Raw genomic sequence first — 57,671 nt, forward strand, 5'->3', positions numbered from 1 at the left:
TATAAAATAACAACATTTTTGAATGAGCAACGAAATCCTAAATGAAAGAGCCGTGATGAAACCTGCAGTTTCTCTAAAAAATGCTAGTTTTATTCGGCAATTTGCTCTATATTTGTCTATATAACCCCAAAACAAGAAATGATGGATACGCTTTATAGATCATATTACGGTAGGTGGTTATACCTTTGGAGTAGGTGGAAAAAATAAACCGCAGAAGCAGGCGCATGATGTGGAGAATGTGTATGTTGTGAAAGATGATATTGAGTACGGGATGCGGAATGTGATTCCTCTTTGGGTATTTGTTTCTTTATATTGAGATAATATGTATATTTGTACGATGTGAACTTAAACAGATTGCAATATGAGTGGCAAGATTTACCCTATCGGTATACAGAACTTTGAAAGTCTTCGTAATGATGGCTATTTTTATATTGATAAAACGGCAATGATTTATCAGTTAGTAAAAACTGGGCGCTATTATTTTTTGAGCCGTCCGCGCCGTTTTGGCAAAAGTCTGCTCATTTCTACGCTTGAAGCCTACTTTCAAGGAAAGCGGGAGCTTTTTGAAGGACTGGCTATGGAGAAGCTGGAAAAAGATTGGATAACGTATCCTGTCTTACATCTTGATCTTAATACGGAAAAATATGATACTCCGGAAAGTTTGGAGAACAAACTCAACGGGGCATTGGTGGAATGGGAGAAGATATATGGTGCGGAGCCCTCGGAGAAATCCTTGGCGATGCGTTTTGAGGGGATTATTAAGCGTGCCTGTCGGCAGGAAGGGCAGCGTGTGGCCATTCTTGTAGACGAGTATGATAAACCAATGTTACAGGCTATTGGTGATGATGTTTTGCAAAAGAGTTTCCGCAATACATTGAAAGCCTTTTATGGCGCATTGAAAAGTCAGGATGGTAGTATTAAGTTTGCTCTGTTGACGGGAGTGACCAAGTTTGGTAAAGTCAGTGTATTCAGTGATTTGAATAACCTGAATGACATTTCAATGTGGAATAAGTATATAGACATTTGTGGTGTGAGCGAACAGGAACTATACGATAATCTGGATGCCGAACTTCATGAATTTGCCAATGTGCAGGGGGTGACGTATGAAGAGATATGTGCCCGGTTGAAAGAAATGTATGATGGTTATCATTTCACGCACAATTCCAAAGGAATGTATAATCCCTTCAGTCTGCTTCTAGCTTTTGATAGGAATGAGTTTAAAAGCTACTGGTTTGAAACAGGTACTCCTACTTATTTAGTGGAGTTGCTGAAGAAGCATCATTATGATCTACACCGAATGGCCCATGAAGAAACCGATGAACAGGTACTGAACAGTATAGATTCTGAATCTACCAATCCTATTCCGGTGATTTATCAGAGCGGATACCTCACCATTAAGGGGTATGATGAGCGTTTTGGAATATATCGTTTAGGTTTTCCTAATCGTGAAGTGGAGGAAGGATTTATCCGTTTTCTCCTTCCTTATTATGCGAACGTCAATAAAGTGGAGTCTCCTTTTGAAATTCTGAAATTTGTTCGTGAAGTGGAGGCTGGTGATTACGAATCTTTTTTCCGCCGCTTGCAAAGTTTCTTTTCTGATATTCCTTATGAACTAGCACGCGAATTGGAATTACATTATCAGAATGTACTATATATCGTGTGTAAATTGGTAGGCTTCTATGTAAAAGCGGAATATCATACGAGTGAGGGCCGTGTGGATATGGTATTGCAGACCGACAAATTCATCTACATCATGGAATTTAAATTGAATGGTACGGCGGAAGAAGCTCTGCAACAGATAAATGACAAGCATTATTCCCGACCATTTGAAACGGATTCACGAAAACTTTTTAAGATTGGTGTGAATTTCAGTGCTCAAACAAGAAATATAGAGAAGTGGTTGGTCGAAAATTGAACTGCCTGCGCTGGAAATAAGATATTCATTTCTCATATTCTCATAGATTTGATTTAAATGGCAGATAATTAATAAAGTAAGCTATGAGAAATACTTTTAAAATTGGTATTTCTCATAGCTTTATTCGCAAATAGACCTTGATTTGGCTTATTTCTCATACCTGTTGAACTCATTTCTCATAATGTCCCGGTGTTGGTATATAAATAGGCTGTGTGGGCTTACCTATATTCTGTAAGTTGCCTTTTGCTTTTAGGCGACGGATTTGCCTACTGGCCATACTTTGAGTGAAACTGCAGAGCGACTGCATATTACTACGGGTTAATACAGGATGAGTTGCAAAATATCCAGTGAGTTTCTTGTCAATCTCTTCTTCAGAAAGAGAAGCGGAATGTGGCTTGTATTTTGAACGTCGTAAGTGAGTGCTCATGCACAAACCTTTTAAATCTCTATCAGCTTGGAAGTTAATGGACTTAAGTTTTACTTTGTCAGCACGAGTGGTAAGCGAGTGCACGGGTTCGGTAGCTTGCAATGTAATCTGGAAATAGCCGATTCCATCCAGATGTACTCGTTCTCCCTCGCACAGATGGTTGCCCATGCATCTGCTCAATTCCATTAACATGGCTTCTACTTCTGCTTTCCCGAAAGTAGTTGCCATGTGGATTTCTCTTGCCAGCTTTTGAGTGGTCACATGTTGAAAATTAACCACCCGTGGGTGGTAACTAGGTTCTTCCCCTTCTTTTTCCGGTTGGGGATTCTTATAAAACTCGAATTGTATTGCCATCTTTGTTTTAATTTAATGGTTGTTTATATGTTATGTACTGATGCTCTTAGTGTATCTCGCTTTTATTCTTTTATTATTCAACCGCCATCCTGATTGTTCCACTACAGTGAACGGTTCTTTTCACTCTAGTAGACAGAACTTTTTACTGTAGTGAACAGGCCTGTGCACTGTAGTGGAACGATTGGGATGCTCTTTCAAAGATACGACATTATTAGGTGAAAAACAAGTAATTAACTAGTTGTTTTCATGAAAGAAATAGCTAGCTGTTTTCTAAGATAAGCTTGGCGGATAAACAGGAGAATAGTTGTGTCTGACTATGAGAAATACCCTGAAAGAGTATGAGAAATAGCGGCTTTTTGAAGAAAATTGATGAGGATAGTATGAGAAATACCTATTTTAAAAACGTTTCTCATAATGTACTTCTTTGATTATATGTGCTTTATCTGAAATCTATGAGAATATGAGAAATAAAATTGAAAAATCTTTTCTAGTAGAAAGATGAAATAAGTATTCTCTGAAAAGTTGTTTGTGTGGAATATTTACAGTATATTTGTGTCGTAATAATCGCCCTACAAAACACATGCAGGACAAATAAATAAAGTAATGAGAATAACACTGGTAAGAGACGATGGCAAGGTGAACACTATGCGTACGTTAAGAATTGAACAGCTCGTGGAGCAAATGAAAGTGGAAACCAAAACACAGCCTGTCTCAAAAATGAGAGAAGTCCTGCCTTTTATGCTTCCGGGTGATAAAAATGACTATGTACAGAAAGTGCCGAAGCTGATACCTGCAGCCGCCTTTTTTCGCAAAGGCGGCATAACGACGATGAGTGAATACAATGGAATTGTGATGATTCAGGTCAACAACTTGTCCGGACGCATGGAGGCGGATGAAGTGAAAGAACGGGTAAAGGAGCTTCCGCAGACTTACTTGGCTTTCACCGGTTCTTCCGGAAAGTCTGTGAAAGTATGGGTACGCTTTACTTATCCCAATGATCGTTTGCCGACAACTAGTGAAGAAGCGGAGCTTTTTCATGCGCATGCCTATCGGTTGGCAGTGAAATTTTATCAGCCACAACTTCCTTATGATATTGAACTGAAAGTACCTTCGTTGGAGCAATATTGTCGTTTAACTTTTGACCCGCACTTGTATTTTAACCCCGAAGCAATGCCTATTTATATGAAGCAGCCTGCGGCTATGCCGGGTGAGGTGACTTACCGCGAACGGGTGCAAACGGAAACTTCACCGTTGCAACGGCTTGCGCCGGGATATGAAAAGTGTAATGCGCTTTCTGTCCTTTTCGAAGCTGCTTTTGCACGTGCGTTGGATGAAGAGACTGATTATCAACCGGAAGGAGACAAACAATCGCTGTTGATTAACCTCGCAGGACATTGTTTCCGTGCCGGTATTCCGGAGGAAGATACAGTGCGATGGTCTCGCGCTCATTATCGCTTGCCGAAGGACGATACATTGGTTCGGGGAACCGTGCGGAATGTATACCGCACTTGTGAAGGGTTTGCGAGTAAAAGTAGTCTGTTGCCGGAACAATTATTTGTCATGCAGATGGATGAGTTTATGAAACGGCGTTATGATTTTCGTTTCAACCAGTTGACATCACAAGTGGAATGTCGTGAACGGAACAGCTTTAATTTTTATTTTCATCCGGTGGATAAACGGTTGATGGCAAGTATTGCAATGAATGCACATTATGAAGGGCTTAAGCTGTGGGATAAAGATGTGGTACGTTACCTGAATTCGGATCATGTGCCGGTTTATCAGCCTATCGAGGAATTCCTTTATGACCTTCCTCATTGGGATGGTAAGGATCACATCGGCGATCTTGCCAAACGAGTTCCTTGCGATCATCCTCATTGGGCGCAATTGTTTCGTCGTTGGTTTCTTAGTATGATAGCGCATTGGCGTGGAATGGGAAAGAATCATGCAAATAGCACTTCTCCTATATTGATAGGTCCACAGGCTTATCGTAAGTCTACATTTTGCCGGTTGATTTTGCCTCCATGCTTGCAGGCTTATTATACGGATAGTATTGATTTCAGCCGGAAGCGGGATGCCGAGCTATACTTGAATCGTTTTTTATTGATTAATATGGATGAGTTCGATCAGATTGGCATCAATCAACAGTCTTTTCTCAAGCATATTCTACAAAAGCCTGTTGTCAACACACGACGTCCGAATGCTTCGGCTGTGGAGGAACTCCGTCGGTATGCCTCTTTTATAGGAACGAGTAATCATAAAGATTTGCTGACAGATACTTCCGGCAGTCGCCGTTTTATCGGTGTTGAGGTGACTGGAGTGATTGATGTGGTCCGCCCTATTGATTATGAGCAATTGTATGCGCAGGCAATGGCACTGCTGCGTAGTAATGAACGCTACTGGTTTGATGAGAAGGAAGAGGCTATTATGACGGAGGCGAACCGGGAGTTTGAGCAGTCGCCGCCAATCGAGCAGTTGTTCCAGGTGTATTACCGGGTAGCGGAAGAGGAAGAAGAGGGAGAATGGTTACTTGCTGCAGATATACTTCAGCGGATACAAAAGGCAAGTAAAATGAAGATTTCTTCCGGACAGGTTAATTATTTCGGGCGTATTTTGCAGAGGCTGGGAGTAAAGTCATTCAGGAAAACACGCGGAGTTTATTATCATGTGGTGGCTGTTGGGTAAGGGCGATGATGAAATAATGCATGAGATGTGCATTTTATTATTTTATAATAATTATCTTTGCGTAATAACGTGAGATATATGAAGGCTATGATAAGAAATCCTTTTATAACAAGTGGATATGTGTCTGCTGATTATTTTTGTGACCGTCAGCAGGAAAGCGAACAGTTGGTACGCGAAGTGATGAATGGGAATAACCTGGCTCTTGTCTCTACCCGACGAATGGGAAAGACGGGGCTGATCCGTCATTGCTTTCAGTTTCCTGAAATTAAGCAGGACTATTACACTTTCTTTATTGATATATATGACAGCCGGTCATTGCGCGACTTGGTATTTGCACTTAGTAAAGAGATTTTGGAAGTACTGAAACCTATAGGGAAGAAAGCTTTGCATGGTTTTTGGGAATGTGTGAAATCTTTGCAGGCCAGTATCTCTTTTGATGTGAATGGTATGCCTTCTTTGAATTTGGGATTAGGAGATATACAAGCTCCGGCTACTACGCTCGATGAAATTTTCCGGTATTTAGAGCAAGCGGATAAGCCTTGTTTGATTGCCATTGATGAATTTCAGCAGATTACCGGGTATGCAGAGAAAAATGTAGAGGCTACTCTCCGGACTTATGTGCAGCATTGTAATAATGCGCGTTTTATTTTTGCCGGGAGCCAGCGGCATGTGATGGGGAATATGTTTTTGACGCCTTCCAGACCTTTTTATCAAAGTGTGTCAATGATGCATTTGGAAAGTATTCCTTTAGAAGAATACATTCGTTTTGCAGGTATGCATTTCAAACGTGCAGGCAAAGAAATGGAAGAAAGTGCTGTTACCGCAGTTTATCAACAGTTTGAAGGAGTCACATGGTATATACAAAAAGTATTGAATACACTTTATGATATGACCCCGGAGCACGGAGTCTGTAAAGTGGAAATGGTGTCAGAGGCCATTCGGCAGATTATTGATTCATTCAGATATACTTATTCGGAAATCCTTTTTCGTTTGCCGGAAAAGCAAAAGGAGTTACTGATTGCTATCACTAAAGAGGGAAAAGCGAAAGCTATCACTTCCGGTGCTTTCATAAAGAAATACAGACTGGCTTCAGCCAGTTCTGTGCAGTCAGCATTGAAAGGATTACTGGAAAAGGATTTTGTGACCCAAGAAAAGGGAGTGTATCAAATATATGATCGTTTCTTGGGTATTTGGTTGAAAGAGAATTATTGAGTCATTTTTCGTTTGTTGAAACGTGCTTTTCGATAAATCGCGTTAATAATTAGCTGAAACTACTGCCTGTTAATCAGTTTTATTGTATCTTTGCGGTCTTAACTTTTTTAATGGTAAATAATGAAGGAATTTCTACAACTAATGCGACGTTTCGTGTCGCCTTATAAGAAGTATATCGGCTGGGCTATTTTGCTGAATATTTTGTCTGCTGTATTCAATGTCTTTTCATTTACATTTTTGATTCCTATTTTGAGCATTCTGTTTAAAACAGAAGGAGCGGATAAAGTATACCATTTTATGGAATGGGGTAGTGGTGATTTAGCAGATGTTGCCAAGAATAACTTCTATTATTACATATCTCAAATGATAGTGGATAATGGTCCCACTGTGGCTCTTATTTTCTTGGGATTGTTCCTGATGGTGATGACATTGTTTAAAACCGGTTGTTACTTTGCTTCTTCAGCTGTGATGATTCCATTGCGTACAGGAGTGGTACGTGATATTCGTATTATGGTATATGCTAAGGTCATGCGTCTGCCAATGTCTTTTTTCTCTGAAGAAAGAAAGGGGGATATCATAGCCCGTATGAGTGGTGACGTGGGAGAGGTTGAAAACTCCATTACTAGTTCTTTGGATATGTTGATGAAGAGTCCAATCCTGATTATTATATATTTCGTGACATTGGTCACCGTTAGTTGGCAGTTGACTCTTTTTACTATTATTGTATTGCCGGGAATGGGTTGGTTGATGGGAGTGGTCGGAAGAAAACTGAAACGCCAGTCACTGGAAGCACAGGCAAAGTGGAGTGATACGATGTCGCAATTGGAAGAAACACTGGGAGGTTTGCGCATCATCAAGGCTTTTATTGCGGAAGATAAAATGATTAACCGCTTCACCAAATGTAGTAACGAACTTCGGGATGCAACAAACAAGGTTGCTATACGTCAGGCTATGGCACATCCGATGAGTGAGTTTTTGGGAACCATTCTGATTGTAGCCGTACTGTGGTTTGGTGGTACATTGATTTTGGGACAGAATGCAACCATTGATGCTCCTACATTCATCTTCTATATGGTTATCTTGTATAGTGTAATCAATCCGTTGAAAGACTTTGCTAAAGCAGGATATAACATTCCGAAAGGTTTGGCTTCTATGGAACGTGTTGATAAAATCCTGAAAGCAGAGAATAAGATTAAGGAGATTCCGAATCCGAAACCGTTGAAAGGTTTGAATGACAAGATTGAATTTAAAGATATCTCTTTCAGCTACGATGGTAAGAGAGAGGTACTGAAACATGTAAATTTGACAGTTCCCAAAGGAAAAACGATTGCACTGGTTGGACAGTCAGGTTCCGGTAAATCTACCTTAGTCGATTTGTTGCCACGTTACCATGATGTACAGGAAGGTGATATTACCATTGATGGAACAAGTATTCGTGATGTACGCATTGCTGATTTGCGTAGTCTGATTGGTAATGTAAACCAGGAAGCTATTTTGTTCAATGATACATTCTTCAATAACATTGCTTTTGGTGTGGAGAATGCGACAATGGAGCAAGTGGTAGAGGCGGCAAAGATTGCCAATGCGCATGACTTCATTATGGAGAAACCGGAAGGATATAACATGAATATCGGCGACCGTGGTGGAAAACTGTCCGGTGGTCAGCGCCAGCGTATCAGTATCGCCCGTGCCATCCTGAAGAACCCTCCGATTCTGATTCTCGATGAGGCTACTTCTGCATTGGATACCGAATCAGAACGTCTCGTGCAGGAAGCGTTGGAACGTTTGATGAAAACACGTACAACGATTGCTATTGCCCACCGTCTTTCTACTATTAAGAATGCAGATGAAATCTGCGTGTTATATGAAGGAGAAATTGTAGAACGTGGTAAGCATGAGGAACTTATAGAATTAAACGGCTATTACAAACGCCTGCATGATATGCAACAACTGTAATGCAGCAATTGTAATTTTTTGATAATGCAATGATATTATTAAGTTTTGATACAGAAGAATTTGATGTACCTCGTGAACATGGCGTAGACTTTCCGCTGGATGAAGCGATGAAAGTATCAGTCTATGGTACGAACCGGATACTGGACTGCCTGAAAAAAAACGGGGTGAAAGCCACTTTCTTCTGTACAAGCAATTTTGCAGAAAATGCGTCGGAGGTGATGCGGCGCATTATGGACGAAGGACATGAAGTGGCTGCGCATGGATGTGACCATTGGCAACCGCAGACTTCTGATGTCAGCCGTTCAAAAGAAATTCTGGAACGTCTTACCGGCAGAACGATAGAAGGCTATCGCCAACCGCGTATGTTTCCCGTATCAGATACGGAACTTGAACGAATGGGGTATGTGTACAACTCCTCATTGAATCCCGCATTTATCCCCGGAAGATATATGCATTTATCAGAGCCGCGTACCTGCTTTATGACAGGCAAACTACTTCAAATCCCGGCTTCTGTAACTCCATGGATTCGTTTCCCGCTATTTTGGCTGTCTTGTCATAATCTGCCGATGTGGCTGTATCAACTCCTGGTAAACCGGGTATTGAAGCATGACGGATATTTTGTGACTTATTTCCACCCGTGGGAGTTCTATCCGTTGGGTGAACACCCTGAATTTAAAATGCCTTTTATCATCCGCAACCATTCCGGCAAAGGAATGGAGGAACGTTTGGATATGCTTATCCGCAACCTGAAAGAAAAAGGCTACCCTTTTATGACTTACTCGGAGTTTGCGCAGATAAAACTGGCTGAACTAAATAAACCGGACGAAAAATGATTAAATTGGCTATTGTATCCCCCTGTTATAATGAGGAGGAAGTGTTGGAAGAGTCAACCACCCGTTTGACAGCTTTGTTTGATGACTTGGTGGCGAAAAAAAAGATCAGCGCCGACAGTTTTGTGCTCTTTGTGAATGATGGCAGTAAAGATCGTACATGGAGCATTATTAAACAACTGCACCGGACGAATCCATATATAAAAGGAATGAACCTGGCTCGCAACGTGGGACATCAGTATGCTATCATGGCCGGTATGATGACCGCTAAAGATTGGAGCGATGCCGTTATTACCATTGATGCCGATTTGCAGGATGATCTGAATGCGATTGAGGAGATGATCGATGCTTATACACAAGGATATGATGTTGTATACGGGGTGAAAGTATCCCGCCAGGCAGATCCGATGCTGAAACGTCTTTCCGCAACCGCTTTTTATAAATTACAGCACCGGATGGGAGTAGAGACAATCTACAATCATGCGGATTTTCGTTTTTTGAGTAGGAGAGTACTGGAACAGTTGTCTCATTATCAAGAGCGCAATGTCTATTTGCGTGGTATTATCCCATTACTGGGTTTCCCTTCCACTACGGTAGATGATGTGATCCGGGAACGGACAGCCGGAACCTCCAAATATACAGTGAGAAAGATGTTCAGCCTGGCCTTGGACGGAATAACCTCTTTCTCGGTGAAGCCTATTTACGGTATTGTTTATCTGGGAATTATATTTGTTTTTATCAGTATCCTGATCGGAATTTATGTATTGTACTCTTTAATTTCGGGTACGGCAGAGCATGGCTGGGCATCTTTGATGTTGTCTGTCTGGTTTGTCGGTGGAATTGTTCTAATGTCAATAGGAGCTGTCGGGTTGTATATTGGTAAAATCTATAAAGAAGTAAAACGTCGTCCGCTCTATAATGTGGAAGAAGTACTATACGATGACCAAGATAAGTAAAGCTATATTTGACAGGCATCCGGACTGGCGGGATAAGTTTTGGCAATTCGTTCGTTTCGGAGTTGTCGGTACTATATCCTCGGCTATTCATTACGGAGTGTATTGTCTGGTTTTACTGGTTGCAAACGCCAATATCTCTTTTACGGCAGGTTATGCCGTCGGATTTATTTGCAATTATTTCCTGACTACCTTTTTTACTTTTCGTTCCAAGCCCTCGTCTCGCAATGCGGTTGGGTTTGGCTTTAGTCATCTGATTAATTATCTGCTTGAGATTGGTTTGTTGAATCTCTTCCTTTGGATAGGGGCAGGCGAACTTCTGGCGCCGATACTGGTGATGATAATTGTAGTACCTATCAATTTCCTAATTCTTCATTTCGTTTATATCTACAAAGGGAGAAAATAATTTTATTAAATCTCTTTCATTTAATTCATAAAAAGAAAAGGCTATTATGAAACGTTTTCTAAATCTTATTGTATATATACTCACGATACATGTTTCGGCTTTGCTGATCGCAGGACTGTTTCGCCTGGTACTTTTTATCTCATCCTATCATCAATTGACTTCTGAAGCCTTGTCGGATAAGAGCCTTTCAATGCTTGCTTTTTTGCATGGTGTCTGGTTTGATAATGTGATCGGTTGTTACATACTTCTGTTGCCGCTGGCAATTGCGGTGGTGTGTGGAGTCTGCAACTACTATGGGAAAGCATTGTTCCGTTTCTTCACAATCTTTTTCAGTGTGTTTTATGGACTGGTCTATTTAATCAGTGCGTCGGACATACCCTACTTTGCCTATTTCTTTAAGCATATCAATTCTTCTATATTCGAATGGTTCGGTTATGCAGGAACTACCGCCGGAATGATATTGGGAGAAAGTGCCTATTACTTGTCCATCGGATTATTCCTGCTCTTCTTGGCCGGGTTCATAGTATGGCTTGTCTGTCTGTCGCGTTATTTCCATCGTCGTAGCCTTACCACTTCCGCTTCGTTCCCATTTTGGAAGAGAGGAATTGTGGTTCTGGTCGGAGCTTGTCTGATCGGCCTCTGCATCTTTGGAATTCGGGGGCGTACAGGTTATAATCCGATCAAAGTGAGTGCGGCATATTTCTGTCAGGATGCTTTTCTGAATCAATTGGGAGTAAGTCCGACTTTTAATCTGTTGACGAGTGTGATGGATGATATGCGTCCTGAAAATAAATACTTGCATCTGATGGATGAGCAGGAAGCCATAACTAAGGCGCAAGCTCTGCTCAATCGTCAGGGAGAGGTAGCTGTCTCACCGTTGGCTGTGTACAGACATGCTTCAAAAGCAGATAGCGTGCAGCAAGGTCGCCCCAATGTTGTACTGATTATGATGGAATCCATGTCCAGTAAACTGATGAAGCATTTCGGGCAATCAGAGACGCTGACTCCTTTCCTGGATAGTCTGTATACCCGTTCTATTAGCTTCCGTAATTTCTATTCGGCAGGAATCCATACGAATCATGGTTTGTATGCCACCTTATATTCTTTCCCGGCGATGATGAAACGAAACCTCATGAAAGGCTCTGTCATTCCCCACTATTCGGGACTGCCTACTGTCCTGAAAGAAAACGGTTATTATAACCTTTTCTTTATGACGCACGAAGGGCAGTATGATAATATGAACGCTTTCTTCCGGACAAACGGCTATGATGAAGTGTTCTCACAAGAAAATTATCCGGCTGATAAGGTTGTGAATAGCTTCGGAGTACAGGATGATTTCCTGTATGACTATGCAATTCCGGTATTGAATCAGCGGGCTGCCACCGGAGAGCCTTTCTTTGCTACTTTGCTGTCCATCAGCAATCATCCACCGTATGTGATACCTCCTTTCTTCCATCCGAAAACGAGTGAACCAGAGACGCAGATTGTTGAGTACGCGGATTGGGCTTTGCGTAAGTTTTTTGAAGAGGCACGTAAACAGCCCTGGTTTGATAATACGATATTTGTGTTGGAAGGAGATCATGGCAAATTGGTGGGAGACGCCGAATGTGAGCTGCCGGAATCTTATAACCATATCCCGCTGATGATTTACTCCAGCCGTATTCATCCGGAAGAGAAAAACACTTTTGGAGGTCAGGTAGATATACAGCCTACGATATTGGGGCTGTTGAATATTGATTATCTACAGAATAATTTTGGAGTGGATTTGCTGAAAGAAGAACGTCCCTGTATGTTTTATACTGCCGACAATATGATTGTGGGACGCAATGATACGTTATTGTATCTTTTTAATTACGAGACGCAGCAGGAATTTACTTATCATATAGACAATGGTAAATTGAAAGCCGTTCCGATGGATGATCGCTTTTTGCCTTTAAAAGAATATAGTTTTTCCATGCTCCAATCGGCAGAGTTCCTTGTGAAGCATGGAAAAACGGTAAATTCTGTCCCTTTTACTCAACAATAGGAGTAGTTTCGGTTTTTTCAGGCTGTTCGTTTTTAATGAACTTGTATACTTTGGCTATTTGCCGGAGCACTCGTTTAGGAGATTCGTAAACCTGTTCGAACTGATACCCCTCTTTCTCAAATTCAGGAAGATATTTCTCTGCGTCATTGGTGCCGATTAACAAGAAACCTTTGGCAGGACGTTTCTGATAGAAGTTGTCGAGACGGTTATGCAGATAGAAATTAATCTCGAAGTAATGCACAGGATCACCTGCTGCATGTAGACTTTCTTCAATGAATTCGTACATAGTCCCTTCGCTTTCCGGCGCAATCTTTTCGATCTCTGCAGCGACGAATTTGACGGATTTCGAATTTAATGCTGCCGGCTGATAAGCACCGTCTAATGCAAGGTATAATCCCATGGTAAGCACGACGAGGGCATACAGGAAGCGGTTGCTCAATGCATGTTTCCGTTGATAGAACCACCAGTAGATACCGAGGACGGTAGGAACGGCAATCAGCAACAAGGCTCCTGCACCACTGATATTCTGTATGGCGCGCATGAAATTAATGTTGTCCTGTGCGTGACGGCCGTGGAAGATTGTTTCAGGGATGAGCCCGCATTTTAATACAATGAAGCAAGTGAACAGCAACAGGCTGATTACCGCAAGAATACTTCCATATACTTTGATGACTTTGGATTGCTTCTTAACCAGATAAAATAGATATTTGGCAAGGAAATAAGCAATGAAAGGATAGATAGGCATCAGGTAGACGCTGCGTTTGCTCTGCGGGATGCAGTAGAAGACGAAGATGACGACGATGCTGGTGAAAGAGAATAAATCTACCGGATCCATATTCTTTATCCAAGCAGTGAAACGTTTCCACCAGGTGGCTGGCTGGATATTGAACTTACGGTAAGTCAGGCTGAACAGAGAAAGTACGATTAACAGTGTCCAGGGAACATATCCGGCAAACAAGGTCACAAAATTATAGTGCCAGGGGTTCACGCATGAATTATAGCTCATGGTATTGGTCATGCGACCGAGGTTTTCTTCCATCACTAATGCGAGGAATTCTTCTCCACCTTGTTGGTAAGCAGCTACATACCAGCAGATAGGCAGGATGAGAGAAAGGATAGCCCAGGCGGAAAGCAGCAGGAATGCCTTGAAGAAGTTGACACCTCGGAGCAACAAGAATATGCCTACAACTAAGCATGGAATGATAGTACCTACCGGTCCTTTAGTCAGTGTTCCGCAACTCATCAGGAGAATGGCCAGCCAGGGAATACCTTTGAGCCCCTTCTCATACCATCTGTAGAGACAATATAGAGCGCCAACGGTGAGAGCTGTCAATACCATGTCCACCCGGCAGTTGGCTCCGGCCCGGTGTAATTCGAAATTAGTCAGGGTAATAAAGGCAGCCAATAACGCCAGTTGCACTCCTTTTCTTTTGGCAAAGAACAGAAAGCCGCAGAGAGTCATGGCAATTAAGGCGATGGCGGACGGCAGGCGGGAGGTCATTTCTGTGACTTGCCCTCCGTTCACTACTGCTGATACAGCAGCGATGCTCCAATGGAAGAAAGGCGGTTTATAAGCCATTTCTCCTCCGTTGTTTCTGGGTAAGATCCAGTTTCCGCTATCCAGCATGGAATAGGAAACAATAGCTTCGCGAGGCTCACCTTTCGTGTGGTATTCCGACAAGCCGAGGAAAGGCAGGATAGTAACTACGCAAATGACTAATAACAGCCAGAAAGCTTTGTTTGAAGTCAATGTTTTCATCTTTTCTTATGATTGAAATTTATGTTCTTTTATTTTCTGCCGAAGTCGGCCGGAATTTCTCCCCATTCTTTCGTTTCCCATTTCAGGATACGAGTGGTATATGTATTTTCCCGCAACCATTTTTCTGCCCGTTCAATCAACAGAAAGAGTTCTTCTGTTTCCGGGGTTCGGGGGAGTTTGGTCTTGCACTTTTTCTGTCGTACCCAGCTGATGGCATTCGCGCTGTCACTGTAAATAGGCATGTCGAAACCTTTGTTCTTCAACAACGCCAACCCGTGTACGATGGCTAGAAACTCGCCGATATTATTCGTGCCTTTCATCGGGCCGAAATGAAAAATCTCCTGACGGCTGGCGATGTGTACGCCGCGATATTCCATCGGTCCCGGATTACCGCTACAGGCTGCATCGACAGCCAGGCTATTGTCGATCACACAAGAGGGTAAAGTATCCGAAGAAGGTTTGGGACCTCCTGATTTAGCCTTTGCATTCTTGCCGATATAAGCATAGGGAGACATTGTCAACGCGCGTTCCGCTTCTTCGCGCGTGTCAAATGATTTGTATTTGGCAGCTTCATATCCTTTGATTTGAAGCTGGCAGTCTGTCCAGGAAGTATAAACTCCGGGGGTGACGCCTTCCCATACTACATAAAATTTCTGTTTAGCCATTTTTCTGACGATAATTTTAGATAGTCAATGAATTGACGCTGCGAAGGTACAAATATATTCTCTAACTGAACAAGTTAGGGGGACTACTTGTTATAAAAAAAAGAGAGTTTTAAGAATATAAAATAAGAAAGGAACTATGATGGAAAGATCTTTTAGTGAAGCTTTGAAACAACGTCGAACTTACTATTCAATTACTAATCAGTCACCTATATCCGATCAGGAGATTGAATGTATCGTTAATATGACCGTGCGCCACGTGCCGTCGGCATTCAATTCGCAATCTACCCGTGTGGTACTTCTATTGGGAGAATCGCATAAGAAATTGTGGCAGATTGTGAAGGACGCATTAAAGAAGATTGTACCGGCTGAAGCGTTTGTCAAGACAGAGGAGAAGATAGATCATTCGTTTGCCTGTGGGTATGGCACTGTATTGTTTTTTGAGGATCAGAAGGTTGTGAAAGGACTTCAGGAGGCTTTCCCGTCTTATCAGGAGAATTTCCCGGGATGGTCATTGCAGACTTCTGCCATGCACCAGTTAGCTATCTGGGTAATGCTCGAAGATGTAGGTTTCGGAGCATCGCTGCAACACTATAACCCGTTGATTGATGAAGAAGTGCGCCGTGCATGGGATTTGCCGGAACATTGGCATCTGATTGCGGAAATGCCGTTCGGACTTCCTGTCGGCAAACCGGGTGAAAAAGAATTCCAGCCGCTTGAAGAACGGGTGAGAATCTTTAAATAAATCGGGAATGAAGAATGAATAATGAAGAATTGGATGGCATAATGGCTAAAATTCTTTATTCTTCATTCTTCATTCTTCATTAAATGATTAATTTTGTGAGCAAAATTAATCATTTATGGTTCGTATCTTCCTTACCGGCTATATGGGTGCCGGAAAAACGACGTTGGGTAAGGCTTTTGCCCGATATATGGATGTACCGTTCATTGACCTGGACTGGTATATTGAAGAGCGTTTTCACAAAACCGTTGGAGAATTATTCATTGAACGAGGCGAAACAGGATTCAGGGAGCTGGAGAGAAATATGCTCCATGAAGTAGCCGAGTTTGAGAATGTGGTAATTTCGACGGGGGGTGGAGCGCCTTGTTTTTATGATAATATGGATTTTATGAACCGGACCGGAAAGACTGTTTTTCTGGAGGTGCATCCGGATGTGTTGTTCAGGCGCTTGCGTGTGGCTAAACAACAACGTCCTATTCTTCAGGGTAAAGAGGATGAAGAACTGAAGGCGTTCATTGTTCAGGCACTCGAGAAGCGTGCTCCTTTTTATCATCAGGCACAATATATCTTTAATGCAGACGAATTGGAAGACCGTTGGCAGATTGAAACATCGGTGCAATGTTTGCGACAACTTTTGGGATTATAGAAGTAACAGTCGTTATATTTTGTGTAATCGTCATTTGGGAAGCTGTGGAATGTGTGTAATTTGTGCCTGATAATGGATCATTGTCGGGGGGAATTTTACTGTATTCAGAAATCAGGCAGTTGTAATGTTCTCTTTTTGTTGGGACTTCGTTTTTTTTGAGGCTCTTGTTTGTTCATTCGGTCAATATTTGTACCTTGCACTCGTTATGAGATTTTTTATTGACTAGTAACACAAAATTAAGGTAAAGTTCTATATCATGAAAACTTTAAAAGAGAAATTTGGGGAGTTATCCGCTAAAATTAAAGCATCCGGACAGCCTGCAAGGGTATGGTTTCCGCAGTATACACCGACTTCATTATTAAGTGCGGAAAACTGGTGGGAAGCATTGGCTGTATGTGAATATGCTTTGGACACAAAAGAAGACGAGAAATTAACAGAAGATTTTTTTGAACTGATATTCAGTGCTTTTGACTGTAACGTAGAGGTGGATCTCAACGCGGAAGAATATGAATTCTGGTGGGAAAAGGTGATGCAGGTATGCGACCGTGTGGCAGAGTTTAGCGGTGCGGGATGGGCGCAGAAGGGTGCACAATATTCCGAAGCCCGTTATGGAAAGCGGGACATGAGTTATTTGTTTCCATACTACGAGAAGGCTGCCGATATGGGTTGGGCTGAAGCGGAAGCAACTGTTGCCTATTGGCGATACATGGGATTCTATTGTGAACAAGATAAAGAAGAGGGTGAACGGCGTTTTGCAGCTCTCACTTCTCCCGAAGCTATTTTATGGGGAAAGCATTATCGTGCTTTTGCCGAAGAATTTACAGGGGATAAAGCAAAGGCATTACAGATACGGAATGAACTGCTTGCCGAACTGCCTGAAGGTGAACGTTTGCGTGCTCATGTATATGCATCGTTAGGAGATGCACTCGACAGAGCGGAAGGTAACGTGGCAGAGGAAGCTGCTTACTACGAAAAAGCCCTGGAAATAGTTCCCAATCTTTATAGTCTTAAAAATCTGGCTACGCTTTATTTCCGTTACCCGGAACTGAATAAACCGAAAGAACTGAGCTTTGAACTTTGGGAAAAGGCTTGGCATGCCGGTGTGTGGTCTGCTGCCAATTTCCTGGGATATAACTATCAGGAGGAGGAATGGCTGGATATGCCTAAGGCGATTGAATGGCTGGAAAAGGGCATGCTTTATTGTGAACCCTACAGTGCGTATGAACTGGCATTGATCTACCTGTATAATGATGAATATAAGAACGTGGAACGTGGACTGATGTGTCTGAACCGTTGCGTGGAGGATGATTATATACAAGGTATCGAAGGACTGGCCAATATTTATTTCAACGGTGATTTGGTGCCGGAAGACATGAATCGCGCGAAAGAGTTGTTGGAGAAAGCCATTGAGTTGGGTTCGGGAAGTGCAGCTTATCGTTTGGGCTGGATGTATGAACGTGGCTTCTTGTCTGAAGAACCGGATTATGTGAAGGCTTTAGAGTTTTATGAAAAAGCGGCTTCACTGAATAATGCCGATGGGTATTGCCGTGTGGCTCTTTATTTGGCTAATGGATATAGCGGTGTGAAGGACCCTGTAAAATCAAGGGAATATTATGAAAAAGCGGCCGAACTGGGTGCTTGCTTTGCCCTTGTGGAACTGGCATTCTTATATGAGAATGGCGATGGAGTGGAGAAGAATTATGAAAAGTCATTTGAACTGATTAGCAAGGCTGCCGAACAGGGTTATCCTTATGCAATGTTCCGTGTAGGTCTTTATATGGAAAAGGGTGTTCTTGGTGAAGTGAAACCGGAAGAGGCTTTTACTTGGTATACAAAGGCGGCTGAAGCGGACGATAATGATGCGATCTTTGCTCTGGGACGTTGCTATAGAGAAGGTATCGGAACGGAAGAAAACTGGGATAAGGCACTCGAATGGTTTAGTAAAGGGGCGGAAAAGAATGAAGCCCGTTGTCTGACGGAACTGGGGATGGCTTATGAGAATGGTAATGGCGTGGAAGAGAACCCACAAAAGGCAGTGGAATATATGATGAAGGCTGCCGAACAAGACTATGGTTATGCTCAGTTTAAGATGGGAGATTATTATTTCTTCGGTTGCGGTCCCTGTCTGGAAGATAATAAAACGGCAGTGGAATGGTATGAAAAGGCAGTGGCTAATGAGATTCCGATGGCTATGCTGCGTGTGGGTGAGTATTATCTGTATGACTATGATAGCCTGAATGAGTCGGAAAAGGCTTTTGCTTATTTCAAGAAAGCTGCCGAATATGAATGGTATAGTGAAGGACTGGGTATCTGTTATGAAATGGGTATCGGAGTGGAAGAGAATGAAACGGAAGCCTTTAAATATTATACACTGGCTGCGGATAATGGAAATACGACAAGTATGTATCGTACCGGACTTTGCTATTATAACGGAGTAGGTGTGAAACAGAATTATGCCGAGGCCTATCGCTGGTTCACGGATGCGGCGGGGAATGAGAATGTCGCTGCAATTTATTATCTGGGCAAGATGATGATGTATGGCGAAGGTTGTAACCCTGATCCGGAAGCTGCAGTGCAATGGTTGCTGAAAGCTGCCGAGAAAAATAACGATAAAGCACAATTCGAACTTGGAAATGCCTATCTGACAGGAAATGGTGTCGAAGAAAACGATGAAATTGCAATGGAGTGGTTCGAAAAGGCCGCAGAGAATGGCAATGAGAAAGCTCTTAAAATCACCGGAAGGAGGAGGAAGTAAGAGAGGAACATGGAAAAAGAAGGGAATAATCTGTTTCAGGTCAATCTTAAAGGTATGATTGCCCTGTTATCAGAGCACATTTATAGTAACCCGAATACTTTTGTTCGCGAACTGTTGCAGAATTGCGTAGATGCCATCACGGCACTACGCAATATTGACGAGAATTATAAAGGTCGCATCGATGTCTTTCTGAATGAGGACAAGACAGTGGTATTTCGGGATAATGGTATCGGACTGAAAGAGGAGGAAGTTTATCGCTTTCTGACTGTTATCGGGGAGAGTTCAAAGCGGGATACTCCCGATGCGGACGATTTTATCGGAAGGTTCGGTATCGGATTGTTATCTTGTTTTGTGGTGACTAATGAAATCACCGTAGAAAGTCGTTCTGCAATGGGCGGACAGCCTGTTTGCTGGTGTGGAAAAGTGGATGGGACGTATCAGCTGACTTTATCAGACGAAGAACGGCCCATCGGGTCGCAGGTAGTATTGCACCCGAAAGGAGATTGGATGCATCTTTTTGAATATGAAACATTTAAGAAGATACTGGTCGGTTACGGAGAAGTGCTGCCGTATCCTATCTATCTGCATTATCAGGGGGAAGAGGAGTTGGTAAATACGCCTTCGCCTGTATGGCTTGACCCGAAGGCGACCCGTAAGGAGTTGCTGGATTATGGAGCGAAAGTGTTTCAATCGTCTGCTCTCGATGCTTTCCGGATCTATACTGAAAGTGGCAAGGTGGAAGGGGTGCTTTATGTCCTGCCTTTCCGTACGCAATTTTCAGTGCGCAACTCTCATAAGGTCTATCTCAAACGTATGTTGTTGAGTGAGGATGATTGCAATCTGTTGCCGTCTTGGGCTTTCTTTATCCGTTGTTTGGTGAATGCGGACGGGTTGCTGTCTACCGCTTCCCGGGAGTCTTTGGTGAGTAATGACCAACTGAAGGACGCCCGGAAAGAGATCGGGGTGGCTATCAAGGATTATTTGCGGGGATTGGTGCAGAATGACCGTGCCATGTTCAACCGGATTCTGGATGTTCATCACTTTCATATCAAGGCGATTGCTTCGGAGGATAATGAATTGCTTCGTTTGTTTATGGATTATCTTCCTTTTGAAACCAATAAGGGTTTGCGTAGCTTTGGAAGTATTCGTTCGGCAAGCAATGTGATATGTTATACCAAGAATCTGGAGGATTTCCGGCAAGTGCGGCGTATAGCCGGAGCACAGGGTTGGCTGGTCGTGAATGCTGCTTATACGTTTGATGAAACGTTGTTGAAAAAGTATGTCCGCCTGAATCCGGAACTTACTTTGGATGAAATATCTCCTTCACGGTTGCTGGAGCAGTTTGGTGAAGTGGAGGCAAACCAGGAGTTTCAGGCTTTTGAGGTGAAAGCGAACGAGTTGTTGAAGCGGTTTGGTTGTATCTGTCGTCTGAAGCATTTTACTCCGGTGGATATTCCGGTTATTTTTGTGGCGGAGGAAAAGGAGAATACCGCTAAAAGTGCTAATAATCCGTTGGCGGCTGTACTGGGAGCTGTGAATACTACAAAGCAGATTCCGCCGACACTCACTTTCAATGCGGATAATGAAATGGTGCAGACCTTATTGCAAATACAAGGAGACAATAAACTGTTTCAGCATGTGGTGCATATATTGTATGTACAATCGCTTCTGCAAGGTAAATATCCGGTAAACAGCGAAGAAATGGAGCTTTTCAACCATTCGCTAAGTGAACTGATGACTTCGAAAATGAATGATTTTATAAATTTCCTGAATTAAAAAAGAGTATGAGATACACACTTGAAATACAAAAATTGCTGTTGCAGACACAGAATAACAACCTGCATCCCCGCGAAAAAGCCAATCTATTGAAAGAGGCTATCCGCATCGCCGATGAGAACGAAGATGTGGAATGGGCTACGGAGTTGAGACTGGATCTTATTTATGAACTGAATCTTCTTTCGGCGGATGCTGAAGAGATTACCGTGTTCTCTAAAATTCTGGATGATTACGAGAATCACAAGGATGTGATTAAGGAAGATGACTTGTTGTGGAAATATAAGTGGATATGGGCTTGTACGTTCGATCTTCCGGAGATCCCGATGGAGCAGGTACGGGCAATTGGGGAGGATTATAAAACCCGTATCCTCCGGAACGGATATTCTTTGCGGAGTTATTATCACCGCTGGTCTGTGGAATGTGTCTGGATGCGGCAGTATGACAAGGCGAAAGAATACATTGATAAAATGTTGAATGAGAAGATAGACGATCAGTCGTGTGAGGCTTGTGAATTGAACTTTATGCTGGATTATTATCTGGAAACGGGACAGTTTGATGAGGCTTACAGCCGCGCGCAACCGTTGATTAATAAGCAGGTCACTTGCTATGAAGCCAATTTGCGGGCCTATTTGAAGCTTGCCTATTATGCGCAGAAAGCAGGTAAACCGGAGATTGCCGCCGATATGTGTGCACGTGCCGAAGAAGCATTGGTGGGAAGAGAGAAGGATGAATATCTTTTGCTCTATCTGGGATTGTTTATTGCCTATAATATGATGACGAAGCCGGAAAGAGCTTGGGAATATGCTGAACGCTGTATTGGTTGGAGTTTGCGTACTAATACGCTGAAGAGTTATCGTTTCTCCTGTGATATGGTAGAGGCTCTGAAATATGAAACCCGTCCGGAAGTCTCGTTGTCTTTGCCGGAAGAGTTCCCGCTTTATCGTCCGGATGGAATTTATCAGGTAAACGAACTTCGCAATTATTTCTATCAACAGGCAGAAGAGCTGGCGCGTCGCTATGACGCCCGTAACGGAAATAGTGGTTATATGGACCGTTTGAAAGATTTAATGTCTAATTAATTGCCAACATGTAGATTAATCCGTATTTTTGCCGTCCAATTATTTACTAAAAACACTGAATAACAGAAAATGAGAAAGTGGCGTATTGAAGATTCTGAGGAACTCTACAACATCACAGGTTGGGGTACCTCGTACTTTGGTATTAATGACAAAGGTCATGTTGTTGTTACACCTCGTAAGAACGGAGTGTCTGTCGATCTGAAAGAACTGGTCGATGAGTTGCAATTGCGTGATGTGGCATCTCCCATGTTGATACGTTTTCCGGATATTTTGGACAACCGTATTGAAAAGATGTCTTCCTGCTTTAAACAAGCGGCTGAAGAGTATGGTTATAAAGCCGAGAACTTTATAATTTATCCGATTAAGGTCAACCAAATGCGCCCGGTGGTGGAAGAGATTATCAGCCACGGAAAGAAGTTCAATCTCGGACTGGAAGCCGGTTCCAAACCGGAACTCCATGCAGTGATTGCGGTCAATACGGATTCTGACTCATTGATTGTCTGTAACGGATATAAAGACGAAAGTTATATTGAACTGGCTTTGCTTGCCCAGAAAATGGGTAAACGTATTTTCCTCGTTGTAGAGAAGATGAACGAACTGAAGCTGATTGCAAAGATGGCAAAACAGCTGAATGTGCAGCCTAACATCGGTATACGTATCAAACTCGCTTCTTCCGGTAGCGGAAAGTGGGAAGAGTCTGGAGGTGATGCCAGCAAATTCGGCTTGACTTCCAGTGAACTTCTCGAAGCGCTCGACTTCCTGGAGAGCAAAGGGATGAAGGATTGTTTGAAACTGATTCATTTCCATATCGGTAGTCAGGTGACAAAGATACGTCGTATTAAAACGGCTTTGCGTGAGGCGTCACAGTTCTACGTGCAGCTACATTCGATGGGATTCAATGTGGAATTTGTAGATATTGGCGGTGGACTCGGAGTGGATTATGACGGAACCCGTTCGTCCAATAGCGAAGGCAGCGTGAATTATTCCATCCAGGAATATGTAAACGACTCTATTTCTACTTTGGTGGACGCGAGCGATAAAAATGGTATCCCACACCCGAATATCATAACGGAGAGTGGACGCGCATTGACGGCACATCATTCTGTTCTTATCTTTGAGGTACTTGAAACCGCTACCTTGCCCGAATGGGATGACGAGGAGGAAATTGCTCCGGATGCACACGAATTGGTGCAGGAGTTATATGGAATCTGGGATTCGCTGAACCAGAACAAGATGTTGGAAGCATGGCACGATGCGCAGCAGATCAGGGAGGAAGCATTGGACTTGTTCAGTCATGGAATCGTGGATCTGAAAACCCGCGCACAAATCGAGCGTCTGTATTGGTCTATTACACGTGAGATTAATCAGATTGCAGCCGGTTTGAAGCATGCGCCCGATGAATTCCGTGGATTGTCCAAACTGCTTGCCGATAAATATTTCTGTAACTTCTCGTTGTTTCAGTCGCTTCCCGACTCTTGGGCGATTGACCAGATATTCCCGATCATGCCTATCCAGCGATTGGATGAGAAACCGGAACGTTCGGCTACTTTGCAGGATATTACTTGTGACTCGGACGGTAAGATTGCTAATTTTATTTCTACCCGTAACGTGGCTCATTATCTGCCTGTGCATACACTGAAGAAAACGGAACCTTACTATGTGGCTGTGTTCCTGGTCGGTGCTTATCAGGAGATTCTGGGAGATATGCATAATTTGTTCGGTGATACGAATGCCGTGCATGTTTCGGTGAACGAGAAAGGATATAATATCGAACAGATTATTGATGGAGAAACGGTAGCGGAGGTGTTGGACTATGTACAGTACAATCCGAAGAAGCTGGTACGTACACTCGAAACCTGGGTGACGAAGTCGGTGAAAGAAGGAAAGATCTCTTTGGAAGAAGGAAAAGAATTTCTTTCCAACTATCGTTCAGGGCTTTACGGATATACTTATTTGGAATAACCGGCAAGGTGCCGGAGCCGGATTCTCCATTCGGTGAACTTATTAGAAATCAAGAAATGAGAGAAAAACTAACAGTAATTAAGGTGGGTGGCAAAATCGTAGAAGAGGAAGCCACCCTTCGTCAGTTGTTAAATGACTTTGCCGCTATCGCCGGACATAAAGTTTTGGTTCACGGCGGCGGCCGTTCGGCTACAAAGATTGCCGCACAACTGGGTATTGAAAGCAAAATGGTAAATGGTCGTCGGATTACCGATGCTGAAACTTTGAAGGTCGTAACGATGGTATACGGCGGATTAGTGAATAAAAATATTGTGGCAGGTCTGCAGGCACGCGGAGTCAATGCACTCGGATTAACCGGGGCGGATATGAACGTGATTCGTTCGGTGAAACGCCCGGTGAAAGAGGTAGACTACGGTTTTGTAGGTGACGTGGAAAAGGTGGACGCTACTTTGTTATCCGATTTGATACATAAGGGAGTGGTTCCGGTAATGGCTCCATTGACGCATGACGGACACGGCAATATGCTGAACACGAATGCAGATACCATTGCCGGAGAAACGGCGAAAGCGTTGTCGGCCCTGTTTGATGTGACATTGGTATATTGTTTTGAGAAGAAAGGCGTGTTGCGTGACGAGAATGATGACGACAGTGTGATTCCCCAAATCACCCGTGCCGAATTTGAACAATATGTAGCTGATGGCGTTATTCAGGGAGGTATGATTCCCAAGTTGGAGAATTCTTTTGAAGCAATAAATGCAGGAGTTTCTGAAGTGGTAATTACCTTAGCATCAGCGATTAACAGCTCTGATGGAACAAGAATAAAAAAATAATTCAAAAAAAAGTAGTGGGCGACTGTAACTTTTCATATCCTAGCCCGTCATTATTATAGAGATGCAAGAAATCAGCTTCCGAAACGATATTTTGCCGTTGAAGGATAAACTCTTTCGATTGGCTCTCAGAATCACCCTGGATAGGGCCGAAGCCGAGGATGTCGTTCAGGACACCATGATAAGAGTGTGGAATAAGCGTGATGAGTGGTTTCAATTTGAATCGGTCGAAGCCTATTGCCTGACAGTGGCAAAGAATCTGGCAATAGATCGAAGTCAGAAGAAAGAAGCTCAAAACGTGGAACTCACCCCCGAAATGGAGGAAGAACCTGATGCAAACAGTCCGTATGACCAGATGATTCATGATGAAAGAATGAACATTATTAATAGACTGGTAAACGAACTTCCCGAAAAACAGCGGCTTATCATGCAACTGAGGGACATTGAAGGTGAAAGCTATAAGAAAATTGCAGGGTTGCTGAATCTGACAGAGGAACAAGTTAAAGTGAACCTCTTCAGAGCCAGACAAAAAGTAAAACAAAGGTATTTAGAAATTGACGAATATGGATTATAAGGATATAGAACAGCTCCTGGAGCGATACTGGCAATGCGAAACTTCCGTTGAGGAGGAAGCAACATTGCGCGACTTCTTCGCAAAGGAGGAAGTTCCTGCTCATTTGCTTCGCTATAAAAACCTGTTTGTTTATCAACAGGTTCAGCAGGAAGTAGGACTGGGCAAAGACTTTGATGCACGTATTCTGGCAGAGGTGGAGCCTACGGTCGTAAAAGCGAAACGCTTGACACTGACCGGTCGTTTTATTCCTCTGTTCAAAGCCGCTGCCGTGATTGCAATCATCCTTTCTTTGGGGAATGTGGCACAACATTCTTTCTCCGGAGATGACGGAAGTGTATTGGCAACGGATACCATTGGTAAACAAGTAACAGCACCATCGGTCGCTATTTCAAATGATGTGAAAGCGGAACAGGTTCTAGCCGATAGTTTGGCGAGGGTTAACCACAAGGTGCAAGTTATAAACGAATAGACATTTTCATTTGCTTTAAACATATAATATAGTTAGTGTGCTTAATTAAAACAACAACGAAGGCGAAACTGTGAAGTTTTCAATTCTCTCAAATTTTTAGATTAAAACTAACTAAATAAATGGGCTACCGCGCGATGCAGTAGCCCTTTTATGCTTTTAGACTGTATTTGTTCAAATTGTCTTTATTTGATCTGCCGTATGTTTTTCCGTGGAGCATCCACTTCTTGTGGATTGCCTTTATAGGCAATATCGCCACTTCCTTTCACGCGGGCAACCAGTTTTTGACTTGCATAACAACTGATGTTTCCGGATCCACTGATACTTGCATCCGTATTCTCTGCTTCTAAATCTGCAGCCTGAATGTTTCCCGATCCGGCAATAGCATATTTTGCTTGAATGGCTTTACCTTTAAGATTAATATTACCCGAACCTGAAATTCCTGCCTGACATTCCTGGCTCTCTATTTGTTGCAGTCTAACATCTCCCGATCCGTTAATTGAAACAGCCATTCTTCGGCAATTAAGCCCTTCTCCCTGAATGTTCCCCGAACCATTTATATGGAACTCGATATCTTTAGAGGTTTGTATTCCATTGATTAATTTTATATTTCCCGAACCATTGATCGTTAGCTTATTCAGTTCCGGAGCAAAAACTTTTATTTCCAGTTTTCCTTTCCATATACTGACATTCTTCTTGAATTTTATCATTAATGTATTACCGTCTACATACGTTTCTACAAGTGGTATAATGTTGTCGGAACCATGTATCTCCACGTGACTGCGTGTGTCTTGGTGATAACTGATATTGGCACTTCCCAATAGTTTGATTTCATTGAAGTGATCGGCTTTTACCTCTTGGGAGATGTAGTTGTTGCTGCCTACTACGTGTTTTCCCTGCAAGCAAGAGCCGGCAGTAAGTACTAGAGACAATCCGGTGACTAATACGAGCAATAAACTTGTTTTCATAATTATGTTTTTCTATGATTGATATGACAGTTAGACGGAAGAAACTGATATAAAGTTGCATCTTCCGCGAAGTTTTTCATTGGAATCTTCTTTTTTATTACTTTTGTGGCTGTTGATAGGAGGATTATAATGGATAAGATCATAGAAGATGACGAATTAGGACGTCTGATAGTGCGTGTCAATTCACGTGCGAGGAGTCTTGTGTTTCGTACAAAGAGTGATGCTGTTTATGTTTCAGTTCCTCCCGGCACTACATTGAAAGAAGTGAAGCAGGCAATCGAGAATCTGCGTGGTAAACTTCTGGCCTCCCGTCAAAAATTAGCCCGGCCATTGATTGATTTGGACTATAAAATTGATGCGGAACACTTTAAGTTGTCCTTGGTGTCCGGTGAAAAGAATCAGTTTCTGGCTAATTCCCGGTTGGGGGTTATGGAAATTGTTTGTCCGCCTCATGCGGATTTTACGGACGAGAAACTGCAAAGCTGGTTGCATAAGGTGATTGAAGAATCGTTGAGGCGGAATGCGAAAAGTATCCTTCCTTCACGTTTGGCTTCCTTGTCCAAGCAATGCGGACTTCCTTATTCGAGTGTGAAAATAAACTCCAGTCAGGGCAGATGGGGAAGCTGTTCGGCTCGAAAAGATATTAACTTATCCTATTATCTGCTTCTGTTGCCATCTCATTTGATAGACTATGTGTTGCTGCATGAATTATGCCATACGCGCGAGATGAATCATAGTGAAAGATTTTGGGCATTGCTCAATCAATTTACAGAAGGGAAAGCACTGGCTTTACGGGGAGAATTGAGAAAGTATCGTACGGAGATTTAGAATACTTTATTGCCAGGATAGTGCTATCGTGTTGGCGCACTTGTGTCAACACGCTGGCACAGTCGTGACAATGCGATAGCATGGTTGTGCCAATATGGTGGCACAGACTTAGTTAATACCTTTATTACTTGGCTAATTGTTTAATCCCGTCTGATTCTTTTTCGAACTGATAAGTTCCTCCTTTTTCACTAAGATCAAACGTAGACACTAATTCTGTGTTATTATCTACAATCAACAAGGCGCTCTGTTCGGCAAAACGTCCTATTTCTACAGTGTAAGGTTCTTCCGACATGGTTTTGTTGGAGATCAGACTGTCGTTGACAAATAATGAGATAGAATCTCCGGCAAAACCTTTTACCAGACTGATCGTATAGCTTTCGATGAAATGACGTTCTTCCTGCTTTTCCCGTTGTAGCCGCATGCTCATATAGACAAAAATAACCACGACAAAAATGACGGCAAAAGCAAGAATTCCGTTACCTACCATAAACTGTTTATTTGTGTTGAGACGATGTGCCATAGTCGTTATTTTTTGAATTACGGCGTAAAGATACGAATATAGCACTGTTAATTCATACTTTTTTTCTTTAATGTTTTGTAGTCGAACAGATTATTTATATCTTTGCAACCGAAAACGGATGAAAGGTGGAGGGGCAATTAAGCTCCTTTTTTTGTTCTTATATAGCTAATAAATGATAGAAAAGAAAACTGTTTGTCAGATTGTAGAAGAGTGGCTGGAAGGAAAAGACTACTTTTTAGTAGAGGTAACCGTGAGCCCGGATGACAAGATTGTGGTTGAAATAGACCATGCAGAAGGTGTTTGGATTGAAGATTGCGTGGAGCTTAGCCGCTTCATAGAGTCGAAACTGAACCGCGAAGAGGAAGATTATGAACTGGAAGTAGGGTCGGCTGGGATCGGACAACCCTTTAAAGTTCTGCAACAGTATTATATCCACATCGGACAAGAGGTGGAAGTGCTGACCGGAGACGGACGGAAGCTGGCCGGTATACTGAAAGATGCCGATGAAGAGAAGTTTACGGTAGGCGTACAAAAGAAAGTAAAAACCGAAGGATCAAAGCGTCCGAAATTGGTAGAAGAGGACGAAACCTTCACTTATGAGCAAATAAAATATACTAAATACTTAATTAGCTTTAAATAGTTATGGCCAAAAAAGAAGAAACAATCAGCTTGATTGATACATTTTCGGAATTTAAGGAACTGAAGAATATCGATAGAACGACGATGGTTAGCGTACTCGAAGAGTCGTTCCGTAGCGTAATCGCGAAAATGTTTGGCACCGATGAAAATTACGACGTAATCGTGAACCCGGACAAGGGTGACTTCGAGATATGGCGTAACCGTGAAGTTGTGGCCGATGAAGATTTGACTAACCCGAATATGCAGATTTCGTTGAGCGAAGCACAGAAAATTGATGCTTCTTACGAAGAAGGTGAAGAGGTGACTGACGAGGTGATCTTTGCCAAGTTCGGACGTCGTGCGATCCTGAATCTTCGCCAGACACTGGCTTCCAAGATTCTGGAACTCGAAAAAGACAGTATTTATAATAAATATATAGATAAGGTAGGTACTATCATCAATGCAGAAGTATATCAGATCTGGAAAAAAGAGATGTTGCTTTTAGACGATGAAGGAAACGAATTGCTGTTACCTAAGACCGAACAAATCCCGAGCGACTTTTATCGTAAAGGTGAAACGGCCCGTGCAGTAGTTGCCCGCGTGGATAACAAGAATAATAATCCTAAGATTATCTTGTCACGTACTTCTCCCGTTTTCCTGCAACGCCTGTTCGAGATGGAAGTACCCGAAATTAATGATGGTTTGATTACCATCAAGAAGATTGCCCGTATCCCCGGCGAACGTGCCAAGATCGCGGTGGAATCTTACGATGACAGAATCGACCCTGTAGGAGCCTGTGTAGGTGTAAAGGGAAGTCGTATTCATGGCATTGTTCGTGAACTTCGCAATGAGAACATCGACGTAATCAATTACACATCGAACATCTCATTGTTTATACAGCGCGCTTTAAGCCCGGCTAAGATTTCTTCTATTCGTCTGAACGAGGAAGAGAAGAAAGCAGAGGTATTCCTCAAACCGGAAGAAGTTTCGCTGGCTATCGGTAAAGGCGGTTTGAATATCAAACTGGCCAGTATGTTAACTGAGTACACTATCGACGTGTTCCGTGAGTTGGATGAGAATGTAGCTGACGAAGATATCTATCTCGACGAGTTCAGAGACGAAATCGACGGATGGGTGATCGACGCTATCAAGGCTATCGGCATCGATACAGCGAAGGCTGTACTGAATGCTCCTCGTGAGATGTTGATTGAAAAGACGGACTTGGAAGAAGAGACAGTGGACGAGGTAATACGCATTTTGAAATCGGAGTTTGAAGAAGAAGATCCTTCCATTGAAAATAAAGATTGAAATTAAAGATTAAAAGTTACGATACAATATAATGTAGCAGACTTTTATTTCTTAATTCTTAATTCTCAATTTTCAATTAAACAAGCTCCATTTATTCATTAATTTTAAAATATGACGATAAGGTTAAACAAAGTTACAAGAGATTTGAACGTAGGAATCGCGACGGTAGTTGAGTTCCTGCAAAAGAAAGGGCATACCGTTGAGGCTAATCCTAATACTAAAATTAGCGAGGAGCAATACGCTATACTCGTAAAGGAGTTTAGTACAGATAAGAACCTTAGACTTGAATCGGAGCGTTTCATACAGGAACGTCAGAATAAGGAACGTAATAAGGCGTCGGTATCGATTGAAGGCTTCGAGAAGCAGCCCGAAAAACCGAAGTCGGAAGATGTGATTAAGACAGTCGTACCTGAGGATGCACGTCCGAAGTTTAAACCTGTCGGAAAAATAGATTTGGATAAATTGAACGGTCGTAAACCTGAAAAGGTAGAGAAAGAACCGGAACAGAAACAGGAAGAACCGGTTGTGGAACGGCCTGTCGTTAAACCCGAAGTGAAAAAGGAGCCCGAGAAGAGAGAACCCGAGGTGAAGAAGGAAGAGGTGGTGACACCTCCTGTTTCTGTAGTAGAGCCTACTCCAGTGGTGGTTGAACCCGTAGTAGTGCCGGAACCTGTAGTGGAGACGAAGCCGGTAGAAGTTGAAAAAGTAGTAGAAGAAGTGAAAAAAGAAGAGCCGAAGGTAGTAGCAACTGCACCTGTGAAGGCGGAAGAACATAAAGAAGAAGAAAAGGTGGAAACTGCACAGGCTGAAGTAACCCCGGTAGCGGAAAAGGCTCCGGAGGATGATGGTGTTTTCAAAATCCGTCAACCGGAATTAGGCGCAAAGATTAATGTGATCGGTCAGATCGACTTGGCTGCATTGAATCAGTCTACTCGTCCCAAGAAGAAATCGAAGGAAGAGAAACGTCGCGAACGTGAAGAAAAGGAAAAAATCCGTCAGGATCAGAAGAAGTTGATGAAGGAAGCTATCATCAAGGAAATCCGTAAGGATGATTCTAAATTGGCGAAGAGCGGACCTAAGGACAGTGCGGAAGCGGCTGCTAACAAGAAGAAACGTAACCGTATCAATAAAGAGAAGGTGGACGTTAACAATGTTGCAACTTCCAACTTTGCTGCTCCAAGACCTAATGTACAGGGTAAAGGCGGCAATAGTAATGGTCAGGGCGGTCAGGCCAACGGACAGGGAAATAACAACAGAAGAAATAACAACAATAAAGATCGCTTCAAGAAGCCGGTTATCAAACAGGAAGTGAGCGAGGAAGACGTAGCAAAACAGGTAAAAGAAACCCTTGCACGTCTGACAACCAAAGGTAAGAATAAAACGTCCAAATACCGTAAAGAGAAACGTGAAATGGCTTCCAACCGTATGCAGGAACTGGAAGATCAGGAAATGGCAGACAGCAAGGTATTGAAGTTGACCGAGTTCGTTACGGCTAACGAATTGGCAACGATGATGGATGTTTCGGTTAACCAGGTTATCGCTACTTGTATGAGTATTGGTATCATGGTTTCCATCAACCAGCGTTTGGATGCTGAAACCATCAATCTGGTGGCTGAAGAATTCGGATTCAAGACTGAATATGTAAGTGCGGAAGTGGCACAAGCTATCGTTGAAGAAGAAGATGCTCCGGAAGATTTGCAACCGCGTGCTCCGATTGTAACGGTAATGGGACACGTTGACCATGGTAAGACTTCTTTGCTCGACTATATCCGTAAGGCGAATGTAATTGCCGGTGAGGCCGGAGGTATTACCCAGCATATCGGTGCTTATAACGTGCAACTGGAAGACGGTCGTCGTATTACATTCCTCGATACTCCGGGTCACGAAGCGTTTACCGCTATGCGTGCACGTGGTGCCAAAGTAACGGATATCGCTATCATCATTGTGGCTGCCGATGATAACGTGATGCCGCAGACGAAGGAAGCGATCAATCACGCGATGGCTGCCGGTGTACCTATTGTATTTGCAATCAATAAGGTAGATAAACCGACTGCAAATCCGGATAAGATTAAAGAAGAACTGGCTGCAATGAATTACCTTGTTGAAGAATGGGGTGGTAAATATCAGTCACAAGATATCTCTGCCAAGAAAGGTATGGGTGTGGAAGACTTGCTGGAAAAAGTATTGCTCGAAGCGGAAATGCTCGACTTGAAGGCAAATCCGAACCGTAATGCTACGGGTTCCATCATCGAATCTTCACTGGATAAGGGACGTGGATATGTAGCTACTGTATTGGTATCTAACGGTACTCTGAAAGTGGGAGACATCGTATTGGCGGGAACCAGCTACGGACGTGTGAAGGCTATGTTCAACGAACGTAACCAACGCGTCAAGGAAGCAGGACCTTCCGAACCGGCATTGATTCTGGGATTGAATGGTGCTCCTGCAGCAGGTGACACATTCCATGTAGTCGAAAGCGATCAGGAAGCTCGTGAGATCACTAATAAACGTGAGCAGCTGGCTCGTGAACAAGGTTTGCGTACGCAGAAGATCCTTACATTGGATGAATTGGGTCGTCGTATTGCTTTGGGTAACTTCCAGGAATTGAACATCATCGTTAAGGGTGACGTGGATGGTTCTGTGGAAGCGTTGAGCGATTCGTTGATTAAGTTGTCTACGGAACAAATTCAGGTAAATGTTATCCATAAGGGTGTGGGAGCAATTTCTGAATCTGATGTTTCTCTGGCTGCTGCTTCGGATGCGATTATTGTCGGATTCCAGGTACGTCCTTCGGGTGCTGCCGGTAAGATGGCCGACCAAGAGGGTGTTGACATCCGTAAGTATTCTGTCATCTACGATGCAATCGAAGAGGTAAAGGCTGCTATGGAAGGTATGTTGGCTCCGGAAGTAAAGGAACAGATTACTGCAACCATCGAAATCCGCGAAGTATTCAATATTACGAAAGTCGGTCTTGTAGCCGGAGCAATGGTGAAGACCGGAAAGGTGAAACGCAGCGACAAGGCTCGTTTGATCCGCGATGGTATTGTGATCTTTACCGGAAACATCAACGCATTGAAACGTTTCAAGGACGATGTGAAGGAAGTAGGTACAAACTTCGAGTGTGGTATCAGTCTGGTGAACTGCAACGACATGAAGGTAGGTGATATGATCGAGACATTCGAAGAAATAGAAGTGAAACAGACGCTGTAAATATAGTAAGGTTATAAGTGTATTATAATGTTATAATATAGCAGAGGTCATGATATGATAAAGAGGTGGTAATGTGGTACTGTTTGCAGAACACCACCTTACCACCTTATTTTTTATCATTCGGCACCTTCTCATTATAATCAGCTTATATACGACTTATTGGTTTATAGCTTATAACATAATAAACGTGGCAACGATTGATATAATTATCCTTATTGTAATAGGCGCCGGAGCGATTGTAGGTTTTGTAAAAGGCTTCATTCGTCAGTTGGCTTCTATTTTGGGGTTGATAGTCGGTCTGTTGGCAGCGAAAGCTCTGTATGCCTCTTTGGCGGAAAAGCTTTGCCCGACGGTGACGGATTCAATGACAGTTGCGCAAGTGTTGGCTTTTATCATGATCTGGATTGCCGTACCATTGATCTTTGTATTGATTGCCTCGCTATTGACAAAAGCAATGCAGGCTATTTCGCTGAACTGGCTGAATCGCTGGTTAGGAAGTGGGCTGGGAGCACTTAAGTTTCTGTTGTTAACGAGTGTAGTGATTGGTGCGATAGAGTTTGTGGACAGCGATAATAAGTTAATTAGTGCAACAAAAAAGGAAGAATCTTTGTTATATTATCCGATGGAAACGTTTGCGGGGATCTTTTTCCCTGCTGCGAAGAATATGACGCAACAATATATATTAGAGAATAAAGATAAAGATGCAACAAGAACCCAATAAAATGAAACCCAATCAGAAAGACGAACTTGAAAAGAAGACTGATAATGAGTTTGTCCGGAAATTTGCGGAGGAGAAATATAAATACGGTTTCACCACAGAGGTGCATACAGACATCATTGAGCGTGGACTTAATGAAGATGTCATTCGTTTGATTTCATCGAAAAAGGACGAACCGGAGTGGTTGCTGGAGTTTCGACTGAAAGCGTATCGCCATTGGCTGACGCTGGAAATGCCTACCTGGGCACATCTCCGTATCCCTGAAATTGATTATCAGGCGATTTCTTATTATGCCGATCCGACAAAGAAGAAAGAAGGACCGAAGAGCATGGAGGAAGTCGATCCTGAACTGATAAAGACGTTTAATAAACTGGGAATTCCTTTGGAAGAGCAAATGGCTCTTAGTGGAATGGCAGTGGATGCCGTTATGGACTCTGTTTCCGTAAAGACTACCTTCAAGGAAACGCTGATGGAGAAAGGAATTATATTCTGCTCGTTCAGTGAAGCCGTGCGGGAGCATCCGGATCTGGTGAAGAAATATATGGGCTCGGTAGTAGGTTATCGGGACAATTTCTTTGCAGCGTTGAATTCCGCAGTGTTCTCTGACGGCTCTTTCGTGTATATTCCGAAAGGAGTACGTTGCCCGATGGAGCTTTCCACTTATTTCCGTATCAATGCCCGTAACACGGGACAGTTTGAGCGTACGCTGATTGTAGCGGATGATGATTCGTATGTCTCTTATCTGGAAGGATGTACGGCTCCGATGCGGGATGAGAATCAGCTGCATGCCGCTATCGTTGAGATCATTGTGCACGACCGTGCAGAAGTAAAATACAGTACCGTTCAGAACTGGTATCCGGGAGATGCAGAAGGCAAGGGCGGTGTGTACAACTTTGTGACTAAACGTGGTAACTGTAAAGGAGTGGACAGTAAATTATCCTGGACACAAGTGGAAACCGGTTCGGCAATCACCTGGAAATATCCTTCCTGTATCCTGACGGGCGATAACTCGACTGCTGAATTCTATTCTGTAGCTGTAACGAACAACTATCAACAGGCAGATACCGGAACGAAGATGATTCATCTGGGTAAGAACACTCGTAGTACGATTGTAAGTAAAGGTATTTCTGCCGGACATAGTGAGAACTCCTATCGTGGGTTGGTACGCGTGGCCGAGAAAGCGGATAATGCCCGTAATTATAGCCAGTGTGACTCTCTGTTGCTGGGAGATAAGTGTGGTGCACATACCTTCCCGTATATGGATATTCACAATGAGACGGCAGTGGTAGAGCATGAAGCTACGACAAGCAAGATTAGTGAAGACCAGATATTTTATTGCAACCAGCGCGGTATTCCGACAGAAGATGCTATCGGACTTATTGTGAACGGATATGCAAAGGAAGTGTTGAATAAACTTCCGATGGAGTTTGCGGTAGAAGCACAGAAGCTGCTTACCATCTCATTGGAAGGAAGCGTGGGGTGATGTTGACTTTTTAATAGTAAATCGTAAAATCGTAAATATATCATGTTAGAAATAAAAGACCTGCATGCCAGCATTAATGGCAAAGAGATATTGAAAGGTATTAACCTGACGGTGAATCCCGGTGAGGTGCACGCTATTATGGGACCGAATGGTTCCGGTAAAAGTACGCTTTCCTCCGTATTGGTGGGTAATCCGGCTTTTGAGGTAACAAAAGGTTCGGTCACTTTTTATGGAAAGGATCTGTTGGAGTTGAGCCCCGAAGATCGTAGCCATGAAGGAATCTTCCTTAGTTTCCAGTATCCGGTGGAAATCCCGGGTGTGAGCATGGTGAACTTTATGCGTGCTGCTGTGAATGAGCAACGTAAATATAAAGGTCTGCCTGCACTGACAGCCAGTGAGTTTCTGAAACTGATGCGTGAGAAACGTGCGGTGGTAGAGTTGGATAATAAACTGGCTAACCGTTCGGTGAATGAAGGCTTTTCCGGTGGTGAGAAGAAACGGAACGAGATTTTCCAGATGGCTATGCTGGAACCGCGTTTGAGCATCCTCGACGAGACAGACTCCGGTTTGGATATTGATGCGCTCCGTATTGTTGCGGAAGGAGTGAACAAGCTGAAAACTCCTGAAACAAGTACAATCGTTATTACCCACTACCAACGTTTGCTCGATTATATCAAGCCTGATATTGTGCATGTCCTTTATAAAGGTCGTATCGTAAAAACTGCCGGACCGGAACTTGCTCTGGAACTGGAAGAAAAAGGATACGATTGGATCAAGAAAGAAGTAGGAGAATGACAAATATAAAACGATGATGGTTGAACAACAATATATAGAACTTTTCTCACAGACGGAAGCGATGATCTGCAAGCATAGTGCCGAAGTGCTGAATGCGCCTCGTGCATCAGCATTTACCGATTTTGAGCGACTCGGATTTCCGACCCGTAAGATGGAGAAGTACAAATATACGGATGTGAGCAAGTACTTTGAGCCGGATTTCGGTTTGAACTTGAATCGTTTGGCTATTCCGGTCAATCCGTATGAAGTGTTTAAGTGTGATGTGCCGAATATGAGTACCTCCTTGTATTTTGTGGTAAATGACACATTTTATAATAGAGCACTTCCCACAGGAAATCTGCCGGAAGGTGTGATTTTCGGTAGCCTGAAAGAAGTGGCCGAGCAACACCCGGAGTTGGTGAAGAAATATTACGGTCAACTGGCAGATACCTCCAAAGATGGTGTGACTGCTTTCAATACCGCTTTTGCACAAGATGGCGTTGTCTTTTATGTGCCGAAGAATGTGGTGGTGGAAAAAACAATCCAGTTGGTAAATATCCTGCGTGCAGATGTTAACTTTATGGTGAACCGTCGCGTACTGATTATCCTGGAGGATGGCGCGCAAGCCCGTTTGCTGATTTGTGACCATGCAATGGATAATGTGAACTTCCTGGCGACACAAGTTATTGAAGTATTTGCCGGTGAGAATGCGGTATTCGATATGTACGAACTGGAAAAAACACATACAAGCACAGTTCGTATCAGTAACTTGTATGTAAAGCAAGAGGCCAACAGCAATGTATTGCTCAACGGAATGACTTTGCATAATGGTACTACCCGCAACACGACCGAAGTGTTGTTGGCAGGAGAAGGAGCTGAAATAAACCTCTGTGGTATGGCAATTGCCGATAAGAACCAGCATATAGACAATCATACAAGTATTGACCATGCCGTACCGAACTGTACCAGCAATGAGCTGTTCAAGTATGTACTCGACGACCAGTCGGTAGGTGCGTTTGCCGGGTTGGTACTCGTGCGTCCCGATGCACAACATACGAATTCCCAACAGACTAACCGGAATCTTTGTGCTACGCGTGATGCAAGAATGTATACACAACCTCAATTGGAGATTTATGCGGATGATGTGAAATGTTCGCATGGAGCAACAGTAGGTCAGTTGGATGAAGGTGCATTATTCTACATGCGTTCGCGCGGTATTGCAGAAAAAGAAGCCCGTTTACTGTTGATGTTCGCATTTGTCAATGAAGTGATTGATACCATCCGTCTGGAAGCGCTGAAAGATCGTTTGCATCTATTGGTAGAGAAACGGTTCCGTGGCGAGCTGAATAGATGTCAAGGTTGTGCCATTTGTAAGTAACCACTAAAAAATAAGAAACGTGGATATTCAAAAGATACGTGAGGATTTTCCGATATTGAGCCGTACGGTTTACGGTAAACCTTTGGTTTATTTCGACAACGGTGCGACGACGCAGAAACCCCGTCTGGTAGTTGATGCGTTGGTGGATGAATATTATTCCGTCAATGCCAATGTGCATCGCGGTGTACATTATCTTTCCCAGCAAGCTACGGAACTGCATGAAGCTTCCCGTGAAACGGTACGTCAGTTTATTAATGCACGTAGCACGAATGAAGTTGTCTTCACACGCGGAACAACAGAAAGTATCAACCTGCTTGTTTCCAGCTTCGGCGACGAGTTTATGGAAGAAGGGGATGAAGTGATTGTTTCTGTGATGGAGCATCATAGCAACATCGTTCCCTGGCAACTGTTGGCTGCCCGCAAAGGAATTGCCATAAAAGTCATCCCAATGAACGATAAAGGTGAACTTCTGCTGGATGAATATGAAAAACTATTTTCCGAACGTACGAAAATAGTCAGCGTAGTTCATGTATCGAACGTACTGGGTACAGTGAATCCGGTGAAGGAGATGATCGCAACAGCTCATGCGCATGGTGTACCTTGCCTGATAGATGCTGCACAGTCTATTCCTCACATGAAAGTGGATGTACGGGAGTTGGATGCCGATTTTCTGGTATTCTCCGCCCATAAGATATATGGCCCGACAGGTGTCGGAGTGCTTTACGGAAAAGAAGAATGGTTAGATCGCCTTCCACCTTATCAGGGAGGAGGAGAGATGATTCAGCATGTCTCTTTCGAGAAGACCACTTTTAATGAACTTCCTTTCAAGTTTGAAGCCGGTACGCCCGACTATATCGGAACTACCGGACTGGCAAAAGCCCTTGATTATGTGAACGGACATGGCATTGAACAGATAGCTGCCCATGAGCATGAACTGACAACTTACGCTTTGCAACGTCTGAAAGAAATCCCGCATATACGTATATTCGGTGAAGCAGCCGAACGGGGAGCAGTCATTTCTTTCCTGGTGGGAGATATCCATCATTTCGATCTCGGCACGTTGCTGGATCGTCTAGGTATTGCCGTGAGAACGGGGCATCATTGTGCACAACCTCTCATGCAACGTCTTGGCATAGAAGGAACGGTACGTGCTTCGTTTGCCATGTACAATACCAAATCGGAAATAGACACTTTGGTGGCAGGAATTGAACGTGTCAGCAAGATGTTTTAAAGATATGAGCTGCTATTCCTGTGGAGTAGCGGCTTTTTTTATTCTTTAACTAAAAAAAGAGGGCCTCGAGTGCAGTGATTTGAGTTTTCGTGCGTCTAATAGGTAAAGAAACAAAATGTTCATTGAATATCAGGAGGGTCGTGAGACCATGCTTATATTATATAAATTCTCTCTCTTTAACATTAATGCAGCTATATCGTAAAAAGTTACGGTGTAGCTGCAACTTTTTTAGAGACTTCCTCCGTCTAATAAAATAGTTGTAACCATTGAAACAGCTGTTGCGATTGAAGATGAATTGAATATTATTGTATGTAAAAAGAAAGGGGAAACGCTGATAACAGCGAATCCCCTTTTTTATTGATAACTTCCTTCCTTTTTACTCGGCAGTCAGCTCAATTACGCGGCTGAAAGCCTGATTTGTTGTGAAAGCATTGATTCCCACTTTCATCAGATAATCTCCTGAATAAGTTTTCTCATTGGCAGCCAGATTCGATTTGGAATTCGGCATCAGGTTGATTTCTTTCACCTTATACATTTTCTTCGCATCCAGTCCCTGAAGTTTTACCGGGAGCAGTTTCTCACCGAAACGTGGGTGGATATCGTAGGTATAAAGCACAGCTTTGTTCTTATCCGGTGAGGTATACATGAGAGACATGTGATTGCCATCGTAGGGAGAAACCAATCTGTATTGATCGCCGTCCAGAATCACTTTTTTCAGACGCGTCCAGTTGGCAACTGCGTTCTGGCAGTAAGTCTGTTCGTCTGCATTCAGTTCCTTCAGTCCAAGGTCAAAGCCCAGTTTGCACATACTTGCCACATCCGTACGGAACTTCACGCTTGTGTTCTTGTTCCAGCTGGTTACGTGTGCACACATGGCTTTTGCCGGGAAGATTTGTGAGAATCCCCACTGGATAAACAGACGTTCTATCGGGTCTGTGTTGTCGCTGCACCAGAATTCTGTGTAATATTTCAGAGCTTCGTAGTCGCAACGGGCGCCACCGCCGGAGCAGAGCATCATTGGCACGTTCGGATATTTGTCTTTGATACGTTTCAATACATTGTATATACCACGTACATGGTCGATATAAAGCTGTCCCTGTTTATTTTTTAAATATGGAGAATAAACATTTGTAATTGGAGAGTTACAGTCCCATTTAAAGAAAGCCACTTCCGGATTCTCTGTCAGGATCTTATCCACTACACCATATACAAAGTCCTGTACTTTCGGATTGCTAAGATCGAGTACCAGCTGATTACGGTAATAATATGTTTCGCGGTTAGGCAGTTGGATAGCCCAGTCGGGATGCTTTTCGAACAACTCACTTTTAGGGTTAACCATTTCCGGTTCAATCCAGATACCAAATTTCACTCCGGCTTCTTTGGCAGACTGTACAAGGGCAGGAATACCGCCCGGCAGTTTGGATCTCATCACTTCCCAGTCACCCAGTCCGGCATTGTCACTGTTGCGTGGATGCTTGTTGCCAAACCAGCCGTCATCCAGCAGGAACATATCTACACCAAGGTGTTTAGCTTCCTTCATCAGTTCGGCAAGCAGTTCCTCATTGAATTTGAAGTAAGTATTTTCCCAGTTGTTTAATAAAGTCATACGGTCGCCTTGTCCGTCTTTCAGCTGATAGTTGCGTGCCCATGCGTGAAGGTTGCGGCTGGCTTCGCCCGTACCGTTGTTGCTGAAAGTAAAGATGAATTCAGGAGTTGTAAACACTTCATTCGGCTTCAGTTCATAATCAGATGCATAAGGATTGATGGCGGGGATTACACGGAGATTACCTACGTTGTCCACTTCGAAAGTGAACTGGAAGTTTCCTGTCCATCCGATAGTACCTAGCATGGCACGTCCCTGCGCTTCCTGTGCCGGTTGTTCAAAACCAAGCTCAAAGAACGGGTGGGTGTGCATGGCAGCACGGCTTCCCAGTTTGGTGTCGATCACCTTTTTACCGAACAACAGAGGTTGTGTGCTCATTTGTGCTTCTTTTGCCCAATCGCTGCTGAATTCTGTCAGGTAATATTCGTTTCCGGAGAAATAAAGCATGGTGGAAGCATAACGCCATAAGGTCACAGGCTTCTTTTCAGCATGTTTGATTTCGCTCCACGTCTTGATGACGTTTTCTTTCGGATAAGCGATGTAATGTAGTGTGACTTCTACCGGATACTGATTATCTTTTAGTTGAATAATCGTTTCCGTTCCGCCCGCCACTGCCTTCTGCTCGGAGGATATATAGCGGAGAATCGTACTCGGGTTCCCGTCATTGTGCGTGATAGCTACAGCCGGTTCAAAATAATCTTCGGCGCCGGAGCCCGGATATACTTCCCATCCGCGGGTGGATACGCTACCGTCACTTCCTCCTTTTACGTAAGGAGAAAAGTTGTTGATGTCTTTCTCATTCAGTAACTTATCGCCCAGATAAGCCTGATAGAGTCGTCCGTTAGGAGCTACTTGGAGAATTAAGTCTGTGTTGTCCGTTGCGATGCGGATAACGTTCTTTTCCTGGGCGTCCACTTGCGCCAGGGTAAACAATGCCATAAGTAATACGAAAAGTTTCTTCATGGTTTTTTAATAATTAATTAGGTATTAGTTAGTTTGTGGGCATAGAATGCCGCAAAGATAATTATAATTCGTCAGGAATGAACTAGAATTTAATGCTTGCGCTAAATTCTACGGTAAATGGGCGTAAATAATTTCCACTCATATAGTTGCCGGCATACTGGGCAGCTTCTTCTTTGGTAATCAGTTCCGAACCGTTGATGGTTCCGCTGGCCCCTTTCTGATTCAGGAAGTTGATGACTGTTGCCCCCAAAGAAAGATGCTTGTTTACGTTCCAGTTGATCCCCCCGAAAGTTTCCCAGCGACCGTTGAAATAGAGGGCTTCCTGGAGATTGGCGTAAGTCTTGCCGAAATAACGGAAACTAAGCCAAAGACGTAAGTCCTTCGTGATATTATAGCTTGGGTCGAGTTCGACAAGAATCTGCGGAATCTCTTTTACAATCATCCCATTGGCGTTGACAGACATTTCCGAACCGTCGTTGAATGTGACGCTTGCATTATAGTTCTTGTAAACAGGTTTCTGATACGTGAACAGAGCGTGCAGGTGAAAACCTTTGAACGGGTCGATTTCGGCAGATGTGGTCCATCCCAGTGTTTTGATATTATAAATAAGCAATACGGTCTTTCCTTCTTCCGTTCCCGGTTTCGTCAGGTTTTGCTGGTCAATATTATTGGATTTGGAGATATAGGTAACCATAGAGGTGAGGTTGATCCACTTGTTTTTGTAGAACAAACCGCCACGGATTAACGGTATGGTGACACGTTTGTATTGCTCTTCCGTAGGACCTGTTCCGGCATATTCGTTGATGCGTGGGAAGCGGGTGGCTACTGTTCCGTCGGCAGTCAGGCCGAATTGTCCGGTTACGTTGTAAGTGGCGCGGAGCGTGGCGGCATAGTTCAGTTTATCCTTTACCACTTTGGCGGGATGAATGCTGCGTTGTGTGGCAATGATATTTCCTGTTTCTTCCTCTTTGCTATAAGTGGTAAAGTCGCCGATGTGGAAACCCGGGAAACGGGAAGCGGATATTTGATCGGCACTCATCCGGTAATATTCCAGGCGTCCGCCATAATAGATATTGAATTGGGGAGTTACTTGCCAGTTGTCTGTAAAGTAAAGGGCGAGTTTGTTCTCATATCCCTTTGTATATTCGGGACTAAGTTCGTTGTATCCGTATGTCTGTACGCGCTGACCGGTCAGAGTGGGGTCCAGAGAACTTGTAGTTGTGGAAGTCAGCAACTGTGGATAGTTCTGTACGGTAGCCATCCATTGCAGAGAAGAGGAATAATAATCAAGATGGTAATACCATTCGTTCACTCCCAGACGTAGATCATGGTTGCCAAAGGTCTTGTTCAACTCGGAAGTGATTAGGAAGTTTTTCACTTTGCCTACGTGCAACCAGGTGCGGCGACCTTCTGCCAGTCCCTCATACGGATCACCGTTTGATAACGTAAAACCATCGTTGGCGGTTACTTCGCTGATGGTGCTGCCTCCGAAGTCGACATAGTTGGTACGTGGAGCATCCATATATTTCAGATTGAATTTCCATAGCAGATCGTTCCTGAAACGATAATCGGAGATTAATGCAATCTCATTGGCACGGTTTTCAGAACCATCGCCCAAGTTCCATATTTTCATCTTTCCGTCTCTTACGTCCATGTATGGGAAAGAACCGTTCTGCGGAACATAAGAATTTGTTCCCAGTTTGAAACCGTCTATCTCTTTAACCGAGCCGTCGCCGACATAGATAAAAGGAGCTGCATTGGCATAGCTGGCCGGATTCTCACTGCGGGAGTGTTTGTAGAGCAAAGATATTTTGCCGCGTCCGTTGTTGAAGAGACGTGTCAGGCCGGCATGATAAATCTCTGTGCGGTCTGCATAGTTCGTAAATTTCAGGTCGAAACTTCCCGGGTCGAAGTTCTGGTAGATGCTTGCCGTGTAAAGCCATTGGTCATTGATGGCTCCTGAAACATTGAAGTCGAAGTTCTGCATACCGAAATGATTGGTGCGGTAGTTTAATATACCTTGGAAATCCTTTTGTCCCAGTTTGCTGAATGAGTTGACGGAGTAAGCAATATTACCGGTCGTGATGGCCGATTCGGAAGGAGATAAAAGTCCTACTTCTCCCAGGCTGCTGTCGCTACGCCAATGGGTGGCAAGTTTGTGAACGGTAGAGGAATATACGGCAGGAAGTCCATTCTCATAGACATTAACGTCCTCGCTGGGAAGTCCGATTTGAATTTCGCGGGGTTTGTTGGCGTCAGAAGCATTCAGCATCACATTGCGTTCGCCTTCTTCTGATTCTTTTTTAGTAGAGTTGGCAGGAATCGTATCCTGCTTCATTTCGATTCGGTTCGTCTTTTTCTTGTTCACCTGAATGTTCGCTGCATTCCCGTTGGAAGGAATCAGTTGCAACAGGGTTGCTAGAGTAAGGCAACTAAAGGTTACTTTTTTCATCACTTGTATTCATTTAAAGATTTGGAAGTTCACATCGGTTGTGTCATTTTGACGAAGGCAAAGATAGGAGGAGGAGAAACAAGTGGCTATACTCTTTTTTGTCAAGATGTGCAAGAGATGTTTCAAGTGTGCGATAGCCCTTTGCAGTGCGACATTTATTGCCATCCGTGCAACAAATGTTTCATCCTTCCTATGCATTTAGCGTAAAAAAAACTATATTTGTCGCTATCTAATATCTGTGTATGAAAAGGAAATTGCTGCTTTTTCTCCTTTCTATTTGTTTTTTCCTTCCGGATTTTGCCGCGACGGGACAGTATAACTTTATCCGTGTAGATGGAGGAAGCGGTCTTTCGAACAGTCATGTCAAGTCCATTATTCAAGATAGTTACGGTTTTATCTGGCTGGGTACGCGCAACGGTCTTAATCGTTATGACGGCGTGTCGATGAAGCTTTATAACTGCTATGACGAAACTTTGCAGCATGGCAATCAGGTCATATCCGCTCTTTTTGAGGATAATCACCGTCAATTATGGGTAGGTACGGATGATGGTGTTTATATTCAGGAGCTTGCTACCGGGAAGTTTTCGTTCTTTGATGCCCGCACAGAGAGCGGAGAGCAAATCAGATACAACTGGATTGAAGATATTCTGGCAGATCATTCGGGAAATATCTGGGTGAATGCGCCGAATCAGGGAGTTTTCCGCTATCAGGTGGAGACGGGTAAACTGTTCCGCTATATTCCCTGTCCCAGTAAGGATAAAAGCAAGGACTTTCCGCAGTCTATCTGCGTAGATAAAGAAGGTACGGTCTGGGTGGGTACGTATGGAGCGGGAATCTACCGTTACAGTCCGGAGCAGGATAAGTTTGTGCCCTATGCAACAGAAGCACTTAAAGGGGATTTCATCTTTACTCTGTGTGATTATGGCGATGAGCTGATTGTCGGAGTGCATGAAGAGGAACTGAAACGGTTCAACAAAAAGACCGGAGAAGTGAGTATATTCCCTGCACCCGAAGTACATCGAAAAATTATCCGCTACGCTGTTCGCTTCGGAGATGAGCTGTGGGTGGGTACGCAGAATGGCGTTTATGTGATTAATGAGAAACACAACAGTGTGCAACATATTCCTGCCGATGCCGGAGGAAAGTATGGGCTTGGAGATGCTATCGTCGATAAGATTTATCGTGATCGTGAAGGGGGAACCTGGATCTGTACGCAATTTGGAGGAGCCAGCTATCTGCCTGTACGTACGCTCGATTTTTCGGTTTATCTTCCGGGAGCGCCCGGTACAGTCAGCGGACGACGCATCAGTGAATTGGCGGAAGGAAAAGACGGAGTGGTGTGGGTCAGTACGCAGGATGGCGGTGTTTGCTACTGGAATCCGGGAACACAGACTTTCACTAAAATTCCCCAGTCGCCTGACCGTCAGAATGTATTAAGCCTGTTCGCTTCGGATGATTTGGTTGGCGCAGGTTACTTTAAAGGGGGCATCGACCTGATTGTTTCTCAAGATCAGGTTCAGACGTTCTATCCCGCACAACTTGGTATCAGTGAAGGTTCCGTGTTTGTCCTTTACCGCGATCGTGGGGGAGCAATCTGGTTGGGTGATGGCTGGAACATCTTCCGTTCGGCCGACAAAGGACAGACTTTTGAGAAAATGGAGCAATTCGGGTATGCTTATATGCGTGATATTCTCGAAGATAAATCCGGCAATATATGGGTGGCAACGATGGGCAGTGGAATATTCCGGTATCATCCGCAGACAGATCAGATGGTCAGCTATAAATGTATACCGGAGGATAGCACTTCTATCGGAACGAATGAAGTGACAGGTATTTCGGAGGATAGTAAAGGCTTTATCTGGTTTTCTACAGACCGGGGCGGATTGTTGCGTTTTAACCCCGAAACCGGAAGATTCAGGACATACACCAAAGAGGACGGGCTTCCGGACAACGTAACATATAAAGTCGTGGAAGACCGGCAACATCGTATCTGGTTCGGAACAGACCGTGGACTGGTTTGTCTTTATCCGGAAACAGACAGCCTGCAAGTTTTCAACCGAAATGACGGGTTACCTGATAACCAGTTTAACTATAAATCGGCCTTGGCTGCCTCTGATGGTACTATTTGGATGGGAACTATCAATGGATTGGTCTCTTTTAATCCACAAATTGTCCACCCGAATACTTTTGTGCCTCCAGTCTATATCACCGGAATGTACGTGCAGGGACGTGAAACTCCTTTCACGGCGGATGGTGTGCAACTGCCTTACCGTTCTAATGTCAGCTTTGATTTTGTTGCTTTAAGTTATACCTCACCGGGTGCAAATCGCTATGCTTACAAAATGGAAGGGATAGATAATGACTGGAATTATACATCTGATGTGCATACAGCGTCTTATGCCCAGCTCCCGCCGGGAGACTACCTGTTCCGTGTGCGGGGCAGTAATAATAATGGTGTCTGGAATCAGGAAGAAGCTACTTTATCAGTGCGTATCCTTCCACCTTGGTGGCGTACAGTGTGGGCTTACCTTATCTATATCATTGTAGTGTCCGGCAGCTTTGTTTTGACTCTTCGCGCCTATCGCCGCCGGGAAGTACAAAAGATCCGTGAGCAGCAATTATTGGCAGAACTGGCGCGTGAGCGTGAATCCCATCGTACGCATGAGATGTTTATTAATCAGATCACTTACGGAGCTTGCACTCCGCAAGGGGGTGCGATGTCACGGGCTGATGAACAACTGATGTCCCAACTGATAGCCAAAGTGCGTGAGAATCTTTCCAACGCCAATTATAATGTGGAAGCATTGGCTGCAGCCATGAATATGTCCCGCTCCAGCCTGCATCGTAAGATTAAGGCGCTGACCGATCTTTCTTCACTCGACTTTATCCGTATCATCCGATTAAAACGTGCGGCAGAGCTATTGCAGGAGGGCGAATTGCGCATCAACGAAATCTCTGACAGAGTAGGTTTTCAGTCGCCTTCTTATTTCGCAAAGATATTTCAGAAGCAATTCGGAGTTACTCCTACAGAGTTTGCCCAACAAAATAAGCAGAGAATGGCAGAGGGGTAGTAACTATAGACTATTATTCGTTATTTTATTATGGGGGGGGTGAACAGGTTTTAGCTCCTTTCGGTACAGAAATGAACCGAAATATAATCTCTTAATACTCTAGTAAATGCTCGCTGGGATTATATTTCAGCTTATTTTTTTATGACTTGACTTATTTCAAAACCGTATAGAAATGAGGGAATGAAGTAAATAACTACAGTGTGCCCATTTTGTTTAAAGAGATGTATAAAAGATAGAATAATTCAGCTTTATAAATTCTTTCTTTTTTACTTGCTTATTTCATTTGATTTCCATACTTTTAGCCTCCGTAAACCCTTTAAAAATTGATCCTATGGACAACATTCTTTTCTGGCTGGTTCCAGTCGCTTCCGTGTTAGCCCTCTGCTTTGCTTATTACTTTCATAAGCAAATGATGAAAGAGAGCGAAGGTACACCCCAAATGATAAAGATAGCTGCTGCTGTGCGCAAAGGAGCTATGTCTTATCTGAAACAGCAATACAAAATAGTAGGCTGGGTATTCTTGGGGTTGGTTATTTTGTTTTCAATTATGGCCTACGGCTTTCATGTACAGAACGCATGGGTTCCCATTGCTTTTCTTACAGGCGGATTTTTCTCCGGGCTTTCCGGATTTTTAGGGATGAAGACGGCGACTTATGCGTCGGCTCGTACCGCTAATGCCGCCCGTAATTCTCTGAATGCAGGGTTGAGGATTGCTTTCCGAAGCGGCGCGGTGATGGGATTAGTTGTAGTTGGCCTGGGATTGCTCGATATATCTTTCTGGTATCTGTTGTTGAATGCAGTCATTCCTGCTGATGCGCTGACACCTACTCATAAACTCTGTGTGATTACTACTACCATGCTGACTTTCGGTATGGGTGCTTCTACACAAGCACTCTTTGCCCGTGTAGGTGGCGGTATCTATACGAAGGCAGCTGATGTTGGAGCCGACTTGGTAGGTAAAGTAGAAGCCGGAATTCCGGAAGATGACCCTCGTAATCCTGCTACTATTGCCGATAATGTAGGTGACAATGTAGGTGACGTGGCCGGTATGGGAGCCGATTTATATGAATCTTACTGTGGCTCGATTCTGGCAACAGCTGCACTGGGTGCTGCTGCTTTTATCCATTCGGCAGATACAGTGATGCAATTCAAGGCAGTTATTGCTCCGATGTTGATTGCAGCTGTTGGCATTATCCTTTCTATTATAGGGATATTCGCTGTCCGTACTAAAGAGAATGCGACCATGAAAGACTTGCTCGGTTCATTGGCTTTCGGTACGAACCTTAGTTCCGTGCTTATTGTTGCAGCTACATTCTTAATCCTGTGGCTCTTGCAACTAGATAACTGGATTTGGATTTCTTGTGCCGTAGTAGTCGGACTGGTAGTAGGTATTATCATCGGACGTTCTACGGAATATTATACTTCTCAATCTTATCGTCCTACCCAGAAACTAAGTGAAAGCGGTAAGACTGGCCCTGCTACCGTCATTATTTCCGGTATTGGTTTGGGTATGCTTTCTACAGCTATTCCTGTAGTTGCAGTAGTGATTGGTATCATTGCTTCTTATCTGTTGGCTTCCGCAGGTGATTTCGGTAATGTAGGCATGGGATTGTATGGCATCGGTATTGCAGCTGTTGGTATGCTTTCTACCTTAGGTATCACATTGGCAACGGATGCTTACGGTCCGATTGCGGATAATGCGGGAGGTAATGCGGAAATGTCTGGTCTGGGTGCTGAAGTTCGCAAACGTACTGATGCGCTCGATTCATTGGGTAACACAACTGCCGCCACGGGAAAAGGTTTTGCAATCGGTTCCGCTGCACTGACAGGTCTGGCTTTGCTGGCTTCTTATATTGAAGAAATCCGAATCGGTCTGACACGTCTTGGTAATGTGGACCTGACTTTTGCAGATGGAAGTTCTATCAGCGTAGCAAATGCCACTTTTATCGACTTCATGGATTATTACGAAGTACACTTGATGAATCCGAAAGTACTTTCGGGCATGTTCCTCGGTTCAATGATGGCTTTCCTGTTTTGTGGTTTGACAATGAATGCAGTAGGGCGTGCGGCAGGACACATGGTTGACGAAGTGCGTCGCCAGTTTCGTGACATAAAGGGTATTCTGACCGGAGAAGCCGAGCCGGATTACGAACGTTGTGTTGAAATATCGACAAAGGGTGCGCAGCGTGAGATGGTTATTCCTTCCTTGATTGCTATTGTTGCTCCGATTCTTACAGGATTTATCTTTGGCGTTCCCGGCGTACTCGGTCTGCTGATTGGTGGCTTGAGTAGTGGTTTCGTGTTGGCTATCTTTATGGCTAACGCCGGAGGTGCATGGGATAACGCAAAGAAATATGTGGAAGAAGGTAACTTTGGTGGAAAAGGCGGTGAAGTGCATAAAGCAACCGTAGTAGGAGATACAGTAGGCGATCCGTTTAAAGATACCTCCGGTCCGAGCTTGAATATTTTGATAAAGCTTATGAGCATGGTCGCCATTGTGATGGCAGGACTTACCGTTGCCTGGAGTTTATTCTAAAAAAGCAGAAGAGAAATAAGAAAAAGGAGACAAAACAAGTCTCCTTTTTTAATTTGAATTACCTTTGTATCAAAATAGAAGCGATAAATATGTTATTACCTTATTTGAACGAGAATCTGATTGAGGCCGGATGTGATGAGGCCGGTCGTGGGTGTTTGGCGGGAGCGGTATATGCTGCTGCGGTTATTCTTCCGAAGGATTTTAAGAATGAACTGTTGAATGATTCCAAACAACTGACGGAAAAGCAACGTTATGCATTACGTGAGGTAATAGAGAAAGAAGCGATTGCTTGGGCGGTTGGTATTGTGTCACCGGAAGAAATTGATGAAATAAATATCCTGCAGGCTTCTTTTCTGGCGATGCATCGTGCAGTGGACCAGTTGTCCACCCGTCCCCAACATTTACTGATCGACGGTAATCGTTTCACTAAATACCCCGGTGTTCCCCATACTACAGTAGTGAAAGGAGACGGGAAATATCTTTCAATAGCAGCAGCTTCAATTTTAGCCAAAACATATCGAGACGATTATATGAACCGTCTTCACGAAGAATTTCCATATTATGACTGGGACCACAATAAAGGTTATCCAACTAAAAAACATCGTGCCGCCATTGCCGAACGTGGCACTACTCCCTACCATCGCATGACGTTCAATCTGTTGGGAGATGGCCAGTTGACTTTGAGCTTCTAAAGTCGCTTTGTTTCATTTTACACACATTTTCTACATTTTTTTGCAGAATAAGCACGATTTTGTTACGGATAACCGTGAAATTGTTCTGTTTAGGCTAAAAAAGTGTTGCCTAGTGCTTTTATTTGTTATTGAAATGCTATATCTTTGCGAACAATAATAAGAATTAAAAAGTTTAAAATCATGGCAACGAACAAGCTATTATGGTCTTCTAAGCTCATTGGGGTATTTTTTATTATGTTGGTTTGCACTCTTTCTGCAAATGCACAGTTTTTACGTACTTCCTATTTCATGGAAGGTACTCACTATCGTCAACAACTGAATCCGGCTTTAACACCGACTAAAGGTTACTTTAACCTTCCAGTGATCGGTGCTGTTAATGCAACGGTTGGTTCTACTTCGTTAGGCTATCAGGATATCATTGATATTATTGATGATGGCGATGATTTCTACACCAAACCGGATTTCATGAATCGTCTGAAAGATAATAATAAATTGAATGTGAACTTCAGTACAGAAATTCTTTCTGCAGGATGGTATAAAGGAAAAAACTTTTGGTCATTCAATATCGGTCTTCGTACAGATATCGGTGCTAACCTGACAAAGAATATGTTTACCTTCTTGAATGAGATGGAAACAGTTGAAGAAAACTGGAGAAATAGTAACTATGATATTAGTGGTCAGCAATTGAACATTAATGCTTATACTGAAATTGGTTTAGGACTTTCACGTCAGATTAATAGCCGTTTGACAGTTGGTGCTAGAGTGAAAGCTTTATTGGGTATTGGTAACATGGAGTTGAAACTTAATAGAGTTGCAATGAGCGCTAATTTACCTAGTGATCAACAAATAAATCAGTGGTCAAGTGAGAGCTATTGGAATTCTATGACCCCTTCACAGGCAGCACAGGCAGCACAAGAATTAAAGGATAAGTTTAATAACTATCATGCAAACTTGACTGTTGGTGCCGAACTGAAAAGTTCTTTCAAAGGCTTGGAATTGCAAGAAGAAGAGGGTAAAGATTATGTAACTGACTTTGATTTCGATAGCGGTAAATTGGGTATAGCTGGGTACGGTTTTGGTATCGATTTAGGAGCTTCTTATAAAATATTGGATAATCTGACTGTATCTGCTTCTGTTCTTGACTTAGGTTTTATCTCTTGGTCAAAATCAAGTACAAAGATTGCATCTGCTAATCCGGATCCGATTGATATTAAAGGAAGTACCTATGCAAATATGGTTGATCCGAATAATCCGAATACTGTTATGAACGCTGTAAATCAGTTGCAGAATGACGCTCAAGGATATATGGACCGTGTAACAAATGGTGATGTACTTGACTATGACATGTTGCAGCTTGAAGTAGGTGATGCTAAAGAATCTCGTAAATCTCGTCTTGCTTCTACCCTAGTATTAGGTGCAGAATATGGATTCTTCAATAACAAATTAGCAGTAGGTGTATTGTCAACCACTCGTTTTGTACAGCCTGATGCTCTTACAGAATTAACATTCTCTGCAAACTACCGTCCGAAAAGCTGGTTCAATGTAGCACTTAGTTACTCAGCTATCCAGTCAGCCGGTAAATCTTTCGGTCTGGGTCTGAAATTAGGTCCTCTGTTTGTCGGAACTGACTATATGTTCTTAGGCAAGAACTCTAACTCTGTGAACGGATTCGTTGGAGTTTCTATTCCGTTGGGCGGAAGAAAAGCAAGTAAAGAAGGATAAGATATTTTAATTTCTCTCTCTAAACATTCTCTTTTAATTAATTCTCTATAGAATAAAAAACGTATAATTTACAGCTTACCGTCTTAGAATCCTCTAAAGGATCACAGATGGTAAGCTGTTTTTTGTATTAGAACCATTTTATCTTCCGGAATATCACAAACGCAAGAGTTGACAATCCGATGGAAAATAGTACGATCAAAGAGAAAGCAAAGGGTACCTCTTCCAGATGAATATCCACATTCATACCATAGAAACTGGCAATCAATGTCGGGAGCATCAGGACGATGGACAGACTTGTCATGCGTTTCATGATTGTATTCACGTTATTGGAGATAATGGAGGCAAAAGCATCCATCGTTCCCGTGAGAATGTCACTGTAAATATTCACCGTGTTAAGTGCCTGTTTCAATTCGATAATCACATCTTCCACTAGTTCAGTGTCCAGATAATCCGTATCCTGGAAAATAGTCCTTAATTTTCCTATCATTACTTCATTTCCACGGATGGAAGTATTGAAGTAGACCAATGTTTTCTGCAGTCTCATCAGCCGGAGCAGGTCCTCGTTGCGGATGCTTCGTTCCAGTTCCTTTTCTGCGGCGCTGATGTCTATGTTTATCTGCTTTAGGTATTTCAGGAACCACACAGCAGAAGAATAGATGATCCGAAAAATTAGATCCAACTTGTTGCGTACAACAATCCCTTTTCGACGGGTATGCTCTATGAAATCCGGTAACAAATCAGTGTTGTGATAACAGACGGACACAATAATCTCGTTATTGGTGATTATTCCAATCGGTACAGTGTCGAAGGGCAGGCTACCGTTCTGCTTGTTCTGCACAGGGATACGAAGAATGGTCAATAACCAGTTACCTTCCGTATCCGTACGCGGACGTTCGTCCGTATCGGCTATGTCATTCAGAAATGATTCGGGTACGTTGAGAGTTTGAGTTAGAAATTCAAAGTCATCATTATTCGGGCATACTACATTTACCCAGCTGTTAGGAAGCCATTGAGCTTTTTCCACAAAGCCGGCTTCACAATAAAGATACGTTCTCATCTTATTGCCTCCTTTCGTTTGTTTGACACGAGCAGAGGCATCAGGTTTCAATGACTCTGTTCGCTTTAATTAATACTAGTTGTGCACGTTCGCGGGTTTGAATCGTCCATATTTCTATGATTTTAATTTAAAAGCGATGCAAAGGTACGGAAAAATGAAGTAGGTTCCACCTTTTGTATCATGTTTTTCGATAAACAGCTTGAAAGTAATTTTACAAAGTAAGAAAAATATCCATAGCCTGGTGCACTTCTGCCCTGTAACTTAACATAGATTAAACGTTTACGTAACCATCTTTTTTGTACCTTTGCGCCCGAAAATCAGAGTGATAATTTAAATATTGAAATATTATGAGTAAGAAAGCCCTTTTAATGATCCTCGATGGTTGGGGATTAGGTGACCAAAAGAAAGACGACGTAATCTTCAACACTCCCACTCCTTACTGGGATTATCTGATGACTACTTATCCTCACTCTCAACTTCAGGCAAGCGGTGAAAACGTAGGTTTGCCCGACGGGCAGATGGGTAACTCGGAAGTAGGTCACTTGAATATCGGTGCCGGACGCGTAGTTTATCAGGATTTGGTAAAAATCAATCGTGCATGTGCTGACAATAGCATCCTGAAAAATCCTGAAGTCGTTTCAGCTTTCTCTTATGCAAAAGAAAACGGAAAGAGTGTTCACTTTATGGGGCTGACTTCTAACGGTGGCGTACACAGCTCACTCGTTCATCTCTTCAAACTTTGCGATATCGCTAAAGAATATAACATCGACAATACATTTATCCACTGCTTCATGGATGGTCGTGACACTGACCCGAAGAGCGGTAAAGGCTTTATCGAAGAACTTTCTGCACACTGTGAGAAATCAGCAGGCAAGATTGCTTCTATCATTGGCCGTTATTACGCTATGGACCGTGACAAACGTTGGGAACGTGTAAAAGAAGCTTATGACCTGCTTGTAAACGGCATAGGTGAGAAAGCTACTGATATGGTTCAGGCTATGCAGGAGTCTTATAATGCAGGTGTTACAGATGAATTCATCAAACCGATTGTGAATGCCAACTGCGATGGAACAATCAAAGAAGGTGATGTCGTTATCTTCTTCAACTATCGTAATGACCGTGCCAAAGAGTTGACTGTTGTATTGACTCAACAAGATATGCCGGAAGCTGGTATGCACACCATCCCAGGGCTGCAATATTACTGTATGACTCCGTACGATGCTTCTTTCAAGGGCGTTCATATCCTGTTCGACAAAGATAATGTATCTAATACATTGGGCGAATATCTTGCTTCTAAAGGCTTAAGTCAACTTCATATCGCTGAAACTGAAAAGTATGCGCACGTAACATTCTTCTTCAATGGTGGACGTGAAACTCCATTTGATAAAGAAGATCGTATCCTTGTTCCTTCTCCCAAAGTGGCTACTTACGACTTGAAGCCGGAAATGAGCGCTTTCGAAGTAAAAGACAAATTGGTGGCTGCCATCAACGAGAACAAATATGATTTCATTGTAGTGAACTTCGCTAATGGTGACATGGTAGGGCATACCGGTATTTATGAAGCAATCGAGAAAGCTGTTATTGCTGTAGATGCTTGCGTGAAAGATGTAATCGAAGCTGCCAAAGCACAGGATTACGAAGCAATTATCATTGCCGATCATGGTAATGCTGACCACGCTCTGAACGAAGACGGTACTCCGAACACTGCTCACTCTTTGAATCCTGTTCCTTGTGTTTATGTAACAGAGAACAAAGCTGCGAAAGTAGAAGATGGTCGTTTGGCAGATGTTGCTCCGACTATTCTGAAAATTATGGGATTGACTGTTCCGGCTGAAATGGACGGAAACGTTTTGATTAAGTAATTTAGATTTCTATAATTGGGAGGGCGGAGTAGGACTCCGCCCTTTTTGTCTCACATAAGTTTTTAGTATGATACAGATTGGTGATGTAGTAGTGTCTCTTGATGTATTTCAGGAGAAGTTTCTTTGTAACCTGGATGCTTGTAAAGGGGAGTGTTGCATTGAAGGAGATGCGGGTGCACCTGTGGAACTGGATGAAGTAGAGAAACTGGAAGAAGTATTGCCTATTATTTGGGATGAACTGGCACCCGAAGCTCGTGCGATCATAGAGGAGCAAGGGGTGGTATATACAGATGAAGAAGGTGATTTGGTAACCTCAATTGTAAATAATAAGGATTGTGTGTTTACCTGTTATGATGAAAGAGGATGCTGCTATTGCGCTATTGAAAAAGCATATCGGGAAGGTAAAACTGATTTTCATAAACCAGTATCTTGCCATCTTTATCCTATCCGAATTGGGGATTACGGACCTTATAAAGCGGTGAATTATCATCGTTGGGACGTATGCAAAGCAGCGGTTTTGCTGGGAAAAAAAGAGAATCTTCCCGTATATCAGTTTCTGAAAGAGCCTTTAATCCGTAAGTTCGGTGAAGAATGGTACAAAGAATTGGTTACTGTTGCCGAAGAACTGAAAAAGCAACAGTACATTTAAATTCTCTTCTGGTTCTTGCGTATGCAATATACTTGATATAGTAAAATACACAATGCGATAATAATTCCGCATGCCGGTATCATCCATACTTCCGGATGAATAATAATCAAGAAAATACAAGTGGCGATTACGCAGGAAGTCAATACAATAAGAAACAACCTGATCTTTACAAATAACGGATTAGGAGCAGTAGTTTTCATTTTCATAGTTATGTTTTCTTTGCTTTTTATGCAAGATAGTGATTTTGTATGGAAAACGTTTCTACTGTTAGCTTTTATTAAGAGATAGGCAGTTGAACTGTTCGAACATAAAGCCCCTTTGGGCAAAAGAAAAACGCCGATCGAAGGATGTTCCTTCGCCATCGGCGTTTCCTCGTTGTAAGATGTGAGGTTGGTTTATAAAACGTAATTATTTAATTATGTATCGATATTTGCATACGTTGCATTCTCTTCAATAAACTCGCGGCGTGGTCCTACATCTTCACCCATCAGCATAGAGAAGATATAATCGGCTTCTGCAGCATTGTCAATATTTACTTGTTTCAGCATACGGTTTTCGGGGTCCATGGTTGTTTCCCACAATTGCTGGGCGTTCATTTCACCCAAACCTTTGTAGCGCTGTGTATGAATTGCATTTTCCGAACCGCCGCCGTAAGTGTCAATAAACTTCTGACGTTGTGCATCTGTCCAGCAATACTCTTCTACTTTACCTTTTTTACAGAGGTAGAGTGGGGGAGTAGCGATATACAAATAGCCATTCTGGATAATCTGTGGCATATAACGGAAGAAGAACGTCATAATCAGTGTGTCGATGTGAGAACCATCGACGTCGGCATCGGTCATAATGATAATCTTGTGATAGCGCAACTTCTGTATGTTGGCTTCCTTGCTGTCTTCGTCAGTTCCGATAGTTACACCGAGAGCTGTGTAGATATTGCGGATTTCATCACTTTCCAAAGCCTTGTGATACATGGCTTTTTCCACATTCAGAATCTTACCCCGTAATGGGAGGATAGCCTGGAACATACGGTTACGTCCCTGCTTGGCAGTGCCACCTGCCGAATCTCCCTCGACGAGGAATAATTCACATTTTGAAGGGTCCTTATCCGAACAGTCGGCCAATTTACCCGGCAGACCGCCTCCTGACATCGGAGACTTGCGTTGTACCATTTCACGGGCTTTTCTTGCTGCGTGACGTGCGGTAGCAGCGAGAATCACTTTGTCTACAATCGTTTTTGCTTCCTTCGGATGTTCTTCCAAATAATATGCCAATACTTCACCTACTGCCTGGTCAACAGCACCCATCACTTCGTTGTTACCCAACTTCGTTTTAGTCTGTCCTTCAAACTGTGGCTCAGCTACTTTTACGGAAATAACAGCGGTCAAACCTTCACGGAAGTCATCTCCCGAGATTTCAACCTTCACCTTTTCCAGCATTTTGCTGTCTTCAGCATATTTCTTCAACGTACGGGTCAGCGCACGACGGAAACCTGCCAAGTGTGTACCACCTTCGATGGTGTTGATATTGTTAACGTATGAGTGAACGTTTTCGGAGAATCCGGTATTGTACATGATAGCCACTTCAATAGGAATTCCCTGTTTTTCCGAGTTCAGATAGATAACGTCGTTAATCAAGTGCTCGCGTGAAGACTCGATAAAACGTACAAACTCTCTCAAACCTTCTTCTGAATAAAACTGCTCACCCTTGAAGCTTCCGTCTTCGTTCACAACCCGACGGTCCGTCAGGGTGATGCGGAGACCAGCGTTCAGATAAGCCAATTCGCGCAGACGTGAAGCCAGAATCTTGTAATCGTATACCGTTTCTGTAAAGATGGTATTATCCGGCCAGAATTGTTGGCGGGTTCCAGTGATGTCGGCTGTACCGACTTCTTTTACGGAGTAAAGCGGTTTACCGATCTCATACTCCTGCTGATAGATTTTACCATCGCGGAATACTTGCGTAGTCATGTGGGTAGACAGCGCGTTTACGCAAGACATACCTACACCGTGCAAACCTCCG

At 43.2% G+C, this 57,671-nt stretch carries 41 protein-coding genes (1 of these 41 running past the window's edge); 32 read left to right on the forward strand and 9 right to left on the reverse strand.

Translation table 11 applies throughout. The annotated features are described in order from the left end of the window. Positions 1-361 precede the first annotated feature (361 nt). Positions 362-1,915: an ATP-binding protein gene (locus ACT8YW_RS04515; RefSeq protein WP_444104145.1), complete on the forward strand. Its 1,554-nt coding sequence runs from the start codon at positions 362-364 to the stop codon at positions 1,913-1,915. 169 nt (positions 1,916-2,084) lie between these two features. Here ACT8YW_RS04515 and ACT8YW_RS04520 read toward each other — a convergent pair whose 3' ends face one another. Beyond that, on the reverse strand, positions 2,085-2,696 hold the full coding sequence (locus ACT8YW_RS04520; RefSeq protein WP_444104146.1) for an HU family DNA-binding protein: 612 nt from the start codon (positions 2,694-2,696) through the stop codon (positions 2,085-2,087). A 603-nt stretch (positions 2,697-3,299) separates the two neighbouring features. Here ACT8YW_RS04520 and ACT8YW_RS04525 point away from each other — a divergent pair. The 7 genes from ACT8YW_RS04525 to ACT8YW_RS04555 all read left to right on the forward strand — a co-directional run bounded on the left by ACT8YW_RS04525 (position 3,300) and on the right by ACT8YW_RS04555 (position 12,761). Continuing rightward, the gene (locus ACT8YW_RS04525) at positions 3,300-5,378 is read left to right on the forward strand and encodes a BT4734/BF3469 family protein (RefSeq protein ID WP_444104147.1); all 2,079 of its coding nucleotides are present in this window, start codon (positions 3,300-3,302) and stop codon (positions 5,376-5,378) included. A gap of 78 nt (positions 5,379-5,456) precedes the next feature. Beyond that, positions 5,457-6,590, forward strand: coding sequence for an AAA family ATPase (locus tag ACT8YW_RS04530; protein WP_444104148.1), 1,134 nt, complete (start codon positions 5,457-5,459; stop codon positions 6,588-6,590). A 120-nt stretch (positions 6,591-6,710) separates the two neighbouring features. Further along, positions 6,711-8,546 (forward strand): ABC transporter ATP-binding protein, encoded by a 1,836-nt coding sequence (locus ACT8YW_RS04535; protein WP_120144788.1) that lies wholly within the window; start codon positions 6,711-6,713, stop codon positions 8,544-8,546. Positions 8,547-8,575: 29 nt separating this feature from the next. Beyond that, positions 8,576-9,379 carry a polysaccharide deacetylase family protein gene (locus ACT8YW_RS04540; protein WP_444104149.1) on the forward strand — a complete coding sequence of 268 codons (804 nt, stop codon included), beginning with the start codon at positions 8,576-8,578 and terminating at the stop codon, positions 9,377-9,379. Continuing rightward, the gene (locus tag ACT8YW_RS04545; RefSeq protein ID WP_004314479.1) at positions 9,376-10,332 is read left to right on the forward strand and encodes a glycosyltransferase family 2 protein; all 957 of its coding nucleotides are present in this window, start codon (positions 9,376-9,378) and stop codon (positions 10,330-10,332) included. The genes ACT8YW_RS04540 and ACT8YW_RS04545 overlap by 4 nt, the downstream gene beginning before the upstream one ends. Continuing rightward, a complete protein-coding gene (locus ACT8YW_RS04550) occupies positions 10,316-10,735 on the forward strand; it encodes a GtrA family protein (protein WP_151927759.1) in 420 nt (139 codons plus the stop codon). Before ACT8YW_RS04545 ends, ACT8YW_RS04550 begins: the two co-directional genes overlap by 17 nt. 46 nt (positions 10,736-10,781) lie before the next feature. Then, positions 10,782-12,761 carry an LTA synthase family protein gene (locus ACT8YW_RS04555; RefSeq protein ID WP_444104150.1) on the forward strand — a complete coding sequence of 660 codons (1,980 nt, stop codon included), beginning with the start codon at positions 10,782-10,784 and terminating at the stop codon, positions 12,759-12,761. On the opposite strand, the gene ACT8YW_RS04560 is transcribed toward ACT8YW_RS04555, so the two are convergent. Continuing rightward, positions 12,748-14,520, reverse strand: coding sequence for an ArnT family glycosyltransferase (locus ACT8YW_RS04560; RefSeq protein WP_444104151.1), 1,773 nt, complete (start codon positions 14,518-14,520; stop codon positions 12,748-12,750). The genes ACT8YW_RS04555 and ACT8YW_RS04560 overlap by 14 nt on opposite strands. Positions 14,521-14,549: 29 nt before the next feature. Further along, entirely contained in the window at positions 14,550-15,185 is a 636-nt protein-coding gene (locus tag ACT8YW_RS04565) for a ribonuclease H1 domain-containing protein (protein WP_444104152.1), read from the reverse strand. Positions 15,186-15,324: 139 nt separating this feature from the next. Here ACT8YW_RS04565 and ACT8YW_RS04570 point away from each other — a divergent pair, with 139 nt between their 5' ends. The 9 genes from ACT8YW_RS04570 (at position 15,325) to ACT8YW_RS04610 (ending at position 26,012) form a co-directional block, all read left to right on the forward strand. Next, the gene (locus tag ACT8YW_RS04570; RefSeq protein ID WP_032842880.1) at positions 15,325-15,927 is read left to right on the forward strand and encodes a nitroreductase family protein; all 603 of its coding nucleotides are present in this window, start codon (positions 15,325-15,327) and stop codon (positions 15,925-15,927) included. 115 nt (positions 15,928-16,042) lie between these two features. Further along, the gene (locus ACT8YW_RS04575) at positions 16,043-16,570 is read left to right on the forward strand and encodes a shikimate kinase (protein WP_444104153.1); all 528 of its coding nucleotides are present in this window, start codon (positions 16,043-16,045) and stop codon (positions 16,568-16,570) included. Positions 16,571-16,826: 256 nt separating this feature from the next. Then, positions 16,827-19,325 carry a tetratricopeptide repeat protein gene (locus ACT8YW_RS04580; protein ID WP_444104154.1) on the forward strand — a complete coding sequence of 833 codons (2,499 nt, stop codon included), beginning with the start codon at positions 16,827-16,829 and terminating at the stop codon, positions 19,323-19,325. 9 nt (positions 19,326-19,334) lie between these two features. Next, entirely contained in the window at positions 19,335-21,101 is a 1,767-nt protein-coding gene (locus tag ACT8YW_RS04585; protein WP_444104155.1) for an HSP90 family protein, read from the forward strand. An 8-nt stretch (positions 21,102-21,109) separates the two neighbouring features. Continuing rightward, positions 21,110-22,180 carry a tetratricopeptide repeat protein gene (locus tag ACT8YW_RS04590; RefSeq protein WP_444104156.1) on the forward strand — a complete coding sequence of 357 codons (1,071 nt, stop codon included), beginning with the start codon at positions 21,110-21,112 and terminating at the stop codon, positions 22,178-22,180. A gap of 69 nt (positions 22,181-22,249) precedes the next feature. Continuing rightward, positions 22,250-24,142 carry a biosynthetic arginine decarboxylase gene (speA, locus tag ACT8YW_RS04595; protein WP_444104157.1) on the forward strand — a complete coding sequence of 631 codons (1,893 nt, stop codon included), beginning with the start codon at positions 22,250-22,252 and terminating at the stop codon, positions 24,140-24,142. Positions 24,143-24,198: 56 nt separating this feature from the next. After that, the gene (argB, locus tag ACT8YW_RS04600) at positions 24,199-24,972 is read left to right on the forward strand and encodes an acetylglutamate kinase (RefSeq protein ID WP_444104158.1); all 774 of its coding nucleotides are present in this window, start codon (positions 24,199-24,201) and stop codon (positions 24,970-24,972) included. 61 nt (positions 24,973-25,033) lie between these two features. Continuing rightward, positions 25,034-25,543, forward strand: coding sequence for an RNA polymerase sigma factor (locus ACT8YW_RS04605; RefSeq protein ID WP_444104159.1), 510 nt, complete (start codon positions 25,034-25,036; stop codon positions 25,541-25,543). Continuing rightward, positions 25,533-26,012 (forward strand): hypothetical protein, encoded by a 480-nt coding sequence (locus ACT8YW_RS04610; RefSeq protein ID WP_149952329.1) that lies wholly within the window; start codon positions 25,533-25,535, stop codon positions 26,010-26,012. The genes ACT8YW_RS04605 and ACT8YW_RS04610 overlap by 11 nt, the downstream gene beginning before the upstream one ends. Positions 26,013-26,194: 182 nt before the next feature. Here the strand turns inward: ACT8YW_RS04610 and ACT8YW_RS04615 are convergent, their stop codons facing one another. Further along, positions 26,195-26,977 carry a head GIN domain-containing protein gene (locus ACT8YW_RS04615; RefSeq protein WP_444104160.1) on the reverse strand — a complete coding sequence of 261 codons (783 nt, stop codon included), beginning with the start codon at positions 26,975-26,977 and terminating at the stop codon, positions 26,195-26,197. Positions 26,978-27,106: 129 nt separating this feature from the next. Here ACT8YW_RS04615 and ACT8YW_RS04620 point away from each other — a divergent pair, with 129 nt between their 5' ends. Then, positions 27,107-27,805, forward strand: coding sequence for a YgjP family zinc-dependent metalloprotease (locus ACT8YW_RS04620; protein ID WP_444104161.1), 699 nt, complete (start codon positions 27,107-27,109; stop codon positions 27,803-27,805). A gap of 124 nt (positions 27,806-27,929) precedes the next feature. On the opposite strand, the gene ACT8YW_RS04625 is transcribed toward ACT8YW_RS04620, so the two are convergent. Continuing rightward, on the reverse strand, positions 27,930-28,325 hold the full coding sequence (locus ACT8YW_RS04625; protein WP_004298257.1) for a hypothetical protein: 396 nt from the start codon (positions 28,323-28,325) through the stop codon (positions 27,930-27,932). A 172-nt stretch (positions 28,326-28,497) separates the two neighbouring features. Here ACT8YW_RS04625 and rimP point away from each other — a divergent pair, with 172 nt between their 5' ends. From rimP to ACT8YW_RS04665, 8 genes are all read left to right on the forward strand, one after another. Further along, positions 28,498-28,965, forward strand: a complete 468-nt coding sequence (gene rimP / locus ACT8YW_RS04630; RefSeq protein ID WP_004298256.1) for a ribosome assembly cofactor RimP — start codon at positions 28,498-28,500, stop codon at positions 28,963-28,965. Positions 28,966-28,967: 2 nt separating this feature from the next. Then, positions 28,968-30,251: a transcription termination factor NusA gene (nusA, locus tag ACT8YW_RS04635; RefSeq protein WP_008998156.1), complete on the forward strand. Its 1,284-nt coding sequence runs from the start codon at positions 28,968-28,970 to the stop codon at positions 30,249-30,251. Positions 30,252-30,362: 111 nt separating this feature from the next. Next, positions 30,363-33,461, forward strand: a complete 3,099-nt coding sequence (gene infB / locus ACT8YW_RS04640) for a translation initiation factor IF-2 (RefSeq protein ID WP_444104162.1) — start codon at positions 30,363-30,365, stop codon at positions 33,459-33,461. 187 nt (positions 33,462-33,648) lie between these two features. Continuing rightward, the gene (locus tag ACT8YW_RS04645) at positions 33,649-34,182 is read left to right on the forward strand and encodes a CvpA family protein (RefSeq protein WP_008776068.1); all 534 of its coding nucleotides are present in this window, start codon (positions 33,649-33,651) and stop codon (positions 34,180-34,182) included. Between the two features lies 1 nt (position 34,183). Next, entirely contained in the window at positions 34,184-35,662 is a 1,479-nt protein-coding gene (gene sufB / locus ACT8YW_RS04650; protein ID WP_004307399.1) for a Fe-S cluster assembly protein SufB, read from the forward strand. 42 nt (positions 35,663-35,704) lie between these two features. After that, positions 35,705-36,457, forward strand: coding sequence for a Fe-S cluster assembly ATPase SufC (gene sufC, locus ACT8YW_RS04655; protein ID WP_004298251.1), 753 nt, complete (start codon positions 35,705-35,707; stop codon positions 36,455-36,457). A gap of 13 nt (positions 36,458-36,470) precedes the next feature. Then, positions 36,471-37,814: a Fe-S cluster assembly protein SufD gene (sufD, locus tag ACT8YW_RS04660; RefSeq protein WP_444104163.1), complete on the forward strand. Its 1,344-nt coding sequence runs from the start codon at positions 36,471-36,473 to the stop codon at positions 37,812-37,814. Between the two features lie 19 nt (positions 37,815-37,833). Next, complete coding sequence (locus ACT8YW_RS04665; RefSeq protein ID WP_444104164.1) at positions 37,834-39,045, forward strand: aminotransferase class V-fold PLP-dependent enzyme; 1,212 nt, start codon at positions 37,834-37,836, stop codon at positions 39,043-39,045. A 376-nt stretch (positions 39,046-39,421) separates the two neighbouring features. Here ACT8YW_RS04665 and ACT8YW_RS04670 read toward each other — a convergent pair whose 3' ends face one another. After that, on the reverse strand, positions 39,422-41,611 hold the full coding sequence (locus ACT8YW_RS04670; protein WP_444104165.1) for an alpha-galactosidase: 2,190 nt from the start codon (positions 41,609-41,611) through the stop codon (positions 39,422-39,424). An 82-nt stretch (positions 41,612-41,693) separates the two neighbouring features. Continuing rightward, positions 41,694-44,063 carry a TonB-dependent receptor gene (locus ACT8YW_RS04675; protein WP_444104166.1) on the reverse strand — a complete coding sequence of 790 codons (2,370 nt, stop codon included), beginning with the start codon at positions 44,061-44,063 and terminating at the stop codon, positions 41,694-41,696. A gap of 242 nt (positions 44,064-44,305) precedes the next feature. On the opposite strand from ACT8YW_RS04675, the gene ACT8YW_RS04680 reads away from it, so the two are divergent. From ACT8YW_RS04680 to ACT8YW_RS04695, 4 genes are all read left to right on the forward strand, one after another. Beyond that, entirely contained in the window at positions 44,306-47,134 is a 2,829-nt protein-coding gene (locus ACT8YW_RS04680) for a two-component regulator propeller domain-containing protein (protein WP_444104167.1), read from the forward strand. A 331-nt stretch (positions 47,135-47,465) separates the two neighbouring features. After that, a complete protein-coding gene (locus ACT8YW_RS04685; RefSeq protein ID WP_008998147.1) occupies positions 47,466-49,670 on the forward strand; it encodes a sodium-translocating pyrophosphatase in 2,205 nt (734 codons plus the stop codon). A gap of 89 nt (positions 49,671-49,759) precedes the next feature. Next, positions 49,760-50,362, forward strand: a complete 603-nt coding sequence (locus tag ACT8YW_RS04690; RefSeq protein WP_444104168.1) for a ribonuclease HII — start codon at positions 49,760-49,762, stop codon at positions 50,360-50,362. A gap of 180 nt (positions 50,363-50,542) precedes the next feature. Continuing rightward, entirely contained in the window at positions 50,543-52,084 is a 1,542-nt protein-coding gene (locus ACT8YW_RS04695; RefSeq protein ID WP_444104169.1) for a DUF5723 family protein, read from the forward strand. Positions 52,085-52,211: 127 nt separating this feature from the next. Here the strand turns inward: ACT8YW_RS04695 and ACT8YW_RS04700 are convergent, their stop codons facing one another. Then, positions 52,212-53,141, reverse strand: coding sequence for a magnesium transporter CorA family protein (locus tag ACT8YW_RS04700; RefSeq protein WP_008776058.1), 930 nt, complete (start codon positions 53,139-53,141; stop codon positions 52,212-52,214). Positions 53,142-53,488: 347 nt separating this feature from the next. Here ACT8YW_RS04700 and gpmI point away from each other — a divergent pair, with 347 nt between their 5' ends. Next, positions 53,489-55,003, forward strand: a complete 1,515-nt coding sequence (gene gpmI, locus ACT8YW_RS04705; RefSeq protein WP_444104170.1) for a 2,3-bisphosphoglycerate-independent phosphoglycerate mutase — start codon at positions 53,489-53,491, stop codon at positions 55,001-55,003. Positions 55,004-55,070: 67 nt separating this feature from the next. Next, a complete protein-coding gene (locus ACT8YW_RS04710) occupies positions 55,071-55,652 on the forward strand; it encodes a DUF3109 family protein (RefSeq protein WP_444104171.1) in 582 nt (193 codons plus the stop codon). Positions 55,653-56,068: 416 nt separating this feature from the next. Here ACT8YW_RS04710 and gyrB read toward each other — a convergent pair whose 3' ends face one another. Further along, a protein-coding gene (gene gyrB, locus ACT8YW_RS04715; protein ID WP_004298236.1) for a DNA topoisomerase (ATP-hydrolyzing) subunit B crosses the window boundary here: on the reverse strand, positions 56,069-57,671 show its 3' portion. Its footprint extends 356 nt past the window's final position; only the last 1,603 of its 1,959 coding nucleotides appear in the window; the start codon falls outside the window, past its right edge — the gene reads right to left on this strand; its stop codon occupies positions 56,069-56,071.

The sequence above is a fragment of the Bacteroides sp. genome (assembly GCF_052357945.1).
Lineage (GTDB): Bacteria > Bacteroidota > Bacteroidia > Bacteroidales > Bacteroidaceae > Bacteroides.

Coding starts and splice junctions, on each gene's coding strand:
- ACT8YW_RS04555 (WP_444104150.1), top strand. CDS start 10,782: ATGAAACGTTTTCTAAATCTTATTGTATATATACTCACGATACATGTT.
- ACT8YW_RS04670 (WP_444104165.1), bottom strand. CDS start 41,611: ATGAAGAAACTTTTCGTATTACTTATGGCATTGTTTACCCTGGCGCAA.
- ACT8YW_RS04530 (WP_444104148.1), top strand. CDS start 5,457: ATGAAGGCTATGATAAGAAATCCTTTTATAACAAGTGGATATGTGTCT.
- ACT8YW_RS04540 (WP_444104149.1), top strand. CDS start 8,576: ATGATATTATTAAGTTTTGATACAGAAGAATTTGATGTACCTCGTGAA.
- ACT8YW_RS04605 (WP_444104159.1), top strand. CDS start 25,034: ATGCAAGAAATCAGCTTCCGAAACGATATTTTGCCGTTGAAGGATAAA.
- ACT8YW_RS04570 (WP_032842880.1), top strand. CDS start 15,325: ATGGAAAGATCTTTTAGTGAAGCTTTGAAACAACGTCGAACTTACTAT.
- ACT8YW_RS04610 (WP_149952329.1), top strand. CDS start 25,533: ATGGATTATAAGGATATAGAACAGCTCCTGGAGCGATACTGGCAATGC.
- sufD (WP_444104163.1), top strand. CDS start 36,471: ATGATGGTTGAACAACAATATATAGAACTTTTCTCACAGACGGAAGCG.
- ACT8YW_RS04675 (WP_444104166.1), bottom strand. CDS start 44,063: ATGAAAAAAGTAACCTTTAGTTGCCTTACTCTAGCAACCCTGTTGCAA.
- ACT8YW_RS04620 (WP_444104161.1), top strand. CDS start 27,107: ATGGATAAGATCATAGAAGATGACGAATTAGGACGTCTGATAGTGCGT.
- nusA (WP_008998156.1), top strand. CDS start 28,968: ATGGCCAAAAAAGAAGAAACAATCAGCTTGATTGATACATTTTCGGAA.
- ACT8YW_RS04685 (WP_008998147.1), top strand. CDS start 47,466: ATGGACAACATTCTTTTCTGGCTGGTTCCAGTCGCTTCCGTGTTAGCC.
- ACT8YW_RS04710 (WP_444104171.1), top strand. CDS start 55,071: ATGATACAGATTGGTGATGTAGTAGTGTCTCTTGATGTATTTCAGGAG.
- ACT8YW_RS04525 (WP_444104147.1), top strand. CDS start 3,300: ATGAGAATAACACTGGTAAGAGACGATGGCAAGGTGAACACTATGCGT.
- ACT8YW_RS04515 (WP_444104145.1), top strand. CDS start 362: ATGAGTGGCAAGATTTACCCTATCGGTATACAGAACTTTGAAAGTCTT.
- ACT8YW_RS04560 (WP_444104151.1), bottom strand. CDS start 14,520: ATGAAAACATTGACTTCAAACAAAGCTTTCTGGCTGTTATTAGTCATT.
- ACT8YW_RS04545 (WP_004314479.1), top strand. CDS start 9,376: ATGATTAAATTGGCTATTGTATCCCCCTGTTATAATGAGGAGGAAGTG.
- speA (WP_444104157.1), top strand. CDS start 22,250: ATGAGAAAGTGGCGTATTGAAGATTCTGAGGAACTCTACAACATCACA.
- ACT8YW_RS04625 (WP_004298257.1), bottom strand. CDS start 28,325: ATGGCACATCGTCTCAACACAAATAAACAGTTTATGGTAGGTAACGGA.
- infB (WP_444104162.1), top strand. CDS start 30,363: ATGACGATAAGGTTAAACAAAGTTACAAGAGATTTGAACGTAGGAATC.
- ACT8YW_RS04700 (WP_008776058.1), bottom strand. CDS start 53,141: ATGAGAACGTATCTTTATTGTGAAGCCGGCTTTGTGGAAAAAGCTCAA.
- ACT8YW_RS04585 (WP_444104155.1), top strand. CDS start 19,335: ATGGAAAAAGAAGGGAATAATCTGTTTCAGGTCAATCTTAAAGGTATG.
- gpmI (WP_444104170.1), top strand. CDS start 53,489: ATGAGTAAGAAAGCCCTTTTAATGATCCTCGATGGTTGGGGATTAGGT.
- ACT8YW_RS04575 (WP_444104153.1), top strand. CDS start 16,043: ATGGTTCGTATCTTCCTTACCGGCTATATGGGTGCCGGAAAAACGACG.
- ACT8YW_RS04550 (WP_151927759.1), top strand. CDS start 10,316: ATGACCAAGATAAGTAAAGCTATATTTGACAGGCATCCGGACTGGCGG.
- ACT8YW_RS04695 (WP_444104169.1), top strand. CDS start 50,543: ATGGCAACGAACAAGCTATTATGGTCTTCTAAGCTCATTGGGGTATTT.
- ACT8YW_RS04520 (WP_444104146.1), bottom strand. CDS start 2,696: ATGGCAATACAATTCGAGTTTTATAAGAATCCCCAACCGGAAAAAGAA.
- argB (WP_444104158.1), top strand. CDS start 24,199: ATGAGAGAAAAACTAACAGTAATTAAGGTGGGTGGCAAAATCGTAGAA.
- ACT8YW_RS04580 (WP_444104154.1), top strand. CDS start 16,827: ATGAAAACTTTAAAAGAGAAATTTGGGGAGTTATCCGCTAAAATTAAA.
- ACT8YW_RS04680 (WP_444104167.1), top strand. CDS start 44,306: ATGAAAAGGAAATTGCTGCTTTTTCTCCTTTCTATTTGTTTTTTCCTT.
- ACT8YW_RS04590 (WP_444104156.1), top strand. CDS start 21,110: ATGAGATACACACTTGAAATACAAAAATTGCTGTTGCAGACACAGAAT.
- ACT8YW_RS04565 (WP_444104152.1), bottom strand. CDS start 15,185: ATGGCTAAACAGAAATTTTATGTAGTATGGGAAGGCGTCACCCCCGGA.
- rimP (WP_004298256.1), top strand. CDS start 28,498: ATGATAGAAAAGAAAACTGTTTGTCAGATTGTAGAAGAGTGGCTGGAA.
- ACT8YW_RS04690 (WP_444104168.1), top strand. CDS start 49,760: ATGTTATTACCTTATTTGAACGAGAATCTGATTGAGGCCGGATGTGAT.
- ACT8YW_RS04535 (WP_120144788.1), top strand. CDS start 6,711: ATGAAGGAATTTCTACAACTAATGCGACGTTTCGTGTCGCCTTATAAG.
- sufB (WP_004307399.1), top strand. CDS start 34,184: ATGAAACCCAATCAGAAAGACGAACTTGAAAAGAAGACTGATAATGAG.
- sufC (WP_004298251.1), top strand. CDS start 35,705: ATGTTAGAAATAAAAGACCTGCATGCCAGCATTAATGGCAAAGAGATA.
- ACT8YW_RS04615 (WP_444104160.1), bottom strand. CDS start 26,977: ATGAAAACAAGTTTATTGCTCGTATTAGTCACCGGATTGTCTCTAGTA.